Source organism: Pseudoalteromonas sp. MBR-15, from assembly GCF_053628915.1.
On the sequence record NZ_JBRJHH010000013.1, the window covers coordinates 1 to 57,671 of the forward strand.

General features: G+C 41.4%; 52 protein-coding genes (1 of these 52 running past the window's edge). 40 read left to right on the forward strand and 12 right to left on the reverse strand.

Features of this window, described 5'->3' with window-relative positions; all coding sequences use genetic code 11:
• Nucleotides 1-132 precede the first annotated feature (132 nt).
• The 6 genes from ACSSVW_RS16045 (at nucleotide 133) to ACSSVW_RS16070 (ending at nucleotide 4,305) form a co-directional block, all read left to right on the forward strand.
• The gene (locus ACSSVW_RS16045; RefSeq protein WP_454179667.1) at nucleotides 133-339 is read left to right on the forward strand and encodes a hypothetical protein; all 207 of its coding nucleotides are present in this window, start codon (nucleotides 133-135) and stop codon (nucleotides 337-339) included.
• A gap of 51 nt (nucleotides 340-390) precedes the next feature.
• The gene (locus ACSSVW_RS16050) at nucleotides 391-696 is read left to right on the forward strand and encodes a hypothetical protein (RefSeq protein WP_454179668.1); all 306 of its coding nucleotides are present in this window, start codon (nucleotides 391-393) and stop codon (nucleotides 694-696) included.
• Nucleotides 693-914, forward strand: coding sequence for a hypothetical protein (locus ACSSVW_RS16055; protein ID WP_454179670.1), 222 nt, complete (start codon nucleotides 693-695; stop codon nucleotides 912-914). Before ACSSVW_RS16050 ends, ACSSVW_RS16055 begins: the two co-directional genes overlap by 4 nt.
• Nucleotides 915-945: 31 nt before the next feature.
• A complete protein-coding gene (locus ACSSVW_RS16060) occupies nucleotides 946-1,380 on the forward strand; it encodes a hypothetical protein (protein ID WP_454179671.1) in 435 nt (144 codons plus the stop codon).
• Between the two features lie 532 nt (nucleotides 1,381-1,912).
• Nucleotides 1,913-3,004, forward strand: a complete 1,092-nt coding sequence (locus ACSSVW_RS16065) for a nucleoid-associated protein (RefSeq protein ID WP_454179673.1) — start codon at nucleotides 1,913-1,915, stop codon at nucleotides 3,002-3,004.
• 5 nt (nucleotides 3,005-3,009) lie between these two features.
• Entirely contained in the window at nucleotides 3,010-4,305 is a 1,296-nt protein-coding gene (locus ACSSVW_RS16070) for a hypothetical protein (protein ID WP_454179675.1), read from the forward strand.
• 232 nt (nucleotides 4,306-4,537) lie between these two features.
• On the opposite strand, the gene ACSSVW_RS16075 is transcribed toward ACSSVW_RS16070, so the two are convergent.
• From ACSSVW_RS16075 to ACSSVW_RS16085, 3 genes are read right to left on the reverse strand one after another with little or no spacing between them, the layout of a single operon-like run.
• Entirely contained in the window at nucleotides 4,538-4,714 is a 177-nt protein-coding gene (locus ACSSVW_RS16075; RefSeq protein ID WP_454179676.1) for a hypothetical protein, read from the reverse strand.
• A gap of 45 nt (nucleotides 4,715-4,759) precedes the next feature.
• The gene (locus ACSSVW_RS16080; RefSeq protein ID WP_454179677.1) at nucleotides 4,760-5,143 is read right to left on the reverse strand and encodes a hypothetical protein; all 384 of its coding nucleotides are present in this window, start codon (nucleotides 5,141-5,143) and stop codon (nucleotides 4,760-4,762) included.
• A complete protein-coding gene (locus ACSSVW_RS16085; protein WP_454179679.1) occupies nucleotides 5,134-5,880 on the reverse strand; it encodes a hypothetical protein in 747 nt (248 codons plus the stop codon). The genes ACSSVW_RS16080 and ACSSVW_RS16085 overlap by 10 nt, the downstream gene beginning before the upstream one ends.
• 237 nt (nucleotides 5,881-6,117) lie before the next feature.
• Between ACSSVW_RS16085 and ACSSVW_RS16090 the strand changes: the two genes are divergently transcribed.
• From ACSSVW_RS16090 to ACSSVW_RS16125, 8 genes are all read left to right on the forward strand, one after another.
• Nucleotides 6,118-6,669: a recombinase family protein gene (locus tag ACSSVW_RS16090; RefSeq protein WP_454179681.1), complete on the forward strand. Its 552-nt coding sequence runs from the start codon at nucleotides 6,118-6,120 to the stop codon at nucleotides 6,667-6,669.
• Between the two features lie 52 nt (nucleotides 6,670-6,721).
• Nucleotides 6,722-8,188, forward strand: coding sequence for an N-6 DNA methylase (locus ACSSVW_RS16095; RefSeq protein WP_454179682.1), 1,467 nt, complete (start codon nucleotides 6,722-6,724; stop codon nucleotides 8,186-8,188).
• The gene (locus ACSSVW_RS16100; protein ID WP_454179683.1) at nucleotides 8,188-9,414 is read left to right on the forward strand and encodes a restriction endonuclease subunit S; all 1,227 of its coding nucleotides are present in this window, start codon (nucleotides 8,188-8,190) and stop codon (nucleotides 9,412-9,414) included. The genes ACSSVW_RS16095 and ACSSVW_RS16100 overlap by 1 nt, the downstream gene beginning before the upstream one ends.
• Nucleotides 9,414-11,951 (forward strand): EcoAI/FtnUII family type I restriction enzme subunit R, encoded by a 2,538-nt coding sequence (hsdR, locus tag ACSSVW_RS16105; RefSeq protein WP_454179684.1) that lies wholly within the window; start codon nucleotides 9,414-9,416, stop codon nucleotides 11,949-11,951. The genes ACSSVW_RS16100 and hsdR overlap by 1 nt, the downstream gene beginning before the upstream one ends.
• A 14-nt stretch (nucleotides 11,952-11,965) precedes the next feature.
• On the forward strand, nucleotides 11,966-13,093 hold the full coding sequence (locus ACSSVW_RS16110) for a hypothetical protein (protein WP_454179686.1): 1,128 nt from the start codon (nucleotides 11,966-11,968) through the stop codon (nucleotides 13,091-13,093).
• Nucleotides 13,090-13,407: an STAS-like domain-containing protein gene (locus ACSSVW_RS16115; RefSeq protein WP_454179687.1), complete on the forward strand. Its 318-nt coding sequence runs from the start codon at nucleotides 13,090-13,092 to the stop codon at nucleotides 13,405-13,407. Before ACSSVW_RS16110 ends, ACSSVW_RS16115 begins: the two co-directional genes overlap by 4 nt.
• A 16-nt stretch (nucleotides 13,408-13,423) precedes the next feature.
• Nucleotides 13,424-14,020 (forward strand): hypothetical protein, encoded by a 597-nt coding sequence (locus ACSSVW_RS16120; RefSeq protein ID WP_454179688.1) that lies wholly within the window; start codon nucleotides 13,424-13,426, stop codon nucleotides 14,018-14,020.
• 850 nt (nucleotides 14,021-14,870) lie between these two features.
• Nucleotides 14,871-16,568 carry an EAL domain-containing protein gene (locus ACSSVW_RS16125; RefSeq protein ID WP_454179690.1) on the forward strand — a complete coding sequence of 566 codons (1,698 nt, stop codon included), beginning with the start codon at nucleotides 14,871-14,873 and terminating at the stop codon, nucleotides 16,566-16,568.
• On the opposite strand, the gene ACSSVW_RS16130 is transcribed toward ACSSVW_RS16125, so the two are convergent.
• The gene (locus tag ACSSVW_RS16130) at nucleotides 16,565-17,461 is read right to left on the reverse strand and encodes a 1-aminocyclopropane-1-carboxylate deaminase/D-cysteine desulfhydrase (RefSeq protein WP_454179691.1); all 897 of its coding nucleotides are present in this window, start codon (nucleotides 17,459-17,461) and stop codon (nucleotides 16,565-16,567) included. The genes ACSSVW_RS16125 and ACSSVW_RS16130 overlap by 4 nt on opposite strands.
• 236 nt (nucleotides 17,462-17,697) lie before the next feature.
• Between ACSSVW_RS16130 and ACSSVW_RS16135 the strand changes: the two genes are divergently transcribed.
• The 10 genes from ACSSVW_RS16135 (at nucleotide 17,698) to ACSSVW_RS16180 (ending at nucleotide 30,779) form a co-directional block, all read left to right on the forward strand.
• Entirely contained in the window at nucleotides 17,698-19,722 is a 2,025-nt protein-coding gene (locus tag ACSSVW_RS16135; RefSeq protein WP_180311140.1) for an SUMF1/EgtB/PvdO family nonheme iron enzyme, read from the forward strand.
• Nucleotides 19,723-19,854: 132 nt separating this feature from the next.
• The gene (locus tag ACSSVW_RS16140; RefSeq protein ID WP_036973172.1) at nucleotides 19,855-20,898 is read left to right on the forward strand and encodes a rod shape-determining protein; all 1,044 of its coding nucleotides are present in this window, start codon (nucleotides 19,855-19,857) and stop codon (nucleotides 20,896-20,898) included.
• Entirely contained in the window at nucleotides 20,898-21,740 is an 843-nt protein-coding gene (mreC, locus tag ACSSVW_RS16145) for a rod shape-determining protein MreC (protein WP_174403892.1), read from the forward strand. Before ACSSVW_RS16140 ends, mreC begins: the two co-directional genes overlap by 1 nt.
• Nucleotides 21,733-22,212 carry a rod shape-determining protein MreD gene (gene mreD, locus ACSSVW_RS16150; RefSeq protein WP_036973169.1) on the forward strand — a complete coding sequence of 160 codons (480 nt, stop codon included), beginning with the start codon at nucleotides 21,733-21,735 and terminating at the stop codon, nucleotides 22,210-22,212. The genes mreC and mreD overlap by 8 nt, the downstream gene beginning before the upstream one ends.
• Complete coding sequence (locus tag ACSSVW_RS16155) at nucleotides 22,212-22,781, forward strand: Maf family protein (RefSeq protein ID WP_454179693.1); 570 nt, start codon at nucleotides 22,212-22,214, stop codon at nucleotides 22,779-22,781. Before mreD ends, ACSSVW_RS16155 begins: the two co-directional genes overlap by 1 nt.
• A 1-nt stretch (nucleotide 22,782) precedes the next feature.
• Nucleotides 22,783-24,255 (forward strand): ribonuclease G, encoded by a 1,473-nt coding sequence (gene rng / locus ACSSVW_RS16160; protein WP_036973165.1) that lies wholly within the window; start codon nucleotides 22,783-22,785, stop codon nucleotides 24,253-24,255.
• A complete protein-coding gene (locus tag ACSSVW_RS16165; protein ID WP_454179694.1) occupies nucleotides 24,255-28,115 on the forward strand; it encodes a YhdP family protein in 3,861 nt (1,286 codons plus the stop codon). Before rng ends, ACSSVW_RS16165 begins: the two co-directional genes overlap by 1 nt.
• On the forward strand, nucleotides 28,105-28,935 hold the full coding sequence (locus ACSSVW_RS16170) for a carbon-nitrogen hydrolase family protein (protein WP_421418961.1): 831 nt from the start codon (nucleotides 28,105-28,107) through the stop codon (nucleotides 28,933-28,935). Before ACSSVW_RS16165 ends, ACSSVW_RS16170 begins: the two co-directional genes overlap by 11 nt.
• Complete coding sequence (gene tldD / locus ACSSVW_RS16175; RefSeq protein ID WP_036973157.1) at nucleotides 28,932-30,371, forward strand: metalloprotease TldD; 1,440 nt, start codon at nucleotides 28,932-28,934, stop codon at nucleotides 30,369-30,371. The genes ACSSVW_RS16170 and tldD overlap by 4 nt, the downstream gene beginning before the upstream one ends.
• 159 nt (nucleotides 30,372-30,530) lie before the next feature.
• Nucleotides 30,531-30,779 (forward strand): hypothetical protein, encoded by a 249-nt coding sequence (locus ACSSVW_RS16180; protein ID WP_196857420.1) that lies wholly within the window; start codon nucleotides 30,531-30,533, stop codon nucleotides 30,777-30,779.
• Nucleotides 30,780-30,851: 72 nt separating this feature from the next.
• Here ACSSVW_RS16180 and ACSSVW_RS16185 read toward each other — a convergent pair whose 3' ends face one another.
• Nucleotides 30,852-31,586, reverse strand: a complete 735-nt coding sequence (locus tag ACSSVW_RS16185; protein ID WP_036973154.1) for a glutaredoxin family protein — start codon at nucleotides 31,584-31,586, stop codon at nucleotides 30,852-30,854.
• A gap of 176 nt (nucleotides 31,587-31,762) precedes the next feature.
• On the reverse strand, nucleotides 31,763-33,124 hold the full coding sequence (gene gorA / locus ACSSVW_RS16190; protein WP_180311138.1) for a glutathione-disulfide reductase: 1,362 nt from the start codon (nucleotides 33,122-33,124) through the stop codon (nucleotides 31,763-31,765).
• 151 nt (nucleotides 33,125-33,275) lie between these two features.
• Between gorA and prlC the strand changes: the two genes are divergently transcribed.
• From prlC to ACSSVW_RS16215, 5 genes are all read left to right on the forward strand, one after another.
• Nucleotides 33,276-35,327 (forward strand): oligopeptidase A, encoded by a 2,052-nt coding sequence (gene prlC / locus ACSSVW_RS16195; protein WP_454179696.1) that lies wholly within the window; start codon nucleotides 33,276-33,278, stop codon nucleotides 35,325-35,327.
• 107 nt (nucleotides 35,328-35,434) lie between these two features.
• Nucleotides 35,435-36,613, forward strand: a complete 1,179-nt coding sequence (locus ACSSVW_RS16200; RefSeq protein WP_454179697.1) for a response regulator — start codon at nucleotides 35,435-35,437, stop codon at nucleotides 36,611-36,613.
• A 104-nt stretch (nucleotides 36,614-36,717) separates the two neighbouring features.
• Nucleotides 36,718-37,473: a class I SAM-dependent methyltransferase gene (locus ACSSVW_RS16205; RefSeq protein ID WP_036973144.1), complete on the forward strand. Its 756-nt coding sequence runs from the start codon at nucleotides 36,718-36,720 to the stop codon at nucleotides 37,471-37,473.
• 116 nt (nucleotides 37,474-37,589) lie between these two features.
• Complete coding sequence (locus ACSSVW_RS16210; RefSeq protein ID WP_454179698.1) at nucleotides 37,590-39,515, forward strand: methyl-accepting chemotaxis protein; 1,926 nt, start codon at nucleotides 37,590-37,592, stop codon at nucleotides 39,513-39,515.
• 120 nt (nucleotides 39,516-39,635) lie between these two features.
• Complete coding sequence (locus ACSSVW_RS16215; RefSeq protein WP_036973141.1) at nucleotides 39,636-40,109, forward strand: peroxiredoxin; 474 nt, start codon at nucleotides 39,636-39,638, stop codon at nucleotides 40,107-40,109.
• A 62-nt stretch (nucleotides 40,110-40,171) separates the two neighbouring features.
• Here ACSSVW_RS16215 and ACSSVW_RS16220 read toward each other — a convergent pair whose 3' ends face one another.
• On the reverse strand, nucleotides 40,172-42,298 hold the full coding sequence (locus tag ACSSVW_RS16220; protein ID WP_065978316.1) for a S8 family peptidase: 2,127 nt from the start codon (nucleotides 42,296-42,298) through the stop codon (nucleotides 40,172-40,174).
• 322 nt (nucleotides 42,299-42,620) lie between these two features.
• Here ACSSVW_RS16220 and ACSSVW_RS16225 point away from each other — a divergent pair, with 322 nt between their 5' ends.
• On the forward strand, nucleotides 42,621-43,805 hold the full coding sequence (locus tag ACSSVW_RS16225) for a BaiN/RdsA family NAD(P)/FAD-dependent oxidoreductase (protein WP_118844653.1): 1,185 nt from the start codon (nucleotides 42,621-42,623) through the stop codon (nucleotides 43,803-43,805).
• Between the two features lie 143 nt (nucleotides 43,806-43,948).
• On the opposite strand, the gene ACSSVW_RS16230 is transcribed toward ACSSVW_RS16225, so the two are convergent.
• From ACSSVW_RS16230 to coaBC, 5 genes are all read right to left on the reverse strand, one after another.
• A complete protein-coding gene (locus tag ACSSVW_RS16230) occupies nucleotides 43,949-45,649 on the reverse strand; it encodes a sensor domain-containing diguanylate cyclase (protein ID WP_454179699.1) in 1,701 nt (566 codons plus the stop codon).
• Between the two features lie 177 nt (nucleotides 45,650-45,826).
• Nucleotides 45,827-48,040 (reverse strand): catalase/peroxidase HPI, encoded by a 2,214-nt coding sequence (katG, locus tag ACSSVW_RS16235; RefSeq protein ID WP_036973125.1) that lies wholly within the window; start codon nucleotides 48,038-48,040, stop codon nucleotides 45,827-45,829.
• Nucleotides 48,041-48,227: 187 nt separating this feature from the next.
• Nucleotides 48,228-50,990 carry an alpha/beta hydrolase family protein gene (locus ACSSVW_RS16240; RefSeq protein ID WP_454179700.1) on the reverse strand — a complete coding sequence of 921 codons (2,763 nt, stop codon included), beginning with the start codon at nucleotides 50,988-50,990 and terminating at the stop codon, nucleotides 48,228-48,230.
• Nucleotides 50,991-51,192: 202 nt separating this feature from the next.
• On the reverse strand, nucleotides 51,193-51,780 hold the full coding sequence (slmA, locus tag ACSSVW_RS16245; protein ID WP_036973120.1) for a nucleoid occlusion factor SlmA: 588 nt from the start codon (nucleotides 51,778-51,780) through the stop codon (nucleotides 51,193-51,195).
• 112 nt (nucleotides 51,781-51,892) lie between these two features.
• A complete protein-coding gene (gene coaBC / locus ACSSVW_RS16250) occupies nucleotides 51,893-53,086 on the reverse strand; it encodes a bifunctional phosphopantothenoylcysteine decarboxylase/phosphopantothenate--cysteine ligase CoaBC (RefSeq protein ID WP_454179702.1) in 1,194 nt (397 codons plus the stop codon).
• Nucleotides 53,087-53,229: 143 nt separating this feature from the next.
• On the opposite strand from coaBC, the gene radC reads away from it, so the two are divergent.
• From radC to ACSSVW_RS16300, 10 genes are all read left to right on the forward strand, one after another.
• Complete coding sequence (gene radC / locus ACSSVW_RS16255; RefSeq protein ID WP_036973117.1) at nucleotides 53,230-53,904, forward strand: RadC family protein; 675 nt, start codon at nucleotides 53,230-53,232, stop codon at nucleotides 53,902-53,904.
• Nucleotides 53,905-54,178: 274 nt separating this feature from the next.
• Nucleotides 54,179-54,415, forward strand: a complete 237-nt coding sequence (gene rpmB, locus ACSSVW_RS16260) for a 50S ribosomal protein L28 (protein WP_036973115.1) — start codon at nucleotides 54,179-54,181, stop codon at nucleotides 54,413-54,415.
• Between the two features lie 11 nt (nucleotides 54,416-54,426).
• Nucleotides 54,427-54,582, forward strand: coding sequence for a 50S ribosomal protein L33 (gene rpmG, locus ACSSVW_RS16265; protein WP_022946036.1), 156 nt, complete (start codon nucleotides 54,427-54,429; stop codon nucleotides 54,580-54,582).
• A 244-nt stretch (nucleotides 54,583-54,826) separates the two neighbouring features.
• Nucleotides 54,827-55,168, forward strand: coding sequence for a 30S ribosomal protein S6 (gene rpsF / locus ACSSVW_RS16270; protein ID WP_036973113.1), 342 nt, complete (start codon nucleotides 54,827-54,829; stop codon nucleotides 55,166-55,168).
• 67 nt (nucleotides 55,169-55,235) lie between these two features.
• Nucleotides 55,236-55,538 (forward strand): primosomal replication protein N, encoded by a 303-nt coding sequence (priB, locus tag ACSSVW_RS16275; protein WP_036973732.1) that lies wholly within the window; start codon nucleotides 55,236-55,238, stop codon nucleotides 55,536-55,538.
• A 12-nt stretch (nucleotides 55,539-55,550) separates the two neighbouring features.
• Complete coding sequence (rpsR, locus tag ACSSVW_RS16280; protein ID WP_002962753.1) at nucleotides 55,551-55,778, forward strand: 30S ribosomal protein S18; 228 nt, start codon at nucleotides 55,551-55,553, stop codon at nucleotides 55,776-55,778.
• A 35-nt stretch (nucleotides 55,779-55,813) separates the two neighbouring features.
• The gene (rplI, locus tag ACSSVW_RS16285) at nucleotides 55,814-56,266 is read left to right on the forward strand and encodes a 50S ribosomal protein L9 (RefSeq protein ID WP_036973111.1); all 453 of its coding nucleotides are present in this window, start codon (nucleotides 55,814-55,816) and stop codon (nucleotides 56,264-56,266) included.
• Nucleotides 56,267-56,591: 325 nt separating this feature from the next.
• A complete protein-coding gene (locus tag ACSSVW_RS16290; RefSeq protein ID WP_180311130.1) occupies nucleotides 56,592-57,014 on the forward strand; it encodes a type IV pilin protein in 423 nt (140 codons plus the stop codon).
• 5 nt (nucleotides 57,015-57,019) lie between these two features.
• On the forward strand, nucleotides 57,020-57,472 hold the full coding sequence (locus ACSSVW_RS16295; RefSeq protein ID WP_182395534.1) for a GspH/FimT family pseudopilin: 453 nt from the start codon (nucleotides 57,020-57,022) through the stop codon (nucleotides 57,470-57,472).
• On the forward strand, nucleotides 57,469-57,671 hold the 5' portion of the coding sequence (locus ACSSVW_RS16300) for a type IV pilus modification PilV family protein (protein WP_454179704.1). Its footprint extends 196 nt past the window's final position; the window shows 203 of its 399 coding nt (coding positions 1-203); its start codon is at nucleotides 57,469-57,471; the stop codon falls past the right edge of the window. Before ACSSVW_RS16295 ends, ACSSVW_RS16300 begins: the two co-directional genes overlap by 4 nt.

A 57,671-nucleotide genomic window follows, 5' to 3' on the forward strand; every position in this document is an offset into this window, starting at 1 on the left:
AGACCACATCATTATAATGCTGGTTTAGCGCCGAATGAATCTGAGGTTAGATATCAAGATTCTAAAACTGTGGCCAAAATTAGTTGACCACTACAGTCAAATGCAGATGGTCAAGTCAAAGAACGTGTAAATATGGTAGCTCATATTAGTAACAAAATAGTTATCTCTGTTAACAAGCAGGATGATTGGTCTCTTTGTCCTGCTTTTCATTTGGCTCATGTTGAAGGTATGCAGCGAGCAAATTTTGCGTTATGGGAAAAAATAAATTTAGACGATGGGTATCAATATAATTTAACGGTTTTGTCGTGTGAAGAAATGAAGCAATTAGATATTTCCTAATCTGTTTGTTGGTTGGGATAAAACATTAAATAATGTTACTAGGTAACGAAAATGAATCTAATCAGCTTCAATCACCATAAAACCAAGCGCTATTTCAACAGACTTATTAAAGCCTATGGCAAAGAGCTAATGAGCAAAAAGCCGACTAAGGGCTTCAAAGCTATTTCAATATACATTGGTTGGCAGCGTGACATAAGTAAGTTTGTGATTCAGCGGATAGATGTTGAAGTTCTTAAAAACAACGACTTTATTATCATTTCAGACATAAAACACAATCGTTGTAATCAACTGTGCATCAGCTATATAAGTATATTGGGCTTGGATTATGATGGTTTTAGAGAGGCTAGTAGCGAATGAAAAAAGCTAAAGAAAATGATAAATCAAAAGCAATATGTGTTAACTGTGAATCTGTTGTAGTGACTACTTTTCAGTATAGAGATGTACCGCTGAGCGATAAAAGTGTAGTTGTGAATAATGTGTTAGTTGCTGTATGTGACAACTGCGATGGTGTCGTTTCAATTCCGCATCAAGAAGCTGAAAAAATAAAACAGACATTAAATAACGTTACTGAGTAACATCAAATAGTTCTTTTTCGAGGCTTAACTATTGGCTGCTAACAAAAATAACAATTCTATTTATAACGCTGAAGGGTGGACTCTGATCCGGTTTAAAGAAACAGATAAAAAACCGTTCTTTAAAATTTTTGCATCGTGGAGCAGAGATGATAGATGGCGGCTTAGTTCTGGTTCAGATCAAGCTGTATTCATTAAACGAAGTCTGAATGAATTTGAGATACATCAAAGCTCTGGTAGCGTATATGTGTTGCCGATCTCAGAAGAAGGATATGCTACTCATTACGCCATGATGATCCTTGAACATATCATAAATGAAGCAAGAAAAATTGGGGTTGAAGCTCATCGTGTGATCGTCACGGATAGATGGCAAAGAATTATTAAAGAGCGCATTACTTCTAATAAAATCAATAGCAATGATTTTTTATTTATTACGGACGTAGATATAAAAATTGTAGATAACGTGTAGTATTGTGATAACGTGTAGTATCTCATATCAAATCTGACAATTTAAATTATGGATTCGATCAAATCGTACAGTTGATTAGGTTTTCTATGAGCTAATTGCAGACGGGTGGATAAACTCGTTTTTGGACAGAAATTTGCCTGCAACTTTGCTAATTTAGTATTTCATGGATAACTTCAAGTATCTTGATAACCTGCGTTCATGAATCGGTATTGTCATTACAGCCTCTCCAGTCTTGTGGCTGACATAGCGATGCTACGACACGGCAATATCTGGCTTTTTCAACCAAAGCAGACTCGGGAAGATTTATAACCTCTCAACACATTTAGATCTGTTGGGTGCATAAAACGCAGGATTCGGTCGTCGTGACTGGGCATCCGCTCCTCAAGTAAGTCTGTGTAAATATCGAAATAGCTATACTCCCAGCAGATATTGAAAATATAGGTTATCAATGGTCTGATAAACAACTAGTTTTATATAAATCCTACATGATAATATCCTTACAGTTTTTGTTACATAACCATTAGGAAGGAATATGGTAGCACCACTAGTCGTACTTAACGCTATTGCCGCAGAGGTTAGTAAACGAGATAGTCGTTTTGGCTATGAGTTTGGAGATGTCTGGGACAGCGGTAACGAGAACGCACTAAACTTTGTTCAGGAGATAGAAGCGAAGTTTAGACGTAAGACTAAGACTTATGGTTTCTTAAGTGTGGATACTGGTAGGAATTCGATACCAACAATTCTGACTAAGTTTAATGCTGATACTGGTGGTGTTTTTGAGGATACCACTCGAAGCATGATGGAGAGACTTAAATCTTCATTAAATGAAGATGGTCGCGGTAACACACAAGTCGGTCATATGGTCTTTATTCATTACTGCAATGAAGGTGAGGAAGAGGACTTAGGTCGCTTGTTAGTGGTTATGGTAGACAAGAAAGATGTGTTTGACTTTGGTGCTGGTCTTGTACCTACAAGATTTAAGTCTATTGATGTAGATACACTGAGACAAGCTGTGTTGTATGATTTAACATTATTTGATTCTGTTTACCCTGACCACATTGAAGAACATCAAGACCAAGCTTACCTAAGATTTATCTCGGGTCGCTCAACAGGACAATTTTTTCAAGAAGCTCTTGGCACAAAGAATATGATAGATAACACTGTGAGTGTATCCAGTATTTTTGATGCGATTGAACAGTTCGGTAAGGGTTTGAACCTAAAAACTGCTCACATTCGTAAGCTTCAAGATGAAGTGGAGCTTTTGATTGCCGAGAAGAAAGGTAAACAAATCAGCGTGAACAGCGTCGCTAGAAAAGTAATTTCGAGTTTACCTGATCGTATTGATGAGATCACTGCTGAGGACTTTATTACGTTCATTAATGAGAATGATTACAAAATCAGTGAAATCTTCGATGTAACTCGTGGGCAATTGCAGAAAGCGACTAACATTGAAGGTCAGAAAGGGCAGGATTACTTTTATCGCATCAAAAGAAGTGCTTTGGGTACTGTAGAGGATGTGGAAAAGAGTATTAGGTACGATGCCGGAACAAGAACGATTTACATAGAAGTGCAAGATGACGAACAGCATCGTGAGTTATTGGAAGCATTACCAAACGGGAATTAACTTTGATGTATGACTCAAGCCATTTGTTTAGCTCGTTCATCAAGGATGGTGAGCAAACAGACTACGACAAAGACATACAGCTTTATACTTATAAGCTTGATGAAAATATTGCTGAATGCAAAGACTTTACGCATTTAGAAAAAGCTCTCAAAGAGGTAAATAGCTCATGTTACCTTAAAGCTGAAGGTGGTTCGTTATGTCTTGAATTTGAAGCTGGAAGTGAGCATTGGCTGGATGGTTTCAAGGAGTACTTCTATTCGACCTTAGACAACTTCATGCGACAGTGTGTTCGAAAAAAGAGCATACCTTCAAAGTTTTGTATTCTTGATCGGAAACTATCTGAATCGGATACAGATGAACCGTTACTGAAAAAGGTTGTTCACGTTACTAAGTGGGTGAAGTTGTTATCTGATATGGCTGACCATATTCAAGATAACAAGGTATTGGTGTTCTTTGTTCATCACAAAGAGGGCAAGACCAAGCCATATCAGATTAGTCCGTTTGTTGACCTCCAATTAATTGAGCAATTGGAATTAGACTGTGATGAAGCGAGATACGAGCGTTTACATGGTAGTTGGCATTTAGAAGATGCCCAGACCAAAGATAGGCAAAGTGTCATGTTGGTTTCATTTGCTGAAATCATGTCTTCAATAGAAGATGGAAACAACCCATTTGAGGTTTTTCTATCAAATACCAAGAAGTTCCATGATAGATATTGTGAGAATTATGAAATCTATGTTAATCGATTTACTGTAGATAGCCAGCTTCGAGAAATTGATGAGCAGCATTTGAGCTTTGTTGGTAAGCTACAGGATTTGGTTACGTCATCACAAACCAAAGCGTTTGCTTTACCGGGTGTAATGGTCGCAATTGGTGCCTTAGCGAGGACAAACAACTTCCTAGGGGTGGTTGCAATTGTTGTTGGTGTGGTAATGACTAAAGTATTGATAACAAAATCCAATGAGCTTCTTCGAGAAAACTTAGACCATTTTAAGGACACCTTTGATAGAGCGTTAGGCCATTATGTCAAGTCTAGGACTGAAGCTGAAGAAGTGAAATCTCATGCTAAAGATGCACAAGATAAACTTGATGCTCAATTAGTTAAAGCCAAAGGCCGAGTTGATTTTATAGATACAATGTCTGACTGGATGCTTAGGGTCGGGCTGGTGTTAGCATTTATTATGTTTATATTGGTCTTTAAAAACGACCATACAGAAGAGGCAAAGGCTGCTTGGAATTGGGGAACGGAACTGTCTAAGACAGCTTTTCACTGGATTAAAGCGAAGCTAGCAACATTGTAATCCAAGGTTATTACAGTGAATGTGCTCCATTAGAAAAAGTATGAGAAAACTGAGCATTATGAACTGAATGGTACAAGTACTCTTGCTCATTTTTTTGGGATAAACGAGCAAGTACCGCAACCCCCTATCAGCAGCTAAGTGACAGTCAGATTTGGTTGAACTCTATCCGAATCCCATAGTTCAAGTTAAAACTTATTCAGATAACGAACTTAATTAACGTTACGTGGTAATATTAATTAAGTTCGTTATTCTTATTGTTAATGATATCATCCTTAACTCTCATAAATGCTTTACCTTCGATAATAGCTACCTTTCCAAAATCTAATTCATGCAATTCCTCAGGCAATCTAGACATTTCTCTAGATGTAAATGATTTTTGCTTCAAATCTTCTCTATCTCTTCTAGCCATGATGACTCCAATATTTTTTGTTACGTGGTAACGTTAATTCATATTCTAACTATTTAGTTTAGATTTAAGCTTCTGAACAGCCCTGATCTTATTAAACGACTGATATTTTTCTTCAGTATAACTAACAACAGTATTACTAGCCTTGTGAGTAACTGTCACGCCTTTTCGTGCGCTTCCAACAGAATCATGTGGTGATGCACATGTATCAAAGCGTAAGTCTTCGAGCCTAACATTCATTGACTTAAGCAGTGCCAAGTACTCCATTTCATCAGTGCTACAGTTTATGTGGTCTTTACAACGAAAAAAGATAGCTTTTCGAATGTGACCCGGCTTACTGCCTAATGGTGGAATAATAACCTCTGTGCGGACATCAATATGTTTGTTGTTACAAGCAGAGCATTCTTCGCCTTTGATATTTGTTATGTCCATGTGTCTTTGTACTCTTTTTCACTGCGCTCTAGTAAATCCACTAGATCTGTAGTGTTCGTTAGTTTTAGTAGCAAATTAATTCTATCTTTAGCTTGTTCAATTGAACTTGAATCAAGAAGCTCTAAAAGCCTTGAGGTTTCAATATAAGCTTTATGTAAGTCTTCAACCTCTAAGATATTGGCTAAATGTATTGCTTGCTCATAATCATCATAAAGATCTGCAATTAATTCGCTCCATGTGCCACATTCTTTATTTAGCTTCATCTCTTTTAGCTTGTGATAATCAGCGTGGCTGAAAGGTATGTTTTTTGTAGCGTTTGCCTCTCTATGTTTTTGTTGTCGTAAACGATTTTGATACTTAATCCAAACCTTGTCAGACAGCTTGTTCACTTCTCCCTGAAATTCCTCAATATCTTCTGAAGTAATGCATGGAACACGATCTTTGTACTTTTGCATTTTATCGTTAATTTCACTTTCAGACAGTCCGAAGCTTTTGTACTGCTCCAGTATTTCTGACAATTCCATTTCACTTACGAGTAACTTAGTGGGATCTGCTGTAGTTGCAGCAATTCTTTCATGAAAATATTTAATGAATACTTGAAAATTTACAATGCTTGTATCAAATGAGTTTTGAAAGAGCTTCTCGAAGTACGAGGCATTCATATACATATCATTGATAATATAAACGATGGAGTTAGCATCCATCTTTTTTGGTGGGCGACCACGGTTACTACTCATTTATCTAATCCTTCATTAGCTGTAAAAGCATTATAGTCTATTATTTTACGTTACCAAGTAACAATAAATAAGGTCTATCGTAACCAATTAATTTTAGAGTGTTCAATGTAAATAAAACGACCATTTTATTTACACATTCCTGAAAATAATATTCCAACATAAAACATCTTGCTTTAACGTAAAACAACCCGTAAATTAATCTATGTAAATAAAACCTACCTTTATTTTAGGATTGTTATGAAAATCGGCTACGCACGAGTAAGTACGGATGAACAATCAGAAGTCGCCCAAATGGATGCATTAGAGGCCGCAGGTTGTGAACGTATTTATCAAGAAAAATGTAGTGGAAGATCAAAACAACGACCTGAACTTGAGCGTATGATCGACACTCTACGTTCAGGTGATATTGTGGTTGTTCAACGTTTAGACAGGTTAGGTCGTAGTTTAAAAGATTTAATTGAGTTGCTAGATGGCTTTAAATCGCAAGAGGTACAGTTTATTAGTTTAAATGAGAGCATTGATACAACAACAGCAGTAGGTGAGCTAGCGTTTCATATGATTGGTTCTATCGCTCAATTTGAACGAAGGTTAATTTCTGAAAGAACAAAAGCTGGACTTGAGGCTGCAAGAGCGAGAGGCCGCAAAGGTGGCAGAAAACAAAAGCTAACACCTACTGATATTAATAAAGCGCAGGCCATGTTGCTTGATCCAAACATGACTAAAGCAGAAGTGGCAAAGCATTTTGATGTAAGCAGGCCAACATTAAATAAAGCGCTAGAAAACAGTTAAGAATTAATAGAAATATTTTAATAGGCGACAGCCTATCAGGGACAAAATAATAATGTTTGAACAAACGTTTAAAAATATCGATGACATTCTCCATAAAGATGCTGGTTGTTCCAGCGAATTAGACTACACCGAACAAACTTCATGGATGTTATTCCTTAAGTATCTTGATGATCTAGAATTTGCGAAGTCGCAAGAAGCTGAATTGATGATGGAAGAGTACAAGTACATCATTGATGAAGAGCATCGCTGGAGCAGTTGGGCTGCGCCTAAAACAGCATCTGGCGAATTTGATCATGATAATGCACTTACTGGTGATGACTTAATTGATTATGTTGATCAAGAATTATTCCCTTACCTGAAGTCATTTAAACAGCGTGCTGATAACCCAAACACCATTGAATATAAAATTGGTGAAATATTTGGTGAAATCAAAAACAAAATTCAAAGCGGCTACTCACTTCGTGATGCGTTAGAAAAAGTAGATGAATTACGTTTCCGCTCACAAGAAGAAAAACACGAACTATCTCACCTATACGAAGTGAAAATTAAGAACATGGGTAATGCTGGTCGTAATGGTGGTGAATACTATACCCCTCGCCCACTTATCCGCGCCATGATTGATGTTGTTCAGCCGCAAATTGGTGAAACGATTTACGATGGTGCTGCTGGTTCAGCAGGGTTCTTATGTGAAGCATATGATTATCTTCGTCAAGGTGGAGCAGAAAAAAGAAAGCTGAAAACTGATGAATTGAAGATACTGCAAGAGCGTACTTTTTATGCCAAAGAGAAAAAGTCTTTAGCGTACGTTATTGCGATCATGAATATGATCCTTCATGGCATAGAAGCGCCTAATGTTATTCATACCAACACCCTAGCTGAAAACCTGCAAGATATAACACCGAACAATCAGTATTCAATTTGTCTGGTTAATCCACCATTCGGGGGCAAAGAGCGCAAAGAAGTACAACAAAACTTTCCAATTAAAACGGGTGAAACGGCATTTCTATTCCTTCAGCACTTTATGAAATCGCTCAAGCCCGGAGGAAGAGCTGCGGTTGTTATTAAAAATACGTTTTTATCAAACACCGATAATGCCTCAATAGCTCTGCGTAAAGAATTACTTGAAAATTTTAATCTACATACAGTGTTAGATTGCCCAGCTAAAACATTCTTAGGCGCTGGTGTAAAAACCGTAGTGTTATTTTTTACCAAAGGTGAACCGACACAAAGCACTTGGTTTTATCAATTAGATCCGGGTCGTAGTTTAGGTAAAACAAACCCGCTTAATGATGATGATTTAAAAGAGTTTGTTGAATTACAAAAGAGCTTTGCTGACTCGGATAAGTCATGGTCAATTCCCTTTACAAGTTTAGAGCAATCTACTTGGGATTTATCTGTTACTAACCCAAATGTAGTGGAAGTTTCCCAATTAAGGGAGCCTTCAAAGATCATCGAAGAAATTATTAAATTAGATAAAGAGAGCGAAGCGATTTTGTACAATATTAAGGGGCTGTTGTAATGTGGCAAAAAATCCCATTAAAAGAATTGTACAACGTCCGCTCTAGTAAACGAGTATTGAAATCACAGTGGCAAAACTCAGGTGTCCCTTTCTATAGAGGGCGAGAAATTACAAAACTATCAAAAAATGGTTTTATAAATAACGAATTATATATTACTGAAGAGCTGTATTCTGAGTTCAAAAGCAAGCATGGTGTGCCAATTGCTAATGATATTATGATCACTGCCATAGGGACTATCGGGAATTCTTATGTTGTAAAGAAAAGTGATAAATTTTACTTCAAAGATGCAAGTGTGCTTTGGCTGGAACGGAAATCTGAAGTAAATAGTGCCTACATAAATCTCTGGTTATCTTCAACAAAAATGAAAGATCAGTTAGATGAAGGTAACGGTGCAACTGTTGATACATTAACGATTAAAAAGCTTCAAAGTTTAATTGTAGATATCCCTCCTTTAAACGAACAAGAGCGAATTGTAGATACTCTTGAGCAAGCCTTTACTAATATTGATAAAGCACGAGCAACCGTTGATAGGAATTTAGAAAATGCAAGGAAGCTTTATGAAAGCTATTTACAACAAATTTTTAATAATAGTGATGGAAGTTGGGTTACTACGTCCTTAGGAAAAATCACTGGTGGAGTTTTTACAGGACCATTTGGTTCGCTGTTACATAAAAGCGACTACATTAAAAATGGTACTCCTCTAGTAAATCCTGCTCATATCACACCTAGTGGTATTGTCCCTGATTTTAACAAAACAGTGTCGAAAGAAACACTGGAACGCTTATCCAGTTATATTATGCAAGTCGGAGATATTGTAATTAGCCGTAGAGGAGAAATGGGACGCTGTGCGCTTATCTCTCAAAATGAAAGCGGCTATTTGTGCGGGACCGGTAGTTTCTTCATTAGAGCATCTTCTGCTGTAGACGGTAAATATTTGCTTAATTATTTAAGTTCAGAAGTATGCAAGGCAAGGTTAGAAAAAATTGCAGGGGGAGCAGTAATGCCCAACTTAAGTAACTCTGACTTGAGCAATTTATCAATTAATCTTCCACCAATCCAAAAGCAAAAAGAATACGCTGCTGTAATTCAAAAGCTACATTCTGAAATTGAGCAAGTTAAATCTATTTATTTAAAGAAGCTGAATGCATTAGACGAACTTAAAAAATCAGTTTTACAAAAAGCATTCAATGGAGAATTAACAAATAGCAAAGGAGCTGCTGCCTAATGTATATCCCGAAGAAAAAAGCTAATCGTAACGAAGCTGAAACACGTGCAGATCATATTGACCCTCGTCTTGATTATGATGGCTGGGAACGTGATAGCGATAGCCGTATTCGGAGGGAATTTGAAATAACCAAAGGCCGCATATTAGTTGGCGGCAAACGAAGCCAGCGTTTAATTGCCGATTATGTGCTTATCTACAAAGGGCAAAAAGTAGCTGTAGTTGAGGCTAAAAAAGAAGGGTTGAGTTATACCGAAGGTGTTCGCCAAGCTAAGGATTATGCTGAACGCCTTCAATGCCGATTTGCCTATGCTACTAATGGGCATGAAATCTATCAAATAGATATGGTAAACGGTACAGAGGGATTAGTTGACCGCTATTTATCTCCTGAAGAAATGTGGGCGAAAATCTTCGATAGTGAACCTGAAGGTACGCCTGATTTCAAGAAAGTATGGCGTGAACGATTTGCTGAAATTCCATTTGAGACAAAAGGTGATTGGCAACCTCGCTATTATCAAGAAAACGCCATCAATAATGCGCTGGATGCCATAGCTGAAGGTAAACAACGGGTTCTACTAACATTAGCGACAGGCACAGGGAAAACATGCATTGCATTCCAAACTTCATGGAAATTATTCCAGAGTAGATGGAGTTTAACAGCACAAAAAAATCCAGATGCCGCTAAAAAAAGACCTCGTATCCTATTCCTTGCAGACCGTAACATACTTGCAAACCAAGCATTTAATGATTTTGGCCCATTTGGTGAAGATGCCATCGTTCGTATAGAACCGAGTGAGATCCGAAAGAAAGGCTCGGTGCCTAAAAATGCCAGTGTGTTCTTTACTATTTTCCAAACCTTTATGAGTGGGCCTGAAGATGAACATGGCAATAAAACGCCATATTTTGGTGAATACCCTGCTGACTTTTTTGATTACATCATCATTGACGAGTGTCACCGTGGCGGGGCCAACGATGAAAGTAATTGGCGCAAAATTCTAGAGTATTTCTCTCCTGCTGTTCAATTAGGGTTAACCGCTACACCAAAACGAAAAGATAATGCTGATACCTACAAGTACTTTGGTGAACCAGTTTACAGTTACACGTTAAAAGAAGGTGTTAATGATGGTTTCTTAACGCCATTTAAGGTTTATCCAATTGTCGGCACTATGGACGAATACGTTTATATACCGGGTGACGGTGTAATTGTTCATGGTGATCCTGAACCGGGTAAAGTGTATAAGGAAGGTGATTTCAACCGAATTATCACAATACCAGCACGTGAACAAAAACGCGTTCACTATTGGATGGACTTATTTAACCCTAAAGAGAAAACCATTGTTTTCTGTGCCACACAAGAACACGCTGGGCTAGTTCGAGATTATATAAATCAATATGCCAAGCAGAAAGGTTGGACAACAAACCATAGTTACTGTGTTCGAATAACTGCACATGATGGTAAAGCGGGTGAAAATGATCTAGCCGTATTTTGTGATAACGAAAAAACAATACCAACGGTACTGACCACTTCACGCAAGTTATCTACAGGGGTTGATGCCCGAAATGTACGTAATATTGTCTTGATGCGCCCCTGCAATAACATGATTGAATTTAAGCAGATTGTTGGTCGTGGTACGCGCATGTACGATGGCAAAGACTATTTCACTATTTATGACTTTGTTAAAGCTCACCATAACTTTGCTGATCCAGAATGGGATGGTGAGCCGTTACCACCAGATGATCCTTGTGAAGTATGTGGCGATAACCCATGTAGTTGTGAAAAAGTGCCATGTGAATTATGCGGTTTTAATCCATGCAAATGCCCAAAAGAACCTTGTGTCGAGTGCGGTAGTGAACCCTGTGTGTGTGGAAAACCAGCATGTGAGCGCTGTGGCTGTTCGCCTTGTATTTGTGAACCCGAAGCCTGCCCAGTGTGTGACAGCAGTCCCTGTATCTGTAAGAAAAAAGAAAAAGTACTTATACAGCTAAGTGATGGAAAGACGCGTCAAATACAACATATATCATCAGTAATGTATTGGTTTGGTGATAAGCCAATTACAGCAAAAGAGTTCATTGAGCGACTGTTCTCTGACTTACCTAAGTTCTTCGAAAATGAAGATCAGCTTCGTGAAATTTGGAGTGATCCAACAACCCGTGAAAAATTGCTCTCAAGCCTATCTGAAGCTGGATATGACGAAGAAAAACTCGAAGGCATGAAAGAACTAATAGATGCCAAAGATAGCGATGTGTATGACGTACTGCGCTATGTAGCATACGCGAGTGAAGCTGTAAGCAGACAGCAACGAGCAACATCAGCTCACCCTAACATTGAAGCCGCATTTACAGACGATAAGCAGCAACAATTCATCGATTTCATATTAGAAAAATATGTTGAAGACGGTGTTATGGAGCTATCGCCAAGTAAAATGCGTAGCTTGATTGAACTGAAGTACAACACTATTGGTGATGCCGTAGATGTGTTTGGCTCACCAGCGGCAATTAGAGAAACCTTCATTGGGTTTCAAAAGTATTTGTATGAGTAATATTAGGGAAATCAATGCGTATTGGAAATGAAGTACCAAGAGGTATTTACTTAAAAAGAACTCGTAAAAACTTAGTGAGCCGATTAAAGCGGGAAAAGTACAATGCCCGTAATGAAAATTGGGAAATTCAAGAGATAAAAGCTTTGTCTGTTGAATTTAAAAGACGGTTAAAGCGCAAAAGCAGTATTGTTAAATCGATTATTAATGCTAACAAAAAAGTTAATTTATACGCCCCTGAAAATATTGATTATTACAGTGCAAAAAACTACAGAATAACCAATCTGTTTTTAAATAATATTGCCGACTGCATTCTAAGGGCAAAGAGAAGAGTTTTCTTAAATTTTGATAATACTGAAAAAATATCAGCAGCGGCAATGCTATCTTTATTGGCTCAAGTTGAAGTGCTAACTTCCTCAAATGCTGTTAAAGGTAGCTCTCCAATTAGTTTCTCTCATCCGAAGTCAAAAAAAGTTAAAAGTATATTAAATCAAGTTGGCTTTTATAATCTTCTCAATAAAACCGTAGGAACTGTAGAATCTTTTGACGACGTTAATTTCTGGCATCACACGTCAGGAGAGTGCGCAGATCCTAGTAAAGCTAGACCAATGCTTGACGCTATTTCTAAAGAGATTAAAACCATTAATTCGAAGAAACTATATCGGGGCTTTATTGAGGCTATGGCAAACTCGGTAGAACATGCCTACCCTTTAGCTGGTCCATGTAACAAGTGGTGGACTTTTGCTGGTGTAAGAGAAGGTAAACTAGTTGTTGTTTTGTGTGATAAAGGAGTAGGAATACCTGCGACACTTCCACATACTCAATCTCCTTCTGCTTTACGAAAAGTATTAAGAATGCTTAATGTAGACTTTAATCACATAAAAGACTCAGCCTACATCAAGGCTGCAACAGCATTGCAGAACTCTTCTACAAAGAAAAAGCACAGAGGAAAAGGCTTGAAAGATGTTATGTCAGTCATTAGATCTACTGGTGAAGGCTATTTATCGATATTTTCAAATAAAGGACGATTTAAATATATGGGGCAGAACACGGCAGTTGAGAGCACTATAAATGACTATAATACATCTATAAATGGCACAATCATTGAATGGAGCATACCTCTTGAAGAGGTTAGAACAGTATGAAAACTATAAATGTAAAAGACAGATTCCCATGTCCCGGCCCAAGATATAAAAAGCTAGGAACTGGTTCTGGTGAAGAATTCAGAGAGTGGGTTATTAGAGAATTAAAGCATGATCCTGAGTTAACCATTAACCTTGACGGAACGATTGGATATGGCTCCTCATTTTTGGAGGAATCTTTTGGTGGTTTAATTAGAGAAAATATTTCTGAAGAAACTGTCAAAGCTATTAAATTAATTTCAAAAGAAGAACCTGATCTTATAGATGAAATTAATGAATATATTGATGATGCAATATCAGAGAAAAACGGAGAGTAGTAACTAAAGGATTAATATGGAAAATAATAATAAATACCATGTGCTAGAGGCTCCGCAAGAAGTTATAGAGTCCTCACCTGATAAAAATGCTCTAACTGCTCAAAAGAAACAAGAACTACAAGCGATTGAGATTCAAACTACTGTTAATAACGATAGCGTTGAGGAACAACCTTTACCAACTGCACAGTATATAACATGGGGAATGTTATGTTTGGGGTGGTGTATCGCGCTGTTTTTGTATAAGCGTAATAAAAGTAATACTCGTTCCCAAAGAGCTATAGACCGCCATAATACATATGTAAAAGAGTTTAAAGACCTGCTATTTGATATTGAATCAGCCGCGATTGATTATTGGACAAGTGCCGAAGATGATAATGATCAAGTTAAAGTTCTAGGTTTTCAAAGAAAGATAAAAGAATTAACAACAAAATCTAAAGAAATATCAGATTCGGGAGGCATTGCTTACCCTTCAGACAAGTTAAAAAAATTACGTAAATATGTGACTCTAGATAATGACCAAAGACCGCTCAAAGCTAACTCTAGTCGTATTGATGAGTTAAGAGCTATCGTTTCCGAACTTTCTCAACTTTACGAAAGAAAATCAGATATCTAATTCTAAAAGGGTAAGCCTTGATAAATCCGGGCGAAGAAATTGTAGGTGTACTTAAAGTTAATTAAAAACTGTAACTTTTTTGAATATAACCTTTATCGACAAATATTGATGGTCACACACAATCCGAACTTGGCAGTAGTGTGTGATGCTGAGCAAATCATACATTGCGAGTTTGATAGGAAAAACAATAGTAAGATTACTTATGCATCTTGCTCAATTGAAAGCCCTCATTAAGCAAAAGGTTGTTGATGTTTTAGAGGGAACAACGCCAGCATATTGACAATAGAAAGAAAAAATATAAAACTAGTACTAGTGGATTTAGGGCCTAGTAAGCCTTATGTGTAAAGCACTACTGTTGAAACTAACTAACGCTTTACACGTTACTTTTTTAATGACCAATAATGTTGATTTGTTCTCATTTATACTGTCAATGAGATTTAAAGAACCCTTTAAATAGTAGCATTGACTAGCTTTACTCACACACACACACATTCCTTTACAACATTATTGGTACTTTACCTTTTTAGCACCGGGGAAAAGTTAAAGTATTAAGCAAGATACTTTATATAAAGATCGTATTAAGAACCCAGCCTTGGTGCTGGGTTTTTTATTGCTCAAAATAGACCACTTAATTGAGCACAATGGTATAAGCGAATGGGGATGGCTTCGAATATGTTTCGGTTACAAAATAATTCTCATTAAGGCATTTTGCTAGGTGTTTAAATTTACGTAACTTTTGACAGCGTTGGTCAGGGGATGAATCAGAAATTTCTTTAAATCGCGCTGCAGCCTTGTATTTATAGGGTTCTTGAACAACACTTTGTGTATATTTGGGCAACTAACTTGTGAAATGAAAAAAGACCTAACATCACAAATAAAGCAACCGGAAGTCATTTATGTGACGGCCGCTTTTTTGTTATTAGTTGTTTTTAATATTTTTTTAAGTGACGTATTACACGAGAAAGTGCATCGCACAGGTACTGAGCTTGCAAGGCAAGTATACGACTTAAACTTAGACCCTATTGCGTCAAAAGATATCATTGCAACCTTAGTTGAAAGTAAAGGTTTTGCTATGAACGTGACAGATGTGCCACATAATTTTGCCAACTTTATTGATTTAGAGCAGGAGGTATTTAGTTATCACACTGTGAGTTTGCGCCTTTTTCACTGGCCTTCATGGGTCGTTGAAAGTCATTTATTTATCTTTTTGAACTTAATTCTAATTGGGGCTGGGTATTGGGGATTTCGCTGGTGGCGAGTACTGTCTAAAAAAGTATCGGTAGCCGCAGCACCGCCAGTGAAGCCTATTGAAAAACAGGTCAAGCCGGTACTTACAAAAGGAGAGCTGCCAAAGCCGCTGCCTCATCAAGATTTAAATATTTTGTATGGGGTACCAACAAACTACAATCATTTATTTGCTCTGTTTTTTTGGAAAACCCCGTTTCCGGCGAATCTTGATGTCGATAATTACTTTAAAGTAGTGATTGCCAAAGGGTTTGGGGAACTTGTTAATCGCTCGGTAAAACTACTTCCCTCGGGCGGTATAGCTGTAACACTAAACAGTGTGCCTGCCACCGAAGTTGATAAGTACACCAAGCGTTTGCATCACGTTGTATATCAAGCGTGCCTTAATTATCGCAGCGATTTATCGCGTGGTGATATAAAAATTGGTGTCTGTAATTACCGTACTGGGGCTGATCAGGCTGTGGTGTATCAGCTTACTAAATCGGCACTAACTTTAGCTAAGCAAAGTGCATGGCAACACATTCACCGCTTACCGTTTGGGCATACGCAATCTAGTATGCTCACTGATAGTAATGAACACCTGTTTGAGTACATTAAGAAAAAGCATTTTATGTTGTTCTTTCAACCGTTGTTTGACTTAGAAACGGGGGATATTTTGCAGCATGAAGCGCTTATTAGAATTCGTCATAAAAGCTTAGGATTACTTGCTGCTCGTCATTTCATTCCACAGATGACCAGCAAGAAAGATGTTTTATTGTTAGATCAGACCGTAGTGACACAAGTACAAAAAATGCTTGATAACGAATCAGGTGCGATGATGGTAAGTATAAACTTACATGCGATGAACTGGTTTAATGATGAGTTTTGGCATTGGTTTAAAGTACAAATGCAAGGCTTTGATGCAGCTAATAAATTACAATTTGAGCTCAGTGAAGACGATTATTTAAAACAGCATAAACAATTAAGCTCGCAGTTTGCTTGTTTAGAAAAATTATCCGCAGGTATTGTGATTGACAATGTTCGCAGTGCCGAAAACCTTGTTGAATACAAGCAACTTAATAATGTGTGTAGTATTAAATTGGCATACGAGCTTATTCATAATATTGATACTAATACGCAGCAACAAAAAGTGGTTAGACAGATTATAGCGAAAGGCAATGAGCTTAATTTTCCTGTTTATGCTGTAGGCGTTGAAACACGCAACGAGCTTGCAACATTAAAAAACTTAGGCGTCATCGCAGCGCAAGGTTTTTACTTTGCTGAACCCCTACAAAAGCTTGCCGATATTACGCCTTTTAGTTAGATTACACGACGGTACTTTAAGCCGTCTAACCCTTGCAAGCCACCAGTATGGATAGCCATGATCCGCGTGCCTTCTGCAAAGAAACCTTGTTCTATCAATTGCCACAGCGCATACATCATTTTACCGCTATAAATAGGTTCAAGTGGGATGGCGTGTTGTTGCGTAAATGTCTGACAAAACTCCCACAGTTCATGACTGAATTTGCCATAACCGCCATCATGATGTTCAAGTAATAGCTGCCAATTTTGTTGTTGTCTTGCTTTACGGCTCAGTTGCTTAATGTCATCAATTAAATATTCGGCTTGTTTTAATACTGCAATACCGAGCACGGTTGTGGAGTGTGGGCTGCCTTCAATTAAGCCTGCCAGCGTGCCACCACTGCCTGTTGGGCAAATAATGACATCGCTCGTCGGTAAGCTTTGTGCTAATTCTTGGCACCCGAGCAGCGCCGCAGGGTTAGTACCTCCCTCTGGTAGAATATAAGCATGCGGGAACTGCTTTTGTAATTCTGCCAAATAGCCGCTTTCGCCTCTTAAACGGTAAGTAATACGGTTAACGGGGTGCAATGTCATCCCACAGCGTTTGGCGTACTGCAATGTGGGGTTGTGTTCATCAAGCTCAGGTCCGCGAATAATACCGTGCGTTTTAAACCCAAATAACTGACCCGCAGCTGCTGTGGCATGAATATGGTTTGAAAATGCGCCGCCAAAAGTGAGTAGCTCAGTTTTTCCCTGTTGTTGCATAGCCCGTAAATTAAATTTTAATTTACGCCATTTGTTACCACTAATTTGTGGGTGAATAAGATCATCACGTTTAATCTGTAATGTCAGCTTTTGTGCTGATAACAGTTCGTGGTTGATGGTTTGAACAGGCGATTCAGAAATAATAGTCACGGTTTAATTTACGCTAAAAAAGACGCTTAATTGTAGCAAAGTCGTCATAGAGATAGAAATTAGTCAATTAAACTAAAATGATTTTGTTATTTACTGGCATCAACTAAGGTAATAGTTGTAAACTCAGATAATAATTGAACAAAGCTTGTGTTTTGCCTTGCAAGTACATAGCATAAGAGTTTAATTATAAAAAATAATAATGACCAAATAATTGCCGCTTTTTGGGAATGGAATATATGCGAATTGCTCCTTTATCTCTGTTAATTTCAGTTAGTTTGCTAGCATCGAGTGCATTTGCACAAGATACTGCTACGGTAACTGGCATTGAATCAGAGATCAGTAAAAAACAAGCCGAATACGATAACTCGACCTTAATACTCGAAAAACACCTAAAAGAAGAAAGTCAGTTACAAAAACAACTCGAATTATTGCGCGCCCGCTCAGCTGAGCTAGACAAAGAAAAAAACCAAGCGCTTGATGCAATGAACGAGATGTATCGTCGATTAATTGATGACCCCACTTTAGATATTAGCAATGCACAAACGCGCTATCAAAAAGCAGTGGTGGATCACAAACAGAACAAAGATGACATTTCGATGCAATTGGCGGCAATTGCATCGCATAGAAAAGATATTGAGCAAATTCGTGTTGCTAAGCATACCCAACTAAACACCTTAGAGAGCTTAAAAGAGCAACTCGCAACAGCACGTGTTGAACGTTTGCGCAATGAGTTTACGCGTGAAGGCACACTTGAAGTTAATCATACGATTAATTGTAAGCGCACTGAAACATTAGCAGCGTGTGAGCAACGTGGTCAGCAAATGGGATTACAAAAAGCCACCAAGCGCTTTGTAGATCAAATTTTTGCTAACTTAACAGAAGAACGTTTAGTTGAGCCGAAACGCAATTTAGCGGGTGCACAAGTTAAAATTTTAAGTAGTCATGTTGTAAATAGTGCCTTTAGCGGACAAGGTAACTATAACGTGAACTTAAGCGTAACGATGCGCGGTGATGTGAACAGCAGCCGTTTATGTAGTCTGCTTAACTTAGACAACCGTTTTTGCGCAGATTATGGTTCACCACTTGCTGGAAACTACCAACCCAATTACACCACCACTTACTCCGATAGTCAGTTAACATTCAGTGACTCTCAGGATAATAGTCAGGTGGTATCGGTTTCGCGTATGAGCGAACAACCTGTAAGTGATTACTCAGTAAAAAAGCCAGTAAGGGTTGAACCATTACCTGATCTAAAAAAATCTAAAATGGTTGAATTAACGCTTCGTTCAAATGTTTATGATGATGAAGTGTTTATTGATGGTGTGAGCTTTGGGTCAACCAAGCTAACGACATCATTACCAAGAGGTTTTCATGATATTGAGATACGCAAGCGTGGTTATAAAAGCTATAAAGCGCGTTTAGACTTGCGTAAAGCTCAAACTATTAATGCAAAATTAGTGAAAGAGCCTGAACCAATTGTCGCTGCCGTTGTCGCAACAGAGCAACCTACAGCAGCGCCAGTGGCAAGTATTGTTAATAAAACCAATACAGCGAGTATTGTGGTTATCCCAGCGGGTACATTTAAGATGGGTGACATTAACGGTAATGGCTTAGCTAATGAGCGCCCTGTTGTTGAAAAAACCATTGCTAACTCATTTGCCATGCAAAGCAAAGAAGTCAGTGTGGGTGAATATGAGCAATTCGTTGCTAATACAGGTTATAAAACAGAAGCCGAAAAGAATCGTGGCTGTGCTTATTACTTAAATGGTGAGCCAGTATGGGAAGCGACCTTAAACTGGCGCAACCCAGGTTTTGAGCAAGACAGTGATTTTCCGGCTGTTTGCTTAACGTATAATGATGCCAAAGCATATGCAGATTGGTTATCAGGGCAAACAGGGCAGTTGTTTCGTTTACCGAATGAGGTTGAGTGGGAGTACGCTGCACGCGCAGGTAAAGAAACTGAATACCCTTGGGGTAACGAGATAGGTAAAAATTTAGCGAACTGTGGCTGGTGTGGTAGTGAATGGTCAAACAAAAGCGCTGCACCAACCGGGTCGTTTTCTCCTAATGCATTTGGTCTGTATGACACAGTAGGTAATGTATGGGAATGGACAAACAAAAAACCGGGGCAGTCTGATGTGACTGTTCGTGGTGGGGCATGGAATTTCGCTCCGAGCCTAGCACGTGTATCAACACGCTTAATTTTAGCGCCAGATTTTCGTGCAAACTATATCGGGTTTCGTTTAGTACGCGAGCGATAAAAATTTTTAAAGGAAGCAAAGCAGGCTTCCTTTTTTAGCAATTTAATAAAGGCAGTTGCGCTTTATTGTGCTTAGCATGGTAGAGTGAGAGCAGCTAGTATAAGAACGTATTATCAAAGGTCATCCAGCCTCATGTTTAAAAAACTTCGTGGTATTTTTTCAAACGATCTATCGATCGACTTGGGTACAGCCAATACCCTTATTTATGTAAAAGAAGAAGGTATCGTATTAAATGAACCTTCAGTAGTTGCTATTCGTCAAGAGCGAGCTGGTGGTCCTAAAAGTGTTGCGTCTGTAGGTACGGAAGCAAAACAAATGTTAGGCCGTACACCGGGGAACATTAAAGCGATTCGTCCAATGAAAGACGGTGTTATTGCCGACTTTTATGTCACCGAAAAAATGCTCCAGCACTTTATCAAGCAAGTACATAACAACAATTTTATGCGTCCTAGCCCACGTGTCTTAATTTGTGTGCCGTGTGGGGCAACACAAGTTGAAAAACGCGCTATTCGCGAATCAGCAATGGGTGCAGGTGCACGTGAAGTGTATTTGATTGAAGAGCCAATGGCTGCGGCAATCGGTGCAGGCTTACCTGTATCAGAAGCAACGGGTTCAATGGTTGTAGATATCGGTGGTGGTACGACAGAAGTGGCCATTATCTCGCTTAATGGAGTGGTTTACTCATCATCTGTGCGTATTGGTGGTGATAAATTTGATGAAGCTATTATCAACTACGTACGTCGTAACTTTGGTAGCCTAATTGGTGAAGCAACCGCTGAAAATATCAAGCATCAGATCGGTTCGGCGTTCAAAACCGATGAGCCTGTTGAGATTGAAGTACGTGGTCGTAACCTTGCTGAAGGCGTGCCGCGCTCATTTACACTTAACTCTCATGAAATCCTAGAAGCATTACAAGAGCCTCTAATGGGGATTGTAAGTGCGGTTATGGTTGCACTTGAGCAATCACCTCCTGAGCTTGCCTCTGATATCTCTGCACACGGCATGGTATTAACAGGCGGTGGTGCACTGTTAAAAGATTTAGATCGTTTATTAATGGAAGAAACAGGTATTCCTGTTGTTGTTGCTGACGACCCACTTACTTGTGTTGCTCGTGGTGGCGGTAAAGCATTAGAAATGATTGATATGCACGGTGGTGACGTATTTAGTTACGACTAATGAAGTTAATGTTTGGTCGTACCATCTCTTTGCAACTGCGACTCTTTGTCGCAGTGCTTTTGAGTGTCGTATTGATTGTGGGCGATCGATATACACAAGGTGGTACAACAATCCGCACCAGTTTAAATACACTGGTTAGCCCACTCATCTATCTTGCCAATTTGCCGTATGAGCTATTTAGTATTGGTGCGAAGAATCTTCATACTCGCGATCAGCTTCTTACTGAAAACGAAGCACTGAAGAAAAAACAGCTTTTACAAAGCGAACAACTACAACAGCTGCAATTTTTATCGCGTGAAAACGACAAGTTGCGTGCGTTACTCGGCTCGTCTGCAAAGCAATCAAATCGTAAAATAATTGCCCAAGTGCTCTCTGTTCATTCAAATCCATACAGCCATCAGGTTGTGATCAATCGTGGCACTACAGATGGCTTAAGCGAAGGCCAAGCTGTGATTGATGAAATGGGGGTTGTCGGGCAAATTACACAAGTGGGTTCAACCACTTCTCGCGTTTTGCTTATGACCGACACAACCCATGCGACACCGGTACGTATTTTACGCAATGATGTTCGCACTGTTGTTGAAGGGATTGGCAAAATAAATGTCGTGAAGCTGTCGCATGTGCCGCATAGCCTTGATGTACGTATTGGTGATATTTTAGTGACTTCAGGTCTAGGGGGGACTTTCCCTGAGGGGTATCCTGTGGCCGTGGTAACCGAAATTAATCGTGATGAAGGGCACCCATTCGCACAAGTGTATGCTGAGCCAATTGCCCAACTTGACCGAATTCGTTTATTGGTTGTGCTGTGGCGTAATCAGCAGGAGAGCATAAGCAATGAATAGCCGTCACTCTTTGCTGATTGCAATTAGTATCTTTTTTGCACTGGTCATGGCATTAATGCCGTTACCTATCTCATTTGAGCCATACCGCCCAGACTGGGTGTTACTGGTGCTTATGTACTGGTCGTTAGCGGTGCCGCACCGTTTAAACATTGGCACAGCGTGGGTTGTGGGTTTATTAATGGACTTAGCATCGGGCTCACCACTGGGCGTGAACTCGCTGACCTATTCGGTGTGTATTTTTATTACCGCCAGTAACTTTCAAAAAATTAGAAACTTTTCTTTATGGCAGCAAAGTATATTAATTGCTTTGTTTTTAACGCTTTACCACCTAATGCAATTTTGGCTTAATCACTTTTTGATGGGAGTTTACTTCAGCCCTCATTATATGTGGCCCGTGCTGACTGGCATGCTGTGTTGGTGGTGGATTTTCTTAATTTTGCGTAAATACCGCCGTCATTTCAGGATTAGATAATGCAAACCGCAATTTATTTGGCGTCTGCATCACCGCGCCGAAAAGAGTTGCTCAGCCAACTCGGCGTTGAGTTTTCTCAATTTAGCGTTGATGCAGATGAAAGCCAATTTCCGAACGAATCGCCACGTCATTACGTTGAACGTTTAGCCAAACTCAAAGCACAATCAGGCGTTGCAATGGGCTATACCGACAGGCCCGTGTTAGGCAGTGATACGGTTGTGGTTATTGATGACACAGCCCTTGGCAAACCGCTTGATAAAGCCGACTTTGTTGCAACGATGCAACGTTTGTCGGGCCGAACTCACCAAGTTATGACCGCCGTTGCAATTGCTGATACACAGCACGTAAAAAGCTGCCTTGTTATTACCGATGTCACTTTTAAACAGCTTAGCGATGATGAAATCGACTCTTATTGGCACTCTGGTGAACCGCACGATAAAGCGGGGGGTTATGGCATTCAAGGCCAAGGTGGACGGTTTGTAAGTCATATTTCTGGTAGCTATTTTGCAGTAGTAGGCTTACCTTTATATGAGACTGAGCAGTTATTAAATGAATTTTTAAGAGGGTAACATGAGCACTGAATTACTGATCAACGTTACACCGAGTGAAAGTCGTGTTGCGCTTATTGAAAACGGCGTACTACAAGAGATCCAGCTAGAAAGAATTGGCAACCTAGGCATTGTTGGCAATATTTACTTAGGCAAAATCAGCCGAGTATTACCGGGAATGCAAGCCGCATTTGTTGATATAGGCTTAGAAAAAGCAGCGTTCTTGCACGCATCTGACATTGTAAATAGTGCTTCAATTGTTGAGGGAGTCGATGAGCAGCCCATTAAAAAGGTGCAAGATATCCGTGAACTAGTGCGCCAAGGTCAATACATCATGGTGCAAGTAGTGAAAGATCCTTTGGGCACCAAAGGGGCGCGCTTAACGACTGATATCACAATTCCATCACGCTATTTAGTGTTCATGCCTGACGCGACCCATGTTGGCGTAAGTCAGCGTATTGAAACCGAAGAAGAACGTACCAGACTGAAAAAAATAGTCGCTGAATATGGCGATGAAGATGGCAGCTTTATTGTGCGTACCGCTGCTGAAGGCGCTTCAGAAGCTGAGCTGCGTCACGATGCAGAGTTTTTAAAAAAACTGTGGCAAAAAATTGTCAATAAACGTAAAAAAATCAGTAAAGAGAGCATCTTACACGAAGACTTAACGCTGGCGTTTCGTACCCTACGTGATTATGTTGGCGAAGACATGGAGCGCATTCGTGTTGACTCAAAGCTGACATACCAAGAGTTAAAAGAATTTACTGAAGAGTTTGTGCCCATCTTATCTGGGGCGCTTGAATACTACCCAGGTGAGCGACCTATTTTCGATTTGTTTGATGTCGAAACCGAAATTCAAAAAGCCCTTCACCGTAAAGTTGAGCTTAAATCAGGTGGTTATTTAATCATTGACCAAACCGAAGCAATGACCACCGTTGATGTAAATACCGGTGCATTTGTTGGGCATCGCAATTTAGAAGAAACCATTTTTAACACCAACATCGAGGCAACATCGGCAATCGCACGACAACTGCGATTACGTAATTTAGGTGGCATTATCATTATCGACTTTATCGATATGGTAAGTGACGAGCATAAACGTCGCGTTTTACACTCACTTGAGTCGGCACTGGCAAAAGACCGCGCAAAAGCCAACATCAATGGCTTATCTGCTCTGGGTTTAGTCGAGATGACTCGTAAGCGTACCCGCGAAAGTTTAGAACATATTTTATGTGACGTGTGCCCCGCGTGTTCAGGCCGAGGGTCGCAAAAAACCGTTGAAACGGTGTGCTACGAAATTCTGCGTGAAATTGTCAGGGTTAACCGTGCCTACGCAGCCGATAAGTTTATGGTGTATGCAGCGCCTTCGGTAAGCGAAGCGTTGATCAACGATGAATATCATAACCTCGCCGAGCTTGAACTATTTATAGGTAAACAGGTCAGTATTCAAACAGAGAGTCTATACAATCAAGAACAGTTTGATGTGGTAATGATGTAATGAAGGCAAAAACGGTCTGCTTTTTTTGTTTACGTAAGTTATGGCAAGTTTTTGCTATTACTATCGTACTGCTGGCCGTTATTGTCTCTGTTTTAAAGTATACCCTGCCATATGCCAATGACTATAAAGGCGACATTGAAGCGTTTTTGTATGAACAGTTCGATGTAAATCTTTCAATAGGTGCTATCTCAGCCAGTTGGCAAGGTAAAGGCCCTTCATTAGTCCTTGAAGATATTTCTTTTGAGGACAACCAGACTTCACCGATTGCACTCACCATAGATAAAGCCAGCCTAGAGGTAAATCTGTGGGAGTCGATTAAAACTCGTCAACTTAAATCAAGTTACTTCGTGATCAATGGTTTTCATGCCGATGTTGATTTGCCAACCATGCTTAAGTTTGGCAACAACAAGCAAGCAGACAGTTTTGAGCAAAAAGAGTTAATAGAAAGCCTGTTTTTGGGTGAAACGGGCCACTTTGCGATTCAAGACAGTAGCATTAATTTTATGCTTAATGATGGCAAAGAGCGTACGTTAATTCTTGAAAACATTGTGTGGCAAAATACCCCAGAACAGCACCAAGGTTCAGGAAGCCTAGCCTTACCGGGGATTTCTGTCGGCAACTTTGATGCCCGCATGGCACTTAATGGTTCAACGCTTGAGACCATGGCAGGCGATATTTATGTGCAAGCTGCGAATGTCGATGTCTCAAAATGGCTGGCACAATACATCAATACAGACAAACAACAATTGCACTCCGATATGAACTTGCAAACCTGGTTTAGCCTTGAAAAAGGACTGATCAGTGACGTAAAAGTGCAATGGTTACCCAGCTACATAAATTGGCAACAAAACCAAGAAGCGCATCAAATTAGTTTAAATGAAGGGGGCTTTCACTTATTCCCTTGGCAGAATGGTTGGCGTTTAAAAAGTACCGGACTTGCTTTTGAAAGTGATTTAAAACAATGGCCAACATTGCAGTTTGAAGCCCAGCTTGGAGATACAAATAAGATTTGGCTCAAGCAGTTTGACTTTGCATTGTTATCAAAATTATCTCAATTGAGTAACTTTGAAGTATTAGCGCCATTTTTAGAACGACAGCCTAATGGCCAATTAAGCGAAGCGTATGTTGAATTTGGTGCGCAAGATAACTGGCAGTTGTGGTTTAAGGGTGAACAGCTCAACTGGTTATCCTTACAAGGGATCCCCGGTGGGCAAGCCATTCGGGTTGAGGGAAATATTAACCAAGCAGCGGGGCGTATAACGTTATTTGGCGAAAATAACCGTTTGTTAACCAATGGCAGTTTTAGCCAAGACATTCCTTATAATCAGTTAAATGTTGAACTTGATTTACGTTATTACGACGATGGCTGGCGTATTAGCAGTGACAACATTTGGCTTGATAATGACGAAGTGACCGTTGCAGCAGAAATGATGCTTAGCCTAACTGCAGAGCCGCGCCTTGATTTATATGCCGAAGCGTACGCACCTGATGCCAACGTGGCGGGGCATTATTTTCCATTACCGGTAATGAGCGAAAACTTAGTTAACTACCTAAACGGCGCCATTAAAGGCGGCGAAGTTAATAAAGCACAGGTGTTGTTTTCGGGGCCGTTTAGCGGTTTTCCGTTTAAAGAGCAACAAGGGCAGTTCGAAGTATTGGCAAATGTGAACAATGCCAAATACCAGTTCACACCCAGTTGGCCCAGCGTTGAAAATGCCAATGTGATTTTGCATTTTGAAAATGAACGCATGGATATTTACAGCAAGTCAGGCACACTTGTAAACTTATCACTTGGCGACAGTGTACACGTAAGTATTGCTGATTTAATGCATGCCGATACTCTAAATGTAGCGATAAATAAACGTGCCCACGGCAATAAATTACAGTCATTTTTTGCAGCCACACCGCTCGCTAAACCGTTAGCAAGTGTTTTTGAAGTAGTACAAGCGCAAGGTGAAGCCACAGCAAATATTAATTTGCTTGTCGATTTACATTCAGGCCATGTTGATACCCTCGGCGAAGTTGAGCTTGCTAATTTACCTGTTTATCTTGCTCAGCCTGGCATCACACTTAATCATATGACAGGCATTGTTAAATTTAATAACGACAAAATTGATTTAAAAAATGCCAAAGCTGATTGGTTAGGTATGCCGTTAACAGCCAGCTTTAATAGCGAAAATGTGGCTGATAACTACCGCGCAGAAATCGCGATTAAATTGGCCTTAGATGCAGAACCATTAATTGAGCAAGGGCAGGGTCTGCTCGAAGGTTATTTAACGGGGCAAAGTGACGTTGCTATTAATGTCTCCCTTAACTTTTTACCCAACGACTTCAACTATCGCGCTGATATCAGCGGTAACTTAGTGGGTATAACCAGTCAATTACCCGCACCTTACACAAAAAGTGCTGACAATGCTTGGCCTATCAAAGCGGTAGTGCAGGGCGATCATATCTCTAATTTGATCACTGCAAATATCAATGAACAGCTGTTTTTCAATGCTATTTTAGATAATGGCAAAAAGCAGTTTAATAACGCACACCTTATTTTAGGTTCAAAAGATTTAGGCCTTAACCGAGATGGTTTTGCGGTATCGATTGACCTACCAGAAACTAAGCTTGTGCCATGGTTTGGGTTGATTGAGCAAATTATAGATTTGACCAAGGCTAAATCAGACGGTCCTGGCGTAATGCCTGTATTTAATAATGTAACGGGTCAATTTAATAAGTTAGCGGTTCAAAATATCGATTTTAATGATGTTGAGTTTAGGCTAGCACCAAAGCAAGCCGATTTAGAGCTTAAACTAAATGCCAAAGAGCTTAGAGCTGATGCACTCATTCCAACAGGCGATACACGTAGACCTATTCAAATATTTACTGATTATTTACGGGTTAACTTTAATGACACCGCGACGGAGTCTGCACACGAAGTTGAACAACCTGAAGACTTAAGCTGGTTAACACGCATTCCAGCCATCGAATTTAACTGTGAAGATTGCAAACTAGCCGAGTACCAACTTGATAAAGTAAAAGCCACGTTTGGTGGTGATAATAATAGCTTGATATTTACTGAGCTCGTGATAGATAAAGGCGATCATATACTGAGAGCGAAAGGGCAATTTGCTGATGGCTCAACGCGTTTTAACGGTCACCTACAAAGTGATGATATTGGCGACTTATTTGATGAGTTTGATATTACTACTACAGTAAAAGACTCCGATGCCGACATAAAATTTGCCCTCGCTTGGCAAGGTGCGCCGTATAATTTTGATGTGCCTACGCTAGCAGGCGAGTTAGATTGGCGTTTAGGTGAAGGGCATTTAGCGGAAGTGAGTGATGGTGGTGCTAGGGTGTTTTCATTACTTAGTCTCGACTCACTGGTACGTAAGCTCAAACTTGATTTTAGAGATGTATTTTCAAAAGGCTTCTTTTATAACAAGATGCAAGGCACGATGCAGTTAGAGAAAGGGATTGCTTACACTCAAGATACCAAGCTTGATGGTGTGCCTGCCGACTTAACGATTAAAGGCCACACTAACTTAAATACCTTTGAAATAGACTACGATCTAGCTGTTGCCCCGCAGGTTACCTCAAGTATCCCAGTGATCGTGGCATGGATGGTCAACCCGGTAAGTGGCCTTGCGGCGCTTGCAATCGATAAAGTAATTCACTCTGCGAGAGTGATCTCAGAAATCAACTTTAAGGTGACAGGCAGTATGAATGATCCGGTTGTTGAAGAAATTGATCGTAAGAGCCGTGAAGTAACCTTACCGCAAGCGGCACAAAGCCAGCCGCAGTCATCAACAAGGCTTAAATTAAAAGATGCAGCCACCTCAGCGAGCTTCGACAACAATGACAGTTAATACTCAGCCGCAGGTTGTAGCAGTGCAAATGTGCTCGGGAATGAATGCGGAGCAAAATTTGGCTTTTTTAGCAGACACGCTTACGCAATTGCCCACGACACGTCCGCTGCTTGTATGCCTACCCGAGAGCTTTTTAATTTTTAGCAAGCACACTCAAGCAAGTTATCAGCTCGGATTACACATTGAACAGTACACAGCTGCACTGGCTGCGCTATGTAAACAACATAATATTTGGTTGGCTGCTGGGACAGTGCCGGTATCACAACCTAACGGTAAATATTTAGCCGCCTCGTTTTTATTTAATAACCAAGGTGAGGTGGTTGCGCAGTACAATAAGATCCACTTATTTGATGTCGATGTTGCCGATGGCACGCGTAATTATCGGGAGTCTGATGCCACCGAAGCGGGCAAAGATATTGTGGTGGTTGATTCACCCTTTGGTAAAATCGGCTTAGCAGTATGTTATGATCTACGCTTTAGTGGTTTATTCACTGCGATGCAGCGCCAAGGGGCTGAGCTCATCTTAGTACCCAGTGCCTTTACCACTGTAACAGGAGCCGCTCATTGGCATACCTTGTTGGCTGCCAGAGCGATTGAAACGCAATGTTATGTGGTAGCCGCTGCACAGTGGGGTGAGCATGAAAATGGCCGACAAACATATGGCCACAGCATTATTATTTCGCCATGGGGAAACACGCTCAGTGAGCTTGCCTCAGGCACTGGTTTTATCAGCCATGAGCTTGATTTAAACCGACTGAATACAATTCGCCAAGACATGCCTGTGCAGTCTCAGCAACGATTTAGAGAGCATTTATTATGAACACGGTTGAACAGCATTTATTACATGACAGCCAGCTAAATAGAGAAGAATTAGAAAAAACGCTCGCTTTTATTCATCAGCATCAAGTGGATTATGCCGATCTGTATTTTCAATCTAGCCACCATGAATCATGGGTGTTAGAAGATGGTCTCGTAAAAGAAGGCTCATACAACGTTGAGCGTGGTGTGGGTGTGCGCGCTGTAAGCGGTGAAAAGACAGGGTTTTCGTACTCAGATGCAATCAATCTTGAAGCGCTGAATAAAGCCGCAACAGCAGCACGAAGCATTGCTAATGCAGGCGAAAGCAAAACGATTCAAGTATTTAGCGATGTAGCAGCAAAACAGCAGTATGCACCGCATCAGCCAATTCAAAGTATGAGCGATAACGACAAAGTGAGCCTATTGCGCGAACTTGAAAACTACATTCGCGAGTTAGCCCCCGACGCAGAGCAAGTGATTAGCTCTATGTCAGCAGTGTACGAAGAGGTACTCATTGCAGCAAGCGACGGCACCTTTGCCACCGATATTCGCCCGCTTATTCGTTTAAATTGTTCCGTATTACTTGAGAAGAATGGTCGCCGTGAGCGCGGTGGTGCAGGCGGCGGTGCGCGTTTAGATTACGGCTACTTTAAAGAGTTAGTTGATGGTAAGCCGCGCTGGATGGAATACGCAGAAGAAGCTGTACGCCAAGCTAAAGTGAACTTAGAAGCCATTGATGCGCCAGCAGGTAGCATGGAAGTGGTACTGGGTGCAGGTTGGCCGGGTGTGCTACTGCATGAAGCCGTGGGTCATGGTCTTGAAGGTGACTTTAACCGTAAAGGCGCCTCTGCGTTTAGCGGTAAAGTCGGTCAAAAGGTGGCTTCCGAGCTGTGTACTGTAGTGGATGATGGCACCATAGCCGACCGTCGTGGTTCACTGAATGTAGATGACGAAGGCACACCTGCTGCGTATAACGTGCTTATTGAAAACGGTATTCTAAAAGGCTACATGCAAGATAAGCTCAATGCACGCCTAATGGGTGTAAACCCAACAGGTAATGCGCGTCGTGAGTCGTATGCTCATTTACCTATGCCGCGTATGACTAATACCTACATGCTGGGGGGCGAGCACAGCCAAGCTGATATTATTAGCTCTGTGAAAAAAGGCATCTTTGCGCCAAACTTTGGGGGTGGTCAAGTTGATATCACCTCAGGAAAGTTCGTATTTAGCGCCTCTGAAGCGTATTTAATTGAAAACGGTAAAATTACTCAGCCTATCAAAGGCGCAACACTGATTGGTAACGGCCCAGAAGTGATGCAGCAAATTTCGATGGTAGGTAACGACCTTGCGCTTGATAAAGGCGTCGGGGTATGTGGTAAAGACGGTCAAAGCGTGCCGGTAGGGGTTGGTCAACCAAGCCTTAAAATTGACAACTTAACGGTCGGTGGTACGGCTTAATCGCCCTCTTTTTCCCGCTTCAGTAAGGCAGGTTAAATTTTTAACCTGCCTCATTTCATAACACTTCACTTCGCAGTAAAAATGTATCAATATAGGTACCATTAATACCACTATATTCGTTACTGTTCGCAGTAAATATAATAATTTTAAGGTGAAAATATGAAAGTAACGCCAATTTTATTAATACTACTCATGCTTACCGGCTGTGCATCACAGGAAGTAAGAGAGGGGTCTGCAAATGAAGTGTATGCCGAGCACGAGTGTTTAGGCGGTGAACTAGAAACCGATTACAGCTATACCATTTTTAGTACAGACGAAGATGACAGCAACAAAGGTTCAGTGACGTCGACGTGTCATCCGGTTAAAACAGAAACTGAGTTTGAGCGTGACTTACGCAATGGCGGGTAGCACGCCCATTACAGTGGCTTAACGTCTTATTAAGCCACTGAAAATTATCACCTTAAGCTTTAGCATAAACGGCTAAAGTGTACTCAGCATCCAGATACCTGCCGCTATCATAAATAAGTTTTCGCTGAGAGAAATAAAGCCCAGCGGCACATTGCTGTCGCCACCCACACAGGCACATTTTAGCTCTCGCTTATCGATATAAACGGCCTTAAACACCGATACCGCACCTATGCCACCAATAAACAACGAAAATGGCGCGACAGCTAAAGCTGGCAACTTAGCCACCATACCTATGGCAACGTAGGCTTCAATAAATGGGTAAACATAGGCATAAGGCACAACACGCATTGCCAGTAAATCATAAGTAATGAATGAGTTTGAAAAGCTGTACAGATCTTGTAGTTTTTGAATAGCGAGCACCGCCATTGTCAGTGCAACAAACAGCATTAAGTTCTGCATCGACAGTAAAGCTGTGCCGCTGGCGTAGCTAAACCCGCAGCTTAAGAGCAGGGTTACCGCAAAAATCGCTAAAACAGGGGTATAAGTTGTGCCTTGTTGACCCGCTTCGGGCAGATTGAAAAAGTCGCGCAAATCATCATACCCCCCAATACGCTTATTATCGATAAAGGTTTGTGGCGTGGTTTTTACTTGATGCTGCTCTTTAAATGCATCTGTTTCTTCGCGGTTAGTGAGGTGGCGGTCATCAACCTCGTAACCATTGCGCTCTAACAAATCTTTAGATTTTAAACCAAATGGGCATATATGCTCATCGGTCACCATGCGATATAAAATTGCAGACTTAGACACAGTGCCTCCTTGTAAAAATGCCAAGCTTATTGCGTAATCTTTACTCGATAACACAGTAAACAATGGCAAAATGTTGGTATAACCTAGCAGTTACAAGGTTTGTGCCGACTTTCTACAAGGCATAAAAAAACCTTGCGGCAGCACCACAAGGTTTTTAATGTTTTCTCGCAACGAGTTTATCTCATCGTCACGAACTCTTCTGAGCCAGTAGGGTGAATCGCTACTACGGCATCAAAATCTGCTTTGGTTGCGCCCATTTTCATTGCGACTGCAAAGCCTTGGATCATTTCATCAACAGTAAAGCCAATGCCGTGTAAGCCAACAACTTTTTCGTTATCACCTGCACACACAAGCATCATGTTGCATGCTTGGCGGTGTTGAGTAACTGCTGTGTACATAGCTGCAAAGCTTGATTTATAAACCTTTACGTTTTCAGCACCATATTGCGAAATTGCTTCTTGCTCTGTTAAACCAATCGTGCCGATTGGTGGGTGACTGAATACAACAGTAGGTACTAGCTCGTAGTCCATTTTTAAATCATCAGGCAATTCGTTATTGAATAAACGCTCTGATAAAATACGGCCCGCTTTTACAGCCACGGGTGTGAGCTCTATGCCGTGTTCGATGATGTCGCCAACGGCATAAATGTTTTTAGCGGTCGTATTTTGGTACTCATCAACTTTTACGTAGCCACTTTCGTTAAGCTCAACGTCGGTCGCTGTGATATTCAGTTTATCGGTTGTTGGTGTACGGCCAATTGCCCAAATAACTTCATCGACATTTTGGCTGTGACCATTTTCAAAGTGAATAGTTAAACTGCCATCGCTTTCTTTAATCACTTCTTTTGGTGTGCAGTCAGTGTGAAGTGTCGGGCCTTCTTTCGCCATAATGTCGACAAGCGTATCAACAATGTAAGGGTCAAAAGTACGTAATGGTTTATTTTTACGAACAAATAAATGCGTTTCAGTGCCAAGGCTGTGAAGTACACCTGCGATTTCGACAGCAATGTAACCAGCACCCACAACAGCAACACGCTTAGGTTGGGCATCTAGCTCAAAAAAGCCATTTGAATCAATACCTAGTTCAGCACCTGGGATGTTAGGAATCGTTGGACGACCTCCCACGGCAATCAGAATATGGTCAGCGGTGTATAGCTCACCGTTAACTTCAACGGTTTTGTTATCAACAAAGGTCGCGAAACCGTTGATTACCGTTACGCCATTGCTTGATAAGTATTTGTTATACCCTTGGTGGATACGGCCAATGTAAGCTTCGCGGCTTTCTACTAATTTAGCCCAACTAAAACTTTTTAATTCGACATCAAAGCCGTAATCGGGTGCGTATGCATTAATTGCTTCAGCAATTTGTGCGCCATGCCACATTACTTTCTTTGGAACACAACCTACATTCACACAGGTGCCACCCATGTGTTTTGCTTCAATAAGTGCGACTTTTGCGCCACGCATTGCTGCACGGTTTGCAGAGGCAATACCGCCACTGCCACCACCAATTGCAATGTAATCAAAATGCTGAGCCATAGTTTGTCCTCAAAAACAGATAGTTTTTTATTAATTAATCGATTTATTAATAAGTTGATAATAGCATAATAAAGACCGAGGTTAAGCCCCTTGTATTTCATCAATTCGCCCCAACTTCAACACCATATTCGCATAAAAATTGAGAACGAAAATGACAATTGCAGAAAATAACCCACTTATTGGATTAGAAGGGCTTCCGCCGTTTTCTAAGATTAAACCAGCCCATGTTGTGCCGGCATTAAAAGAAGCGATTGCACACTGTCGTGCCAAAATTGATGAGGTATTGGCAAGTAAGTCATACACTTGGAATGACCTAGTTCTTCCACTTGAAGAGGCTGATGACAAGTTATCACGACTATTTTCGCCAGTATCGCACATGAATTCGGTGGTAAATAGCGACGAGCTACGCGAAGCTTATGAGCAATGTTTGCCGTTGTTATCTGAGTACTCAACCTTTGTTGGTCAGCATCAAGGTTTATACGATGCCTATAATGCTTTACATAGCAGCGAAGAGTTTAAAACACTCACCACTGCACAGCAAAAAACCATTACTAATGCGTTGCGTGATTTTGAATTATCGGGCATCGCGTTAAAGCCTGAGCAACAAAAACGATACGGTGAAATTAGTGCGCGCTTATCAGAGCTTGCCTCTAAGTTTGGCAATAATGTGATGGATGCGACACTCGCTTGGCAAAAACACATTACAGATGAAAGTGAATTAGCAGGCTTACCAGAGTCAGCACTGGCACTCGGTGCCGATACAGCAAAAAGCAAAGAGCTTGATGGTTGGGTATTCACCTTAGATTTCCCTTCTTATTTGCCTATTATGACCTATGCCGATAACCGTAAATTACGTGAAGAAACTTACACTGCGTTTGTAACTCGTGCGTCTGACCAAGGCCCTAATGCAGGTGAGTTTGATAACTCAGATATCATGAGCGAAGAGCTTGCACTTCGTCATGAACTGGCCGAGTTACTCGGTTTTAGCAGCTACGCAGAAATGTCATTAGCAACTAAAATGGCCGAATCTGAGTCGCAAGTGTTCTCGTTTTTAGAAGATTTAGCGGCTAAGTCAAAGCCACAAGCTGAGCAAGAGCTTGCTGAATTAACAGCCTACGCACAAGAAAAACATGGTGTAAGCGAGCTTGCAGCATGGGATTACGCGTATTACGCAGAAAAATTAAAGCAAGAAAAGTACGCAATTTCTGATGAAGTACTGCGCCCATACTTTCCTGCCGATAAGGTCTTAAACGGGTTATTTACCACCGTAAACCGCTTGTTTGATATTAGCGTGAAAGAAGTGCATGAGTTTGATAGCTATCATCCTGATGTGCGCTTCTTTGAGATTTACGATAGCAGTGACACGCTACGCGGCCGTTTTTATCTTGATTTATATGCACGTGACCGTAAACGTGGTGGCGCTTGGATGGACGATTGCATGGGGCGTAAAGTGCGCGCCAATGGCGAATTACAAACGCCTGTCGCTTACTTAGTCTGTAACTTTAATAAAGCAGTGGGTGATAAACCTGCGCTGTTTACTCATAACGAAGTGACAACTTTATTCCATGAGTTTGGACACGGTATTCATCATATGTTGACCCAAGTTGATGCTGCGCCAGTGGCGGGCATTAATGGTGTGGCATGGGATGCTGTAGAGCTGCCAAGCCAGTTCTTAGAAAACTGGTGTTATGAAGAAGAGGCCCTTAACTTTATCTCGGGTCACTATGAAACGGGTGAACCGCTGCCAAAAGAACTGCTTGATAAATTATTGGCCGCGAAGAACTTTCAATCGGGCATGCAAATGCTACGTCAGTTAGAGTTTTCGCTGTTTGATTTTACCATTCACCATGATTACAAAGCGGGTGAACCTTGTAATATTCAAGCCACGCTTGATGAAGTTCGCAGTAAAACTGCGGTTGTTAAAGCCCCCGCCTTTAACCGTTTTCAGCATGGTTTCAGCCATATTTTTGCCGGTGGTTACAGTGCCGGTTATTACTCATATAAATGGGCTGAAGTTTTGTCGGCAGATGCTTTCTCTAAATTTGAAGAAGAAGGTATTTTTAATAAAGAAACGGGTCACGCTTTCTTAAAGAACATTTTAGAAAAAGGGGGCAGTGAAGAGCCGATGGAATTATTTAAAAAGTTCCGAGGTCGTGAACCACAAGTCGATGCACTCCTCAGACACAGTGGTATTGCAGCCTAAGTTATTATTGTATGAAAGCGCCGTAAGGCGCTTTTTTTATTAATAAATCTTAGCAAAATCAATCTTGCGTACTATGCTTTTTAGAAAAGCATTTACAGGAATAAAGCATGTCAAAACTGGTGTTAGCCATTGATGATGATAAATACGTACATCATGTCATCGAAGAGTCGCTCTCGGGCTTTTGCACATTGATCCATGCTAAAAATGGCGAAGAAGGATTAAGACAGGCACTTAAATATAATCCAGATATTATTTTGCTGGATATTGAAATGCCCGGCAAAACGGGTTTTGAAGTATGCACTGAACTTAAAGCACACCCACAAACGAAAGATACACCGGTGATGTTTTTATCGGGTAAAACCGAATTGCCCGACCGGGTTAAGGGCTACAATGCCGGTGCAGCCGATTACATTGTTAAGCCGTTCAACGCTGAAGAACTTATGGCGCGTATTCGCGTGTTATACCAATATCGTCAGCACTCTAAAAAGTTAAAAAGTGATGTTGAACGTGCGCAGATCACCGCCGAAATAGCCATGACAGACTCAGGCGATATGGGGCGTATAATGCGTTACGTTGGGCAAAGTTATCATGCGCACGATATTAAAGCGTTGTCTGAACACATGTTTGAGTTTTTTAATCCGATGGATCTCGATGTGGTTCTTGTATTCTGGTATCAAGATATCGGCGTATTTTGCAGTGCAGACGGTGGAGTATGTCCGCTTGAGCAAGAGCTACTTGAAAAACACCGTGACGCAAACCGCTTTGTTGATTTTGGGCATCGCACCATTGTTAATTACCCAAAAATATCGATGTTAGTAAAAAACATGCCATTAGACGATGCGCAGCTTTATGGGCGTTACAAAGATTTGTTTCCGCATATTCTCGAAGTGACTAACGCCAAAGTACAAGATATGGAAGTGAACGAGCGCGCGTTAGCCCAAGCACAGCAAATTGGTAATGCTTTTAATGAGCTGTCGGAACAGATGTATCAAAATAGTGACTCACGAGAGCGGGCTGTCGAAAAGTTTGCCGCACAATTAGTTGAGCTAACCAAGTCAGTGGAACAAAGTAACGTATCAAGCAGTGATGAAGTGGTCTTTCACCTTCAGCAGTTACAGCAAACCCAGTTGTTATTTGCATCGCTTAATGATGATTTAGCATTTATTAAATATCAGCTTAAACACATTATTGAATCGCGTAATGAGTTACTAGAAAACCTGCAAAAAATTGCAGAGCCACGCCATACTGAAGATGTCACCTCGCAAACAGATATCGAGCTATTTTAGCGATTTAAATAGTGACGTAACTTTTACTTTGCACACCTGTGAACCATGTATCTTAAATACGTTTGGGTATATACTTGCGTTGCATTCGGTTCACGGAGTAAATTGTGGTAATTCATTGTCCTTTTAAAGAAATGCGTCCTTATTTAGACGCCATAGAGCAACGTTTCGGTTTAGCCGAATGGGCTAAAAATAATGATGGCTTTTCATTGCACTATGACGATCAGGGCCTAAGCCTTAAAAAAAAGGATGAGCCGAAGCTGGGCGCTATTCATGTTGATTTTGTGAGTGGTGCGGCGGCGCATCGTCGCAAGTTTGGTGGCGGTAAAGGTCAAGCGATAGCCAAAGCGGTGGGCTTAAATAAAGGAGCCACTCCCGTTGTGCTTGATGCAACAGCAGGCCTTGGCCGAGATGGCTTTGTGCTTGCGTCGTTAGGTTGTCATGTAATTTTGCATGAGCGCCATCCTGTGGTTGCTGCGTTATTATACGATGGCCTAGAGCGAGCCTATAACGATGCTGATATTGGTCCATGGATGAAAGAAAAAATGAGCTTAGTGTTTGGCTCAAGCCACACATTACTGGCTCAGTGTAACAACGTACCAGATGTTGTTTATTTAGATCCTATGTTTCCACATCGAGAAAAATCGGCGCTGGTTAAAAAAGAAATGCGTGTATTCCAAGAGCTGGTGGGTGCGGACAACGATGCAGACGATTTACTCGAATTTGCGTATCCATTAGCTACTAAGCGGGTTGTTGTTAAGCGACCTGATTACGCGCCTTTTTTAAATGACAAAACCCCCAGCATGCAAATCAAAACCAAGAAAAACCGCTTTGATGTGTATGTAAAAGCTGCCATGGTGTAGTGCAGTTATTAAGTATTAATTTGTGATTACATTTGACGTTAATTTGGATGGTTTACATCAAATTGTCATAAAAGGTTAATATTCTACGCGCGTAACGACTTTTGGGAATGTAGTTCATGCGCGTGTCATCATTTACTCGGTTATTAGCCGTTTTACTCACTCTTGCCAGTATCTTACTGGCGGCCACCTTGTTTTGGGCAAGCCAAACCTTACTCGGCTTAGAGCAACAAGATAACGCTTACAACAAGCTAAAAAACACCATTATTATTGATTTAAAAAGCCACCTTGATGATTATTTAGAGCAAGGTGATAGCCAACATTTAAATCAAGCCTCTACCCTGATCAGCGATGTTAAAAAACAGCATTTAGCAAGCTTGCCAAAGGAGCTTGCAAGCCAACTAACGGCACAACTCAGCGAATTAGATAAAGACATTAACGGTAAATACCGAGCACTGGGGAAACTTTCAGGTAACGAAATGGCGCTGCTTGATAATTCACTCAGACAAATGGCAGGGTCGGCATCATCGTTAGTGGGTTATGCAACACAAGCTAAGCCACAAACTGCATTAGCGCTTGAGTATTATCAACTTGCAAGTGATTACTACAGCGAAGTAACGACCCTTGCCTTATATACTTACAAACTCATTGTTAGTTTTGATCAAGACACCAAAACCAGCCTTAATCAAAGTGTGGCGAACCTTAACACCCTTGCCAATAAAATAGCGCAACTTGATAATTTGGGGGTCATGAGCGAGGTTGACGAAGACGCCTTATTTTTTGGCGAAGAGGCTGAAGACTTAGCAGGCGACATAAAAGCAGAGCTAAGCAGCTGGCCTAAGCGCTTTCCGCGCGACTTAGCGTCGACCATCGCGCAAGCAGAGCAACGCCAAACAGGCATGCAAGCATTACGTGCGCAAATAAACGCGCTGTCTAGTACGGTACTTGGTGCTGAGCAAAAATTAAAAGAGCAACAAGGGCAACTTAAGCAACAGGTTTTTATTGTGTTTTGCTTTGCTATTGGCATGTTAGTGGTGTTAGCGGCTGGCGTGTACTTTGTACAGCGTAATCAAGTGCTAAACCCACTGCGTCAATTACGTGATGGCTTTGCATTTTTAATTGAAAGCAATGAACTAAAAAATATTCAAAGTAATAACCCCAAGACAGAAGTGGGCGAAATAGCACATTACTTTAACCAGCTAATTGAGCGTCAACGCGGTGAAGCCGAAGAACGAGCGCAAATGCTTAAAGTCATTAATGACTTTATGCTAGAAATGAGCGAACACCTCCACACGATTGGTCAGCAAACTGATGCGAGCCGAACACAGGTCGAGCAAAATCAAGCTTTACTCAATGATATTCAGCATATCGGCGAGCAAGTTAACAGTATAAATAGCCAAGTGGCCGACAATGCCAAGCACACCTTCGATGCCATGGAGCAAAGCTTAGGGTTTGCTGACAACATGCTCATAGCCAGCTCACACACTGAGCAACGTGTAGAGCAAGGTTTAACAAGTTTAAAAGCACTATTAAGTGGCGTAAATGATGTTGGCCACGTGATCGAAGTCATTAAAAATATTGCCGAACAAACTAACTTACTGGCACTTAATGCCGCCATTGAATCGGCGCGGGCAGGAGAGCATGGTCGCGGCTTTGCCGTTGTCGCTGACGAAGTGCGTAAATTAGCAAGACAAACCCAAGGATCACTGGATGATATTAACAGCCAGCTTAGTCGCTTAAGTGAAAACTCAACCATGGTATCAACACAAATTAGTGCGCTTGCGAGTGATGCCGAGTTACAAACGCAAAATGCCCAAGAGTTAAAGCGCAACTCAGAAGGGGTTGCCGAAAATGCACAAGACGCCAATAAAGTCGCGTTTGATGCCATGGAGCTTGCAAAGCAGCAAAATGCTTTACTCGAAAACTTTAGTCAGTCAATGCTCAGCATGAAAGGCCAAGTAAGTGAATCAAATGTTCTTGTGAGCGATATTCAACAGCGCCTACAACAGCAAATGAATACCATTAAACGTAGCTTAGGATTGTAATTAGCCGAAAATGGCTTCGCAGATATCACGCACTTTTGTGTATCGTAAAATGAAGCATGTGCTGCAATGTCTCGTTTAGGTATATACTCTGAACTCATACTAAAATTTCAAGGAATTATGATGATTGAACAAGGCCAAACTTTACCAACAGCAAGCCTAACAGAACTAACGAGCGAAGGAATGCAAACGCATTCAACAGAGTCTTTGTTTGCAGGCAAGAAAGTGGTTTTATTTGCAGTGCCTGGTGCTTTCACACCAACGTGCTCAAATGCACACTTACCTGAATTTGTGGCACTTGCCGATAAAATTATGGCGAAAGGTGTTGATGCTATTTACTGCGTATCGGTAAACGACGCGTTTGTAATGAAGGCATGGGGTGAGGCGCACAACGCTGAACACATTCGTATGTTAGCCGATGGTGATGCCAGTTTTACTAAAGCGCTTGGTTTAGATAAAGATACCGCGAGTTTTGGTGGTATCCGTTCGACGCGTTATGCAATGATCGTAGAAAACCAAACGGTAGCAGGCTTATTTGTTGAACAAGATAAAGAGTTTGCAGTAAGTCGTGCTGAGGCTATTTTAGAAAAGCTATAAGTACAAAAAAGCCGGACGAGAGTCCGGCTAAAAGTCCCAGGGGAAACGGGAGTATTCAACCATTAAGGCTGATATTGTGCATCAAGTGTTACACCTGAAAAGGTGCGATACGCATTTAAGCTTAAGTGCCACGTACCTGCTTGTGGGTTACTGAATGTACATGTTTCAGCATTGCCATTTTTGTACGGGCGACAGTCATAACTTGATGTTGTAGGCTGGCTGCCAAATTTAACAAACAAGTCAGCATCACCAGTGCCACCAGATGTCGTAACAGTGAAGCTTGCCATGCCTGCTGGTACTTCTAGTGTGTAGTGTTTCCACTGACCCGCACTTGCAGAAATATCAGTAACCGTGCCGCCACCTGCTTGAGGTGCACCTGTACCACCAGATGTTGTTAAATCGCCCACTAGGCTCACACCTGAATAAGCAGAGTAGCCGTTAAGCATAACGTGATAAGTGCCTGCAGTTGGGTTATCAATCGAACATACTTCTTCATTACCCCCTTTGTATGGGCGACAATCGTATGTTGATGTTGTTGGTGCGCTACCTGCACGAACGTAAAGGTCGGCATCACCTGTACCACCACTCATAGTGAATGTTACGTTTGTAGCACCAGCTGGAACTTCCATTGTGTAGAAAGTTTGGCTGCTAGCCGCACCACTAAGACCCGTAAGAGCTTGACCATCTTCTAACACGTTACCTGTTGGCGGTGGAGGTGTAGTACCCGACGCCGCCGCAACCGCTGCTGCCGCATCTACAATACCAGTACCACAGCTAGTACATGTTGCTGGGAAAGCACGAGTTGTTGATTTTAAAATGCTTTCTATTTCATCAGGCGTTGCAGAAGGTTTCGCTTGCTTAATAAGCGCAGCGACACCGGCAACGTGTGGAGCAGCCATCGACGTACCTTGTGAATAGTGATAGCTGTCGCTTGAAGGGCTAGTTGAGCCTGAGTTGTGAGTTGATAACACACCTTCTGAATCGTTAGCAAAGCTTTGCGCGCCACCCGGTGCAGCAACATCAATATTACTACCGTAGTTTGAGTAATAAGCACGGCCACCGTTACGGCCAACTGACGCAACGTTTACTACGCCATTACAGTTACCAGGATTATAGTTAGCTGAGTTGTCGTTATCGTTACCTGCTGCAATTACAATCACAGTGCCGTTATTACGAGCTTGGTTGATAGCACTTTGTGTTGTAGAGCTACATGAACCGCTGCCACCTAAACTCATATTGATAACATCAGCAGGGTTTGCATTCGCAGGAACGCCAGATACAGAACCACCTGATGCCCAGATGATACCGTCGGCGATGTCTGATGTTAAACCACCACATTTACCAAGTACACGTACAGGCACAACTTTGGCGTCATACGCAACACCCGCAACACCTTCACCGTTGTTAGTCACAGCAGCGACAGTACCCGCAACGTGCGTACCATGCCAGCTTGAGCTTTGTGCGCCGTGTGTATAACCACACTCATTAGCACTAATTGCGTCACCTGGGTCACGTGCATCGCTATCGCGACCGCCACCGTCATTTGCTACCGATAGGTTAGAGATCATGTCGTAACCCGGTAAAATGTTGGCATTTAAATCAATGTGTGGGCGGTAACCCGTATCAAGTACCGCAACCACAACGCCACTCCCTGTTGCTGTATCCCATGCTGTAGGCAGGTTTAAACCACCAGCTTGCTCATAATAATGCCACTGATCTGAATAACGTGGATCGTTAGGCGTTGCAAATGGCTTTAACATTTGGTCAATTTCGATGTATTCAACGTTACCCGTTGCAACCATTTCTTGCATAAACTCTTGAGCTTCTTCAGCTGATAGCTTTTTATCAGCACGCATAACGTGGTGATTGCTCATTGCCATTGCACGCACATATTGTGCTTTCACTTGGCCTTTTTTACTTGTGAAGTTTTTAACAAAGCCTTGCGCTTTTTTGTTCATTAGCATCGGCGTTTGTTCTGCAGCCGACATAGTCATCATTTCATCATTGTTATTTTTGTATTTAATGATGAATTGTGTACCAAAACCGTCTTGGCCTTGTAGCTTAGCGGCTGTTTCCGCCATAGACGGTGACATCATTTGGTTTGGCGTTGCCATCGCTGCCGTCGTCCCAAACAACGCAGTGAGGCTCAGTGCGATTGCGCACTTTTTTAAGTTATTGTTAGTTGTCATAATGATCCCTAGATTGTTATAAGTTCCTTCGCAATGTTTTTCGCGAAGGGGGACAAAGGTAAAATAAATGTAAATTAAGTTAAAATATCGTTTTGTTATGTTTGTCTCTATTTTAGTTATAAACAAGTGTATAGATGGCTAAATCTGACTTTTAACTGGGTTTTAAGGCGGTTTTCTCATTCTAAAGTTTTAATTTTTCTATTTAGAGTTTTTGCTTTATTTCGTTTTTTAGGTTTATCTTTTTTGTAAAAACACCTTTCTGTTAACACCGCGTATAAAATAACTTGTTATAATCAGCTAAATTTTTTAATGAGTATGAGTAATGACCCAAGTAGATGTAATTGTGATTGGCGCCGGTGCCGCAGGTTTAATGTGTGCAGCACAAGCAGGTTACCGAGGCCGAGCGGTTACAGTGCTTGATATGGGTAAAAAGCCGGGCCGTAAAATTTTAATCAGCGGTGGTGGACGGTGTAACTTCACCAATGAAAATGCCAGCCCAGATAATTACTTATGTACAAACCCTCATTTCGTAAAGTCGTGTTTAAGTCGCTATACCCAACACGACTTTATTGAGTTGGTAGACCGCCATGGTTTGGCGTATCACCATAAAACACTGGGTCAATTATTTTGTGACAACAGCGCTCAAGATATCGTTGATATTTTATTGACCGAATGTGAGTGGGCGGGTGTGAACATTGCCCTGCGCAACGAAGTGCTTAGCGTCACAAAAACTGATGCAGGGTATGAGGTAATAACCGAGCAAGATACTTATCAATGTGAATCGCTGGTGGTTGCATCGGGTGGCTTAACAATGCCAAAACTGGGTGCATCGCCCATTGGCTACAAAATTGCTGAGCAATTTGGCTTAACGGTTTTACCCACAATGGCAGCGCTTGTGCCATTCACTTTGCACCAGCACGATAAAGACCGTTTTGATGGACTATCGGGGATCAGTATTCCGTGTGTGGTAACAAGTGAAGACGGTACACAATTTAAAGAAAACATACTCTTTACTCACCGAGGTTTGTCGGGACCTGCTATTTTACAAATTAGCTCGTTTTGGCGCGCAGGGCAGAGTGTGTATATTAATTTATTACCAGCGCTCGATTTAAAACAGCAGCTTGAAGAGTGGCGTCAAAGCCAAGGCCAAAAGTCGCTAAAAAATACCCTCGCGACGATATTGCCAAAGCGTTTTGTAGAGATGCTGCACGACACCAAAGCAATTCCTGATTGTAATGTTAATCAGCTAACCCACACGCAAATAGATGCGCTGCACGACTACATCCACAATTGGCAAATAAAACCTAACGGCACCGAAGGGTATCGTACAGCAGAGGTCACGCTAGGCGGTGTAGACACCGATGAGTTAAGCTCAAAAACCTTCGAAGCCAAAAAGTCACCCGGCCTTTACTTTATCGGCGAAGTTACCGACGTTACCGGCTGGTTAGGCGGCTACAACTTCCAATACGCTTGGAGCTGTGGCTTTGCAGCAGGGCAGTATTGTTGATAATAGACTCTAGTCGCTCGGCTTTGCGCCAATTCCGCTTTTGCTTATTAGTTGGGCTTAGTATGTGCGAAGTGCTTTAAACGGGCAGTTGTATAAAATGATCGACGGTGAATAACTTGTTCATTACCGTTATGTGAACTCGCTTACACCGCTACTTCAACACAGTTTCGGCCATTGTTTTTTGCTTTATAAAGCGCTTTGTCGGCAATTGATAGGGTTTCTTTTATTGTGGTTGAGGCATGGGCAACGCTGTGAACGCCTAGGCTTACGGTAAACTTTACGGCTTGAGCATCATTGCTTTTGATGCGGGTGTTTGCTGCTTTTTCGCGGATGCGCTCGGCCACGGCTTTGGCGTCGTGTAGGCTGCAATGCAGTAAAAGTACAAATTCTTCACCGCCGTAGCGGCAGGCTATATCGTCTTTTCGTTGTTGTGTAGTGAGTATGTTTGCAAACTCAATAATGACTTTATCGCCAATATCATGGCCATAAGTGTCGTTAATGGCTTTAAAATGGTCGAGATCGGCGATGATCAGCGTTAACTCTTGATGATTGCTTGCCATTGCTGCAATGAGCTCTTCACTTTTTCTATCAAAGTAGCGTCGATTATACAGGCCTGTCATTGGGTCGGTATCGACAAGGCGCGTTAATTCTTTTTGCTGTGCTTTGATTTTTTCGAGCGTTTTTATACGGTAAGACAATATAAACGCCATCATTAATGCTTCGAGTAAAATACCTATGCCGACGCCATGACTGTTTATCACGTTCGCGTCGGTGATACCTTTGTAATAAAGCACGGCCAGCATATTGAATATAACGAACAGTGAATGGCCAAGTAAAAAATATTTGGCGAGTGGATCCCCTTTTCGCCACAGTGAAATAGAGACACCAAAGGTGACGGTCATCATCATTGCGGCAAGGGTGCTGGCTGGTTTTAGTGCGCCAACGACATCGAATAAACTGTAGATAAAGTCGCCAACTAGTAATACGAGAATGAGCGACAGGGCTATATGCTCTTTTGGGTAATGCTTTTTAGTTTCGAAAATTAGCATCACAAAAATTACTAAAAAGCTGGGCATACTGAGCAAACTAGAATTAAGTTGCAGTACTTCAGCACTAAAAATGCCAAAAAAGTTAGCAGCTACGCCATACGAAAGCGCCACCCATACCGTGCCCGATATTAAATACAAGGCGTAAACAATATTTTCTATTTTACGTGCCGATAAGTACAAGAAAAAGTTATAGATCATCAGCGCTAGCATCATGCCAACCAGTAATGCAATGTAGTTGCCGTTGCCAACTAGGGCGCGTTTTGAATGCTCTTCATTATAAATATTTAGAGCAAACCATTGATGCGAAAAAGTAACGCTTTTTACATAAATGGTTTTTTGCTGCTGTGGGGCAATATAGAACGAAAACACAGCACTGCCGCCGAACATATTGGCTTTTGGACCCGATGTATCTAGTTGAATTTCAGATTGATTAATGAGTTGCCCATTGTGGGTTTCGTAAAATCCTACCTCTTCTAGATGGTAAGCATCGGGGTTGTGAATAAATAAACGTAAGGTATCGCTGTCGTTGTTTTTGACGGTTATTTTTGACCACGTTGTTTTGGCATTGGTGCCCAGAGTGAGCTCATTTTTACTGGCTGTGAATGTTTGATTTTGTATTTGCGATAGTGTCATTTTTCCTGTTTTATCAATAAAATAACTCATATCGAAACGTGTTAAGTTAACCTGTTCATTGTTGAGTGATATAACGGAGTCAACGGATGTGGTAGGGCTATTTTGTGCAAAGGCAAAGAAGGAGTGGCTGATAAAAAATAGCAATAATAAACGTGCGATCATCCTTGGTGCCTATGGCTAAATTGTTTATTAATAAAGTGTTATTTTTAACGTAATCAGCTGCATTGTCGAGCGAATTTTATCCAAAATAAAAAAAGCCGCTGTAAAAGCGGCCTAATCGGTTGCGAAAAATGAATACCAACGCGCAATAATACTGAATTAAGCGAGTTGGTATTGGTATTAACGTAGGTCGAATCTGTCTAGCGTCATTACTTTAGTCCATGCTGCAACGAAGTCGTCAACAAACTTTTGTTTAGCATCGTCAGATGCATACACTTCAGCAATAGAGCGTAGCTCTGAGTTAGACCCAAAGATTAAGTCTACTGGTGTTGCTGTCCACTTAAGCTTGCCTGACTGACGGTCACGGCCTTCGTAAACACCTTCTTCAGATGACTTAGACCACTTCGTTGACATATCGAGCAGGTTAACGAAGAAATCGTTGCTTAATGTGCCAGGTTTTTTCGTGAATACACCGTGTTGTGTTTGGTTAGTATTAGCGTTAAGGGCACGCATACCACCTAGTAGTGCTGTCATTTCTGGCACCGATAAGCTTAGTAAATCAGCACGCTCAACTAACATTTCAGCAGGTGATTTCCATGCTGAGCTGTAGTAGTTACGGAACGCGTCTGCCGTTGGCTCAAGTACTTCAAACGATTCAACGTCAGTCATTTCGAGTGATGCGTCCATACGACCTGGCTTGAATGGTACTGCAATAGAAAAACCTGCATCACTTGCTGCTTTTTCGATAGCAGCCGCGCCACCCAGAACAATCATATCTGCCAGTGAAATTTCTTTTCCACCTGCTGCATTTTTATTGAACTTAGTTTGGATTTTCTCAAGCTTGCTCAGTACATTTGCCACTTCTTTCGGGTTGTTTACTGGCCAATCTTTTTGTGGAGCAAAACGAATACGTGCCCCATTTGCACCACCACGCATGTCAGTATCGCGGTAGCTTGCTGCTGATGCCCACGCCACACGTACCAGTTCAGATACAGATAAACCCGAATCTAAAATGCTTGCTTTAAGTGACGCGATGTCTTTGCTATCAACTAGCTTGTGGTCAACTTCAGGAATGTAATCTTGCCAAATTAGCACTTCTTCTGGCACTAAGTCACCTAAGTAACGAGCGCGTGGGCCCATGTCACGGTGGTTTAGCTTGAACCATGCTTTAGCAAACGCTAGTTCGAACTCTTTCGGGTCGTTTAAGAAACGCTCTGAAATTTTACGAAACGCGGGATCTGCCTTTAACGCGATATCAGTTGTGAACATGATAGGCGCATGACGCTTACCTTTAATGTGCGCATCTGGCACTAGGTTAGACGCTTGACCATTTTCTGGGATCCATTGTGTTGCGCCTGCTGGGCTTTTTGTTTTAACCCACTCAAATGCAAATAAGTTTTGTAAGTAGTTGATTGACCATTGCGTTGGCGTCACGGTCCATGCACCTTCAAGACCTGAAGTAACAGTATCTTCTGAGTGACCTTTACCGCACTTGTTTTTCCAACCTAAACCTTGCTCTTCGATAGCGGCTGCGGCGGGTTCTTTGTCTAAACAAGTCGCTTTTTTCGCACCGTGTGCTTTACCAAAACTGTGACCACCTGCGATAAGTGCAACGATTTCTTCATCGTTCATTGCCATACGACCAAACGATAAGCGAATATCATCAGCCGCAAGAAGTGGGTCTGGGTTGCCATGTGGACCTTCTGGATTCACATAGATTAAACCCATTTCAACCGCTGCTAATGGACCTTTTAGTTTGCCTTTTTTGTCGCGGCGCTCGTCAGTTAACATTTTGCCTTCAGGGCCCCAGTAAACGTAATCTGGCTCCCAATCGTCTTCACGACCACCGGCATAGCCGAATGTTTTGAAACCCATTGATTCAAGTGCCACATTACCTGTTAGCGCCATTAAATCAGCCCATGAGATGCTGCGACCATATTTTTGTTTAATAGGCCAAAGTAAGCGACGCGCTTTGTCTAAGTTGGCGTTATCTGGCCAGCTGTTTAGTGGGTCGAAACGTTGTTGACCACCGCCAGCGCCACCACGACCATCGAATGTACGGTAAGTACCTGATGCGTGCCACGCCATACGAATGAAGAATGGACCATAGTGACCGTAGTCGGCAGGCCACCAGTCTTGAGAGTCAGTAAGCACTTTTTCAATATCGGCTTTCACTGCATTAAGGTCTAACTTTAAAAATTCTTTTTTGTAGTCAAAGTAAGGACCCATTGGGTTTGATTCAGCGCCGTGTGCGCGCAGTTGACTTAAGTCGAGTTGCTCTGGCCACCAAAATTGGTTTGATTTGATGTCGTTAGTGGCGTGTACATTTGTTGCGATGAGTAATGAAACAGCAACAGCGACTTTTGAAAATGCTGAGGTTGATTTTTTTAACATTGTGTTGTCTCCAGTTGGAAGTTGCGTGAAATATAGAGCTGTTCTGGTTAACTTTCCACTTACAAACTGGGGTTTAAATCGATTGATAAAATCGAAAAAATAGATGGAATGATTGATTTTATAGAACAAAGCCAGCAACAATGCTGGCTCTGGAAGGGGGAAGATAAGCTGATATTCAGCTTATTGTCTATTCTTTAATAAAGGGTACGCCGTTTTTGATCCACTCAGCGGCGGGTTTACCTTTTAGATAATGGTCAAAGTATTCCATCATGCGAATTGAAAAATCCACCTGGTTAGGGAATTTCTTCAAGTGATGTGGCTCGCCTTCATACTGTAAGAACGTAGCATCTTTACCTGCACGACGCAGTGCCAAATAGTACTGTACGCCTTCGTGCCAGGGTACGGCGTCATCTTTGTCACCAAACATAATTAAAATAGGTGTGTTTACTTTATCTGCAAAGAATACCGGTGAGTTCTCGATGTAAAGTTCAGGTGCTTCAAATAATGTTTTACCAATGCGGCTTTGCCCCGTTTCGTATTGGAACTGACGCGCAAGACCTGATTTTAAGCGAATACCGCTGTAAGCACTGGTCATGTTCGATACAGGTGCACCCGATACAACCGCCTTAAACATATCTGTTTGGGTGATCATAAAGGCGCTTTGGTAGCCTGCCCATGAGTGACCTTGTAAACCTATTTTATTAGGATCGGCAATGCCTAAATCAATCAGTTTTTGAGTCGCGTTAATCATGGTTTGGGTCGATGATTTACCTGGGTGACCAATTTCAAAGCGGATATCCGGTAAGAAAATGGCGTAACCATTCGAAGTAAACATAGGGAAGTTAGGGCGATGATTTAACTCCATTTTCGGGAAGTCATACATGCGCTGGCTCATATAGCGATAGAAGTACACAACGACGGGCACTTTGTCGCCTTTTTTGTAGCCTGCCGGCTTGATTAGAACACCTTGTAAGTCTTCACCATCAAAGCCTTTATAGCTAATAAGTTCAGGTTTTTCGCCCCAAGCAAAGTTGCTAATTTGTGGGTTTAGGTTCGTCACACGCTGTGGGTTTTTGAAGCTAAAATCTGCTTGGTAGTAATCAGGGAATTGTTGGTACGTTTGCGCAGTAAAGAGGTATTTGTCGGCATTTTTAGCTTTTTTCACCACATCATAGCGCTTTTTACCCGACAGTACTTTGCTTACTTTATTGCTTGTTAAGTCAAGCTTGGCAATTTCGGTTTGCTTATCTTGTAAGTTAGTTGCGCTTAGTAATAATGTGTCGTCTTTAGCAAAGCCAACGTGGTCTTTATCAAGTTTAATAACACGATATTGGGTATTTGTTTCTTTACCTTGTGTTAAGCGCGTTGCCTTTTGTGTTGCGACATCAAAAGCCCAAATATCAAATTTGCTGTAAACCAGTACTTGGCTGCTGTCGTTTAACCAGCCTGCAAAACCATAACCCGGTTGAGGTGATGGGTAGTCATGCTTATCATCGGCAAAAATAGCGTTAATTGCCTTAGATAACGTCGAAACTTTGTTGTTACCTAGGTCTTTTAGCTGAACGTGGCTGTCTTTAAAAAATGCCGCGTATTGACCATTTGGCGCAAGGCTGGGTCTAAAGGGGTAGTCACTGACGATAGGTGTTTGTTTACCTGTTTTAACGTCAACACTGAAGTAATCAGCAAAGAAACCACCATACATAACACGCTCTAAATACGGCAGGTCTGAGTAGCCTAAAAGCGCGTCACGATTAGTGTTAAGTGATACCTCGGGCATATTGGGTGTACTTAATTGTACAACCTGTTTACCGTTTACGTGGTAAACCGCTTGGTAGTGACGAAGTTTGTTAGCCTCATTCCACTGTTGTTCTTCACGAGGTTTAATTTCAACGTCTTTATTGTGCCAAACATTTAAGCCTTTATGGTCGCGAATTGTATCGAAATCATATAAAGAGGCTTCGTCTGTATACTCTTTGGCTTTTACTTTATCAGCCAGTTTTGGGTGATTCTCGAAATATAGACGCTTACCGTCTTCAGACCATGTGAGTGAGGCTGTTTTACCGATAGTCCAGCTGCTATCTGCAGAGTTAATGGTTGATAGAGCCCCGTTTTCTAAAAGCTGTAAGCTGTGGTCGCGACGTCTTGTATCATCGTTTACATAATTACCCACTAAAAGCGCTGCGGTATTGCTGTTAGGTTGCCATGCAATTTTGTTTGCAACCACACCTGGCTCATCAATTAATACACTGGTATTAAAACTATTTGTTAAGTCGACTAATACAATTTGGTTGTCGGCACCATCACTAAAGCTTTGGCTTGCTAATAATTGCTCGCCAGTGCTGCTAATCGCATAGCTAAATACATTATTTATAGTGTGAGTGGTTTTGTCTTGAAGGTTAACAAGCACTAAATCAAAGCGTTTATCTTTTTTGTCTGGCTTGATTTCGCTGCTGTTTTCGTCTTTTTCTTGGTCGTCTTTGGCCTCAGTTTTATCTGCTTTTTGATCAAGACGGTAAGCAAGCCATACGCCATCATCTGATAACGCATAATCTTTTACATCGTTAAACGTTTGTTGCTCACCGTCTTTAGTATTCACTAAAACTAGGTTGTTTTTTAGCTCATCTTTTTTCTTGGTGGTTTCTTTTTCAAGTAGGGTTGGTACTTGTGTAAACGCGACCCAGTTTGCTGCTTTATTAATAGTAGGGCGCGTACCGCGTTCAACGGTGCTTAGTAAGGCATTGTTATTAAGCGTGTATACTTGGCCTTGTGCATTGCCGCGATAAGGGTCTGCACTCAAGGTTAAGATACGACCATCTTCAGACAGTTGTGTGCCTTTTGCGTATTTAAAATCAAACACGTCTTTAAATTGCAGGGCTTCCTTAGCACTGACTTGTGTGCTGCCTAGGCTAGTCACCAAGGCTAAGCTCAAAAGTGATAATTGCGCTTTCATTTACCTTTCTCATTGTTTTTAAGTTTATGCCCCAGTGTAGCGTTTTTAATAAACAATTCGAGTAGATACGATAAGTTGCCAGTTTCCTAAGGTGGGTTAAAGTTATTACTTACGAGAAATGAGCTACGAGGACTCGCTTCTGGGGGACACTGAAAAGGTGGGGGATTAAGCGCGATATGACATCGCGCTTATAAAGCTTGTTTTACAACCAGATTTTTTGTAATTCTGGCCATTGCTTTTCAAATTGTGAGCTTGGCTTTGCTTTAAAGTCGCTACGCACGAATTGATTCATCTTACCTTCGACATAGGCAAGTAAGAAGTTGGCTAACGTGGTTTCGTCTGATTGAAATGCTTTGCCTTCACGTAGTTTTCGCTCACGCAATACTTGCTTAAATTGTGTTTCAAGCTTTTCGAATAAGCCTTGCACTCGTTCGCGTAAACGCTCTTGCTCACCTTGCAGGGCATCGCCGGTTAATATGCGAGTAATTCCTGGGTTTTTCTCAGCAAAGGCTAATAATAACAGCAAGATATTATAAACACGGGTTTGGCTTTCTTTCTCATTTTCTAATATGAGGTTAATGCGTGATAACAGCGTATCTTCAATAAATTCTATTAGGCCTTCAAACATCCGTGCTTTACTCGGAAAATGACGATATAACGCAGCTTCAGACACGCCCACTTCAGCCGCTAATTTTGCGGTGGTGATACGTTGACCTGGGCTGGTTTCTAACATTTGTGCGAGTGCTTGCAGAATCTGCTCTTTGCGATTACTTCTTTTTGTCGCAGGCATGACCATTCCTTTCTTATAATTTATTACTTGTGCTCAGTAGAGTCAGACAAGCCATTTTTTGTGCAAATGAGGCGCTTATGTTAATGTTTTATTCAGCTTCTTTCCAGCATTTTTACAAACGCTTGGCAAGCTCAGTCATTATGCTCATCGCGAGATCCTTTTTACTACCCATGGCTAAATCTAGCTGCTCATTATGCCAGAACAGTGTTAAAGCATTATGATCAGAATTAAAGCCAAGACCTTCTTTTGACACATCATTCGCGCAGATCATGTCGAGGTTTTTGTTTTTTAATTTACCTTGGGCGTAGCTAGCCACATCTTGCGTTTCTGCTGCAAAGCCAACAGTGTAAGGGCGGTTTTTACTAAGCCCAGCTACGTTTGCGATCACATCAGGGTTTTTGACTAAAGTGAGCGTGAGTTCGTCACCTTGTTTTTTCATTTTTTGATCTTGAATTGCGGCTGCGCGGTAATCGGCGACAGCAGCACACCCAATAAAAGCATCAGACTGCACCGCAAGTTCCATCGACGCAGTTAAAAGTTGCTCAGCGCTTTCAATATTGGTGAGCTTTGCATTCGCGGGTGCTGTAATTGCGACGGGCCCTGAAATAAGGTTGACCTTAGCACCTAAAGCAAGCGCTGCTTCTGCAAGGGCATAACCCATTTTGCCTGAACTATGATTCGAAATATAACGCACAGGATCGAGGGCTTCACGCGTGGGGCCAGCGGTAATTGTGATTGTTTTACCTGCCAATAATGGCTCAATGTCTGGTTGCGTACACAGCGCCACTAGTTCATGAGGTTCTAACATTCTTCCGGCACCTACATCACCACAGGCTTGCTCACCTTTACCGGGTCCCCAAATTGCGATGCCGCGATCTTTGAGAGTTCTAAGGTTTGCTTGAGTCGCTGGGTGAGCATACATTTGTTGGTTCATTGCAGGAGCAACCGCTACTTTAGCAGGTGTGGCTAACAATAACGTAGTCAGTAAATCATCGGCAATGCCCATCGCCATTTTCGCTAAGATATTGCTGGTTGCGGGGGCGACTAAAATCAGGTCAGCCCATTTGGCAAATTCAATGTGTCCCATTGCTGCTTCGGCTGCAGGGTCAAGTAATGAATCAGAGACAATTTCTCCACTCACAGCTTGCATTGTCAGTGGTGTTATAAAATGTTTGGCTGAGTCGGTCATGACCACTTTAACGTCGCAGCCGGCGTCTTTTAAACGACGAACAAGTTCTGCACATTTATAGGCTGCAATGCCACCACTCATACCTAACAGGATTTTTTTATTAACTGATTTTGTCATTACGTGAAATTTTACCTTTGTCGATATGGGCTAACGATAGCAAATCTTTGCCGATTGCATGAAGTTTTCTTTTTTAAAGACAGGAAAAAACTGGATTTTATATTACAGTTTAATGACCAAAGTAATGTTTTTAGGGACAAATGATGCCATTAACGGATTTACCATTGGCAGAGAGACCACGTGAGAAGCTGCTTTTACAGGGAGCTAAAGCGCTTTCAGATGCTGAGTTATTAGCGATATTTTTACGTACTGGCGTGCCGGGCATGAACGCGGTTGAGTTGGCTGAGCATCTATTGCGTATAAATAGTACATTGCACAACTTGTTTAATGCCACAGAGCATGAGTTTTGTGCACAAAGGGGCCTAGGTGCTGCAAAGTACGTACAATTACAAGCCGTATTAGAGCTGAGCCGGCGATACATGCTCGAGCAATGTCATAGAGAGGCTGTATTTAATTCGCCTCAGTCGGTGTACGACTACCTAACAATTAAACTACGGGGGTTACAGCAAGAAGTGTTTATGGTGCTGTACTTAGACAGCCAAAACCAGTTGATTAAAGATGAAGTGCTATTTTATGGCACAATTAATGCCGCATCTGTTTATCCTCGCGAAGTGGTTAAAGCCGCATTAAGAAATAATGCAGCGGCACTTATTTTGGCTCATAACCACCCAAGTGGTGTGGCAGAGCCCAGTCAAGCCGATAAGTTCATAACGCAAAAATTACAGCAAGCGCTGTCGTTGGTTGACATAAATGTGCTGGATCACATCATTGTGGGCGGTAAAAATTGTGTTTCTTTTGCCGAGCGAGGGCTTATATAAGGCTGTATGCCCGAGAGAGTGTGTTAAAAATGAGCAGTTTAGGCTGTTTTTAGAAATTAGTTTAATTTAAATGCAGTTTTTACTTTCCCTAAGGGCTTTCGATCATTATAATTAGCCGCTATCAAATTTACACATGAGCTGATTGGATAAGATCTGTTACTTGATCTTTGCCTGTATAAGCTGTATAAAGAGCGCCCTTCGATTTATCCCGGGGCACAAATACATGGCCTAAGGGAAAATTAAGCTCGAGCGAAGTTATTGGAGATATATAGACATGTCTAAAGTATGTCAAGTTACAGGTAAGCGTCCAGCGGTTGGTAACCACCGTTCACACGCGAGAAACGCGACTAAACGTCGTTTCCTACCTAACCTACAAACTCACCGTTTTTGGGTTGAAAGTGAAAAACGTTTTGTAACATTACGCACTACGACTAAAGGTATGCGTATTATCGATAAAAAAGGCATCGACGCGGTTCTTACAGAAATCCGTGCTCGTGGCGAAAAAGTTTAAGGAACTGAATCATGCGCGATAAGATCCGTTTAGTTTCAACTGCTGGTACTGGTTTTTTCTACACTACCGACAAGAACAAGCGTAACATGCCTGAAAAAATGGAAATCAAAAAATACGATCCTAAAGCTCGTAAACACGTGATTTTCAAAGAAGCTAAAATCAAGTAATTTTAGTTTTTCAGAATCTCAAAAACCCAGCCTCGGCTGGGTTTTTTGTTTTATGCTTAACTACCTTAGAAAATTAAGCTATTGCAAATATTTATAAGATTGCAACTTGGCTTGCTGTTTTATCTTGCTTAATTATCAATCTAAGCGTAAAATGCGCGCTCATTTCGGCTTATTAAATTTAATTCCTTGCCTTAAACCGACTGGCCGAAACGGTAGAAGGCTCTATTAACCGTAAGGAATATCCATGCGTCATTACGAAATCGTATTCATGGTTCACCCTGATCAGAGTGAGCAAGTACCTGGTATGATCGAACGTTATACTGGTTCTATCACTGAAGCTGGTGGTACTATCCACCGTCTTGAAGACTGGGGCCGTCGTCAATTGGCTTACCCAATCGACAAGCTTCACAAAGCTCATTATGTTCTTATGAACGTTGAAGCACCTACTGAAGTAATCAGCGAGCTAGAAACTACTTTCCGCTACAACGATGCAGTGCTTCGTAACTTAGTTATGCGTACTAAAGACGCTGTAACTGAAGCATCTCCTCTTGCGAAAGAAGAGAAGAAAGAAGCACCAGCTGCTTAATCGTTTTGAGTCCAAGCATGGCGCTTGCAGTTGAGACACTAAGATGAGCCAACCGGTTAATCCTTTTATGAATCAGCTGACGTTATCTGGGGTTGTATGTAAAACCCCAAAATATAGTCAAAGCCCTGCTGGTATACCGCATTGTATTTTTGTTCTTGAACATAAATCGATGCAAGTTGAAGCAGACCTTAACCGTAATAGTTATGTCAGGCTTCAAGTTGTTGCCAGTGGCACGCCAATGCAACAACAGACTCAACAATTGCACGTTGGGCAACAAGTGCAAGTGACGGGTTTTTTAAACCGACACGAAGGCCGAAATGGTTTAAGCCAATTGGTCTTGCATGCTCAGCATATAGAAAGAATTTTTTGAGGAATTAAACTCATGGCACGTTATTTCAGACGTCGTAAGTTCTGCCGCTTTAAAGCGGAAGGCGTACAACAAATCGATTATAAAGATCTAGCTACTCTTAGAAACTATGTTACAGAAAGTGGCAAAATCGTACCTAGCCGTATCACAGGTACTAGCGCTAAATATCAGCGTCAGCTAGCAACTGCTATCAAGCGTGCTCGCTACTTAGCCCTTCTTCCATACACTGACTTACATAAGTAAGCAGCGGATTAACAGTTTTTAAAAGGTGTAGAGACATGCAAGTTATTCTACTAGACAAGATCGCAAACCTAGGTGGCCTAGGTGACCAGGTTGTAGTTAAATCTGGCTTCGCACGTAACTTCCTTTTCCCACAAGGTAAGGCAGTTCCTGCAACTAAAGCTAACATCGAAACTTTCGAAGCACGTCGTGCTGAGTTAGAAGCTAAGATCGCTGAAGATCTAGCTGCTGCTCAAGCTCGCGCTGACAAGTTAGAAGCATTAGCTGAAGTTACACTAGTTTCTAAAGCTGGTGACGAAGGCAAGTTATTCGGTTCTATCGGTACTCGCGACATCGCTGAAGCTATTTCAGCTGTTGGCGTTGAAGTTGCAAAATCAGAAGTTCGTTTACCTCTAGGTACTATCCGTGAGACTGGCGAATTTGACGTTGCAATCGCAGTACACTCAGACGTTACGGCTACTATCAAAGTAATCGTTATCGCTGAAGCTTAATAGCAATATTAAGTAGAAAAAAAGCCGCGCTTTATTAAGCGCGGCTTTTTTGTATCTAAATTTTACTTACTTACTTACTTACTTACTTACTTACTTACTTACTTACTACTCTTTTTGCTTTGCTTTCCTGTCAATAGTTGTGCTATTTGCATTAATGTTTAATGGAATGGGGTTTTGTTTACCTATTTTAAACACAAGCAGCCTTTTGTCTTAATTTTTTATTTTTAGTTAGTATAATCAGGCTAGTTAGTTAGAATTGGTTAAATTGACAGCGACAGCGCTGTCATTTATAGTGGTTTCATAAAAAAGTTGTAAGGAATGAAAGTTGAAGGAGACATTATCATCGGGAAAACACCGTGGTTTTACACTTGTTGAAATACTGATCGTTATCGCTATTTTAGGTATTTTATATAGCGTAGCGTTACCTGTTTATACCGAACAAATGCAACGCAGTCGCCGTGCCGACATACAACAAGAGTTATTGCAATATAGCGCGAGTCTTGAGCGTATTTATTCAAGAAATGGTGGTTACCCTAACGCATTTACGGCACAAAATACTGATTTTTATACTTTCACTTACACCCCTACAGATAAAGTCGCCGGTGCAATCAGTGACTTTAAAAACCGTGGTTATAGTTTAAAAGCATCACCAAAGTCTGGTTCGGCGCAAGCAAGTGATCGTTGTGGTGATCTCACTGTGAAACATGATGGCAGTTACACCGCCTCAGAGAATGATTGTTGGGAGTAGTTGAAGTGCGACGAAAGGCCGGATTTACACTGATAGAATTAATGGTCGTACTGGTTATTATTGGTATTATGGCTAGTCTTGCTTTCCCGTCATTTAGCCAGCAAATCTTGCAAGATCGCGTTGTAACGACCGCAAATCAACTAAATAGTGTCTATAAATATGCGCGCAGTGAAGCAGTAAAGCGTGAGCGAAAAATTAACTTAGTCGTTAATAATAACCGCTGGCAGGTAACGCTAAATGAAGCGGGCGTGGCTACGGTTCTTAAAGAATTTAGTGTAACCAAATCGGGCATAACGGTTGATTTAGCAGCCTTGACCGTGAGTGCCAGTGGCGAGGTTAACCAGCAAGCGCAAATAGATATTAAAGACAATCACAGCAACACCACTGACTATGTAATGTGTGTACTAAAAAGTGGCCAAAACTGGTTAGTTGAAAGTTCAGAGCGAGGATGTGCATGATTAAGCAGCAAGGTTTTTCATTACTAGAAGTCATGATATCTGTGGTAATCGCCGGAATCGCTTTATTAGGGTTGGCTGCTGCCCAACTTAAATCGCTTCAGTATGCTACTAACAGTTTTCATTACACGGTGTCGCTTATTCAAGGTCAAAACAGCATAGAGCGACTTTGGCCGCATATTTGTGATATTCAAAAAAACAA

What these genes read in the sequence shown, in the direction of transcription:
- ACSSVW_RS16215 (WP_036973141.1), top strand. Translation starts at nt 39,636, where the DNA reads ATGATTGAACAAGGCCAAACTTTACCAACAGCAAGCCTAACAGAACTA.
- ACSSVW_RS16070 (WP_454179675.1), top strand. Translation starts at nt 3,010, where the DNA reads ATGTATGACTCAAGCCATTTGTTTAGCTCGTTCATCAAGGATGGTGAG.
- ACSSVW_RS16120 (WP_454179688.1), top strand. Translation starts at nt 13,424, where the DNA reads ATGGAAAATAATAATAAATACCATGTGCTAGAGGCTCCGCAAGAAGTT.
- ACSSVW_RS16100 (WP_454179683.1), top strand. Translation starts at nt 8,188, where the DNA reads ATGTGGCAAAAAATCCCATTAAAAGAATTGTACAACGTCCGCTCTAGT.
- ACSSVW_RS16075 (WP_454179676.1), bottom strand. Translation starts at nt 4,714, where the DNA reads ATGGCTAGAAGAGATAGAGAAGATTTGAAGCAAAAATCATTTACATCT.
- rpmB (WP_036973115.1), top strand. Translation starts at nt 54,179, where the DNA reads ATGTCTAAAGTATGTCAAGTTACAGGTAAGCGTCCAGCGGTTGGTAAC.
- ACSSVW_RS16115 (WP_454179687.1), top strand. Translation starts at nt 13,090, where the DNA reads ATGAAAACTATAAATGTAAAAGACAGATTCCCATGTCCCGGCCCAAGA.
- ACSSVW_RS16155 (WP_454179693.1), top strand. Translation starts at nt 22,212, where the DNA reads ATGCAAACCGCAATTTATTTGGCGTCTGCATCACCGCGCCGAAAAGAG.
- ACSSVW_RS16210 (WP_454179698.1), top strand. Translation starts at nt 37,590, where the DNA reads ATGCGCGTGTCATCATTTACTCGGTTATTAGCCGTTTTACTCACTCTT.
- mreD (WP_036973169.1), top strand. Translation starts at nt 21,733, where the DNA reads ATGAATAGCCGTCACTCTTTGCTGATTGCAATTAGTATCTTTTTTGCA.
- ACSSVW_RS16135 (WP_180311140.1), top strand. Translation starts at nt 17,698, where the DNA reads ATGCGAATTGCTCCTTTATCTCTGTTAATTTCAGTTAGTTTGCTAGCA.
- rplI (WP_036973111.1), top strand. Translation starts at nt 55,814, where the DNA reads ATGCAAGTTATTCTACTAGACAAGATCGCAAACCTAGGTGGCCTAGGT.
- ACSSVW_RS16080 (WP_454179677.1), bottom strand. Translation starts at nt 5,143, where the DNA reads ATGGACATAACAAATATCAAAGGCGAAGAATGCTCTGCTTGTAACAAC.
- rpsF (WP_036973113.1), top strand. Translation starts at nt 54,827, where the DNA reads ATGCGTCATTACGAAATCGTATTCATGGTTCACCCTGATCAGAGTGAG.
- ACSSVW_RS16110 (WP_454179686.1), top strand. Translation starts at nt 11,966, where the DNA reads ATGCGTATTGGAAATGAAGTACCAAGAGGTATTTACTTAAAAAGAACT.
- ACSSVW_RS16140 (WP_036973172.1), top strand. Translation starts at nt 19,855, where the DNA reads ATGTTTAAAAAACTTCGTGGTATTTTTTCAAACGATCTATCGATCGAC.
- ACSSVW_RS16230 (WP_454179699.1), bottom strand. Translation starts at nt 45,649, where the DNA reads ATGATCGCACGTTTATTATTGCTATTTTTTATCAGCCACTCCTTCTTT.
- rpmG (WP_022946036.1), top strand. Translation starts at nt 54,427, where the DNA reads ATGCGCGATAAGATCCGTTTAGTTTCAACTGCTGGTACTGGTTTTTTC.
- ACSSVW_RS16180 (WP_196857420.1), top strand. Translation starts at nt 30,531, where the DNA reads ATGAAAGTAACGCCAATTTTATTAATACTACTCATGCTTACCGGCTGT.
- ACSSVW_RS16090 (WP_454179681.1), top strand. Translation starts at nt 6,118, where the DNA reads ATGAAAATCGGCTACGCACGAGTAAGTACGGATGAACAATCAGAAGTC.
- mreC (WP_174403892.1), top strand. Translation starts at nt 20,898, where the DNA reads ATGAAGTTAATGTTTGGTCGTACCATCTCTTTGCAACTGCGACTCTTT.
- prlC (WP_454179696.1), top strand. Translation starts at nt 33,276, where the DNA reads ATGACAATTGCAGAAAATAACCCACTTATTGGATTAGAAGGGCTTCCG.
- rpsR (WP_002962753.1), top strand. Translation starts at nt 55,551, where the DNA reads ATGGCACGTTATTTCAGACGTCGTAAGTTCTGCCGCTTTAAAGCGGAA.
- hsdR (WP_454179684.1), top strand. Translation starts at nt 9,414, where the DNA reads ATGTATATCCCGAAGAAAAAAGCTAATCGTAACGAAGCTGAAACACGT.
- ACSSVW_RS16170 (WP_421418961.1), top strand. Translation starts at nt 28,105, where the DNA reads ATGACAGTTAATACTCAGCCGCAGGTTGTAGCAGTGCAAATGTGCTCG.
- ACSSVW_RS16085 (WP_454179679.1), bottom strand. Translation starts at nt 5,880, where the DNA reads ATGAGTAGTAACCGTGGTCGCCCACCAAAAAAGATGGATGCTAACTCC.
- ACSSVW_RS16095 (WP_454179682.1), top strand. Translation starts at nt 6,722, where the DNA reads ATGTTTGAACAAACGTTTAAAAATATCGATGACATTCTCCATAAAGAT.
- ACSSVW_RS16240 (WP_454179700.1), bottom strand. Translation starts at nt 50,990, where the DNA reads ATGAAAGCGCAATTATCACTTTTGAGCTTAGCCTTGGTGACTAGCCTA.
- ACSSVW_RS16225 (WP_118844653.1), top strand. Translation starts at nt 42,621, where the DNA reads ATGACCCAAGTAGATGTAATTGTGATTGGCGCCGGTGCCGCAGGTTTA.
- ACSSVW_RS16200 (WP_454179697.1), top strand. Translation starts at nt 35,435, where the DNA reads ATGTCAAAACTGGTGTTAGCCATTGATGATGATAAATACGTACATCAT.
- gorA (WP_180311138.1), bottom strand. Translation starts at nt 33,124, where the DNA reads ATGGCTCAGCATTTTGATTACATTGCAATTGGTGGTGGCAGTGGCGGT.
- ACSSVW_RS16125 (WP_454179690.1), top strand. Translation starts at nt 14,871, where the DNA reads ATGAAAAAAGACCTAACATCACAAATAAAGCAACCGGAAGTCATTTAT.
- slmA (WP_036973120.1), bottom strand. Translation starts at nt 51,780, where the DNA reads ATGCCTGCGACAAAAAGAAGTAATCGCAAAGAGCAGATTCTGCAAGCA.
- ACSSVW_RS16220 (WP_065978316.1), bottom strand. Translation starts at nt 42,298, where the DNA reads ATGACAACTAACAATAACTTAAAAAAGTGCGCAATCGCACTGAGCCTC.
- ACSSVW_RS16045 (WP_454179667.1), top strand. Translation starts at nt 133, where the DNA reads ATGGTAGCTCATATTAGTAACAAAATAGTTATCTCTGTTAACAAGCAG.
- ACSSVW_RS16065 (WP_454179673.1), top strand. Translation starts at nt 1,913, where the DNA reads ATGGTAGCACCACTAGTCGTACTTAACGCTATTGCCGCAGAGGTTAGT.
- ACSSVW_RS16055 (WP_454179670.1), top strand. Translation starts at nt 693, where the DNA reads ATGAAAAAAGCTAAAGAAAATGATAAATCAAAAGCAATATGTGTTAAC.
- priB (WP_036973732.1), top strand. Translation starts at nt 55,236, where the DNA reads ATGAATCAGCTGACGTTATCTGGGGTTGTATGTAAAACCCCAAAATAT.
- ACSSVW_RS16165 (WP_454179694.1), top strand. Translation starts at nt 24,255, where the DNA reads ATGAAGGCAAAAACGGTCTGCTTTTTTTGTTTACGTAAGTTATGGCAA.
- rng (WP_036973165.1), top strand. Translation starts at nt 22,783, where the DNA reads ATGAGCACTGAATTACTGATCAACGTTACACCGAGTGAAAGTCGTGTT.
- ACSSVW_RS16050 (WP_454179668.1), top strand. Translation starts at nt 391, where the DNA reads ATGAATCTAATCAGCTTCAATCACCATAAAACCAAGCGCTATTTCAAC.
- coaBC (WP_454179702.1), bottom strand. Translation starts at nt 53,086, where the DNA reads ATGACAAAATCAGTTAATAAAAAAATCCTGTTAGGTATGAGTGGTGGC.
- tldD (WP_036973157.1), top strand. Translation starts at nt 28,932, where the DNA reads ATGAACACGGTTGAACAGCATTTATTACATGACAGCCAGCTAAATAGA.
- radC (WP_036973117.1), top strand. Translation starts at nt 53,230, where the DNA reads ATGCCATTAACGGATTTACCATTGGCAGAGAGACCACGTGAGAAGCTG.
- katG (WP_036973125.1), bottom strand. Translation starts at nt 48,040, where the DNA reads ATGTTAAAAAAATCAACCTCAGCATTTTCAAAAGTCGCTGTTGCTGTT.